The organism is Bacillus sp. LNXM65 (assembly GCF_002998575.1).
Taxonomy (GTDB): domain Bacteria; phylum Bacillota; class Bacilli; order Bacillales; family Bacillaceae; genus Bacillus.
This window is the reverse complement of the sequence record NZ_PVRB01000005.1, coordinates 1-54467: the sequence shown is the minus strand read 5'-3', so window position 1 is coordinate 54467 and position 54467 is coordinate 1. Positions and strand designations below refer to the sequence as shown.

The 54467-nt window shown below is 41.6% G+C and carries 63 protein-coding genes, 9 tRNA genes, 1 rRNA gene and 2 pseudogenes (1 of these 75 running past the window's edge); 57 read left to right on the top strand and 18 right to left on the bottom strand.

Going from position 1 to position 54467, the window contains the following annotated elements; translation table 11 throughout:
- From C6Y03_RS11070 to C6Y03_RS11010, 13 genes are all read left to right on the top strand, one after another.
- Nucleotides 1–506, top strand: partial view of a LolA family protein gene (locus C6Y03_RS11070; protein WP_095286222.1) — the 3' portion only. 511 nt of this gene lie to the left of the window's left edge; 506 of the gene's 1017 nt are visible here — the last part of the coding sequence; the start codon falls outside the window, past its left edge; the stop codon is at nucleotides 504–506.
- A gap of 136 nt (nucleotides 507–642) precedes the next feature.
- Nucleotides 643–1824, top strand: a complete 1182-nt coding sequence (gene alr, locus C6Y03_RS11065) for an alanine racemase (RefSeq protein ID WP_106039296.1) — start codon at nucleotides 643–645, stop codon at nucleotides 1822–1824.
- Between the two features lie 293 nt (nucleotides 1825–2117).
- Nucleotides 2118–2399 carry a hypothetical protein gene (locus C6Y03_RS11060; protein ID WP_012008995.1) on the top strand — a complete coding sequence of 94 codons (282 nt, stop codon included), beginning with the start codon at nucleotides 2118–2120 and terminating at the stop codon, nucleotides 2397–2399.
- Between the two features lie 4 nt (nucleotides 2400–2403).
- Complete coding sequence (ndoA, locus tag C6Y03_RS11055; RefSeq protein ID WP_003214169.1) at nucleotides 2404–2754, top strand: type II toxin-antitoxin system endoribonuclease NdoA; 351 nt, start codon at nucleotides 2404–2406, stop codon at nucleotides 2752–2754.
- 117 nt (nucleotides 2755–2871) lie between these two features.
- On the top strand, nucleotides 2872–3747 hold the full coding sequence (locus tag C6Y03_RS11050; protein WP_045210228.1) for an RsbT co-antagonist protein RsbRA: 876 nt from the start codon (nucleotides 2872–2874) through the stop codon (nucleotides 3745–3747).
- Entirely contained in the window at nucleotides 3707–4075 is a 369-nt protein-coding gene (rsbS, locus tag C6Y03_RS11045; RefSeq protein WP_003214235.1) for an RsbT antagonist protein RsbS, read from the top strand. Before C6Y03_RS11050 ends, rsbS begins: the two co-directional genes overlap by 41 nt.
- 2 nt (nucleotides 4076–4077) lie before the next feature.
- Complete coding sequence (locus C6Y03_RS11040; RefSeq protein WP_034663954.1) at nucleotides 4078–4479, top strand: anti-sigma regulatory factor; 402 nt, start codon at nucleotides 4078–4080, stop codon at nucleotides 4477–4479.
- A gap of 10 nt (nucleotides 4480–4489) precedes the next feature.
- The gene (locus C6Y03_RS11035; RefSeq protein WP_106039295.1) at nucleotides 4490–5497 is read left to right on the top strand and encodes a PP2C family protein-serine/threonine phosphatase; all 1008 of its coding nucleotides are present in this window, start codon (nucleotides 4490–4492) and stop codon (nucleotides 5495–5497) included.
- A 59-nt stretch (nucleotides 5498–5556) separates the two neighbouring features.
- On the top strand, nucleotides 5557–5886 hold the full coding sequence (locus C6Y03_RS11030; protein WP_034663950.1) for an anti-sigma factor antagonist: 330 nt from the start codon (nucleotides 5557–5559) through the stop codon (nucleotides 5884–5886).
- Entirely contained in the window at nucleotides 5883–6371 is a 489-nt protein-coding gene (gene rsbW, locus C6Y03_RS11025; RefSeq protein WP_034663948.1) for an anti-sigma B factor RsbW, read from the top strand. The genes C6Y03_RS11030 and rsbW overlap by 4 nt, the downstream gene beginning before the upstream one ends.
- Nucleotides 6337–7125, top strand: a complete 789-nt coding sequence (gene sigB, locus C6Y03_RS11020) for an RNA polymerase sigma factor SigB (RefSeq protein WP_034663946.1) — start codon at nucleotides 6337–6339, stop codon at nucleotides 7123–7125. Before rsbW ends, sigB begins: the two co-directional genes overlap by 35 nt.
- Nucleotides 7125–7724, top strand: a complete 600-nt coding sequence (locus C6Y03_RS11015) for a PP2C family serine/threonine-protein phosphatase (protein ID WP_034663944.1) — start codon at nucleotides 7125–7127, stop codon at nucleotides 7722–7724. Before sigB ends, C6Y03_RS11015 begins: the two co-directional genes overlap by 1 nt.
- 76 nt (nucleotides 7725–7800) lie before the next feature.
- On the top strand, nucleotides 7801–9960 hold the full coding sequence (locus C6Y03_RS11010; protein WP_106039294.1) for a Tex family protein: 2160 nt from the start codon (nucleotides 7801–7803) through the stop codon (nucleotides 9958–9960).
- Between the two features lie 19 nt (nucleotides 9961–9979).
- Here the strand turns inward: C6Y03_RS11010 and cmpA are convergent, their stop codons facing one another.
- Nucleotides 9980–10114: a cortex morphogenetic protein CmpA gene (gene cmpA / locus C6Y03_RS11005; protein ID WP_095286213.1), complete on the bottom strand. Its 135-nt coding sequence runs from the start codon at nucleotides 10112–10114 to the stop codon at nucleotides 9980–9982.
- 99 nt (nucleotides 10115–10213) lie between these two features.
- Between cmpA and C6Y03_RS11000 the strand changes: the two genes are divergently transcribed.
- The 13 genes from C6Y03_RS11000 (at nucleotide 10214) to C6Y03_RS10940 (ending at nucleotide 18339) form a co-directional block, all read left to right on the top strand.
- Nucleotides 10214–10687: a SprT family protein gene (locus tag C6Y03_RS11000; RefSeq protein ID WP_034663941.1), complete on the top strand. Its 474-nt coding sequence runs from the start codon at nucleotides 10214–10216 to the stop codon at nucleotides 10685–10687.
- A 228-nt stretch (nucleotides 10688–10915) separates the two neighbouring features.
- Nucleotides 10916–11893, top strand: coding sequence for a thiamine pyrophosphate-dependent dehydrogenase E1 component subunit alpha (locus C6Y03_RS10995; RefSeq protein WP_034663939.1), 978 nt, complete (start codon nucleotides 10916–10918; stop codon nucleotides 11891–11893).
- A 20-nt stretch (nucleotides 11894–11913) separates the two neighbouring features.
- The gene (locus tag C6Y03_RS10990; protein ID WP_106031682.1) at nucleotides 11914–12951 is read left to right on the top strand and encodes an alpha-ketoacid dehydrogenase subunit beta; all 1038 of its coding nucleotides are present in this window, start codon (nucleotides 11914–11916) and stop codon (nucleotides 12949–12951) included.
- Between the two features lie 17 nt (nucleotides 12952–12968).
- Nucleotides 12969–14099, top strand: coding sequence for a dihydrolipoamide acetyltransferase family protein (locus C6Y03_RS10985; RefSeq protein ID WP_106039293.1), 1131 nt, complete (start codon nucleotides 12969–12971; stop codon nucleotides 14097–14099).
- Nucleotides 14100–14117: 18 nt separating this feature from the next.
- Nucleotides 14118–15497: a dihydrolipoyl dehydrogenase gene (gene lpdA, locus C6Y03_RS10980; protein ID WP_106039292.1), complete on the top strand. Its 1380-nt coding sequence runs from the start codon at nucleotides 14118–14120 to the stop codon at nucleotides 15495–15497.
- A 108-nt stretch (nucleotides 15498–15605) separates the two neighbouring features.
- Nucleotides 15606–17453: a sigma-54-dependent Fis family transcriptional regulator gene (locus C6Y03_RS10975; RefSeq protein ID WP_106039291.1), complete on the top strand. Its 1848-nt coding sequence runs from the start codon at nucleotides 15606–15608 to the stop codon at nucleotides 17451–17453.
- Nucleotides 17454–17664: 211 nt separating this feature from the next.
- Nucleotides 17665–17739, top strand: a tRNA-Asn gene (locus C6Y03_RS10970).
- 4 nt (nucleotides 17740–17743) lie between these two features.
- A tRNA-Ser gene (locus C6Y03_RS10965) sits at nucleotides 17744–17834 on the top strand.
- 9 nt (nucleotides 17835–17843) lie between these two features.
- Nucleotides 17844–17915: transfer RNA gene (locus C6Y03_RS10960), tRNA-Glu, on the top strand.
- A 20-nt stretch (nucleotides 17916–17935) separates the two neighbouring features.
- Nucleotides 17936–18010: transfer RNA gene (locus tag C6Y03_RS10955), tRNA-Gln, on the top strand.
- A gap of 31 nt (nucleotides 18011–18041) precedes the next feature.
- Nucleotides 18042–18117: transfer RNA gene (locus C6Y03_RS10950), tRNA-Lys, on the top strand.
- A gap of 7 nt (nucleotides 18118–18124) precedes the next feature.
- Nucleotides 18125–18207 (top strand) — tRNA-Leu (locus C6Y03_RS10945).
- Nucleotides 18208–18255: 48 nt separating this feature from the next.
- A tRNA-Leu gene (locus C6Y03_RS10940) sits at nucleotides 18256–18339 on the top strand.
- A gap of 435 nt (nucleotides 18340–18774) precedes the next feature.
- Here C6Y03_RS10940 and C6Y03_RS10935 read toward each other — a convergent pair.
- Nucleotides 18775–19749 carry an NAD(P)-dependent alcohol dehydrogenase gene (locus C6Y03_RS10935; RefSeq protein ID WP_106037131.1) on the bottom strand — a complete coding sequence of 325 codons (975 nt, stop codon included), beginning with the start codon at nucleotides 19747–19749 and terminating at the stop codon, nucleotides 18775–18777.
- Nucleotides 19750–19926: 177 nt separating this feature from the next.
- On the opposite strand from C6Y03_RS10935, the gene C6Y03_RS10930 reads away from it, so the two are divergent.
- The 4 genes and pseudogenes from C6Y03_RS10930 to C6Y03_RS10915 all read left to right on the top strand — a co-directional run bounded on the left by C6Y03_RS10930 (nucleotide 19927) and on the right by C6Y03_RS10915 (nucleotide 21716).
- Nucleotides 19927–20265, top strand: a complete 339-nt coding sequence (locus tag C6Y03_RS10930) for a winged helix-turn-helix transcriptional regulator (RefSeq protein ID WP_066031279.1) — start codon at nucleotides 19927–19929, stop codon at nucleotides 20263–20265.
- A 22-nt stretch (nucleotides 20266–20287) separates the two neighbouring features.
- A pseudogene (locus C6Y03_RS19350) lies at nucleotides 20288–20416 on the top strand (alpha/beta fold hydrolase); the annotation flags it as partial.
- Nucleotides 20417–20635: 219 nt separating this feature from the next.
- Nucleotides 20636–21142 carry a GrpB family protein gene (locus tag C6Y03_RS10920; RefSeq protein WP_106039290.1) on the top strand — a complete coding sequence of 169 codons (507 nt, stop codon included), beginning with the start codon at nucleotides 20636–20638 and terminating at the stop codon, nucleotides 21140–21142.
- A gap of 370 nt (nucleotides 21143–21512) precedes the next feature.
- The gene (locus tag C6Y03_RS10915) at nucleotides 21513–21716 is read left to right on the top strand and encodes a cold-shock protein (protein WP_003214229.1); all 204 of its coding nucleotides are present in this window, start codon (nucleotides 21513–21515) and stop codon (nucleotides 21714–21716) included.
- Between the two features lie 287 nt (nucleotides 21717–22003).
- On the opposite strand, the gene C6Y03_RS10910 is transcribed toward C6Y03_RS10915, so the two are convergent.
- The gene (locus C6Y03_RS10910) at nucleotides 22004–22465 is read right to left on the bottom strand and encodes a CarD family transcriptional regulator (RefSeq protein ID WP_095286254.1); all 462 of its coding nucleotides are present in this window, start codon (nucleotides 22463–22465) and stop codon (nucleotides 22004–22006) included.
- 271 nt (nucleotides 22466–22736) lie between these two features.
- On the bottom strand, nucleotides 22737–23786 hold the full coding sequence (locus tag C6Y03_RS10905) for an NAD(P)-dependent alcohol dehydrogenase (RefSeq protein ID WP_034666054.1): 1050 nt from the start codon (nucleotides 23784–23786) through the stop codon (nucleotides 22737–22739).
- Between the two features lie 214 nt (nucleotides 23787–24000).
- On the opposite strand from C6Y03_RS10905, the gene C6Y03_RS10900 reads away from it, so the two are divergent.
- Complete coding sequence (locus tag C6Y03_RS10900) at nucleotides 24001–24402, top strand: MerR family transcriptional regulator (RefSeq protein ID WP_034666051.1); 402 nt, start codon at nucleotides 24001–24003, stop codon at nucleotides 24400–24402.
- 42 nt (nucleotides 24403–24444) lie between these two features.
- Here C6Y03_RS10900 and bglS read toward each other — a convergent pair whose 3' ends face one another.
- Nucleotides 24445–25176 (bottom strand): beta-glucanase, encoded by a 732-nt coding sequence (gene bglS, locus C6Y03_RS10895; protein ID WP_003214284.1) that lies wholly within the window; start codon nucleotides 25174–25176, stop codon nucleotides 24445–24447.
- Between the two features lie 358 nt (nucleotides 25177–25534).
- Here bglS and C6Y03_RS10890 point away from each other — a divergent pair, with 358 nt between their 5' ends.
- From C6Y03_RS10890 to C6Y03_RS10860, 7 genes and pseudogenes are all read left to right on the top strand, one after another.
- A complete protein-coding gene (locus tag C6Y03_RS10890) occupies nucleotides 25535–26113 on the top strand; it encodes a TetR/AcrR family transcriptional regulator (RefSeq protein WP_034666049.1) in 579 nt (192 codons plus the stop codon).
- 72 nt (nucleotides 26114–26185) lie between these two features.
- Complete coding sequence (locus C6Y03_RS10885) at nucleotides 26186–27625, top strand: DHA2 family efflux MFS transporter permease subunit (RefSeq protein ID WP_034666046.1); 1440 nt, start codon at nucleotides 26186–26188, stop codon at nucleotides 27623–27625.
- A gap of 194 nt (nucleotides 27626–27819) precedes the next feature.
- On the top strand, nucleotides 27820–28713 hold the full coding sequence (locus C6Y03_RS10880) for an alpha/beta hydrolase (protein ID WP_106037135.1): 894 nt from the start codon (nucleotides 27820–27822) through the stop codon (nucleotides 28711–28713).
- A 143-nt stretch (nucleotides 28714–28856) separates the two neighbouring features.
- A complete protein-coding gene (locus C6Y03_RS10875) occupies nucleotides 28857–29222 on the top strand; it encodes an MmcQ/YjbR family DNA-binding protein (protein ID WP_060595608.1) in 366 nt (121 codons plus the stop codon).
- A gap of 104 nt (nucleotides 29223–29326) precedes the next feature.
- Nucleotides 29327–30082: pseudogene (locus C6Y03_RS10870) on the top strand (SDR family NAD(P)-dependent oxidoreductase).
- Nucleotides 30083–30192: 110 nt separating this feature from the next.
- Entirely contained in the window at nucleotides 30193–30957 is a 765-nt protein-coding gene (locus C6Y03_RS10865; protein ID WP_164847192.1) for a MerR family transcriptional regulator, read from the top strand.
- The gene (locus tag C6Y03_RS10860) at nucleotides 30954–31964 is read left to right on the top strand and encodes an alpha/beta hydrolase family protein (RefSeq protein WP_106039288.1); all 1011 of its coding nucleotides are present in this window, start codon (nucleotides 30954–30956) and stop codon (nucleotides 31962–31964) included. Before C6Y03_RS10865 ends, C6Y03_RS10860 begins: the two co-directional genes overlap by 4 nt.
- On the opposite strand, the gene C6Y03_RS19625 is transcribed toward C6Y03_RS10860, so the two are convergent.
- On the bottom strand, nucleotides 31961–32146 hold the full coding sequence (locus C6Y03_RS19625) for a hypothetical protein (protein WP_248065149.1): 186 nt from the start codon (nucleotides 32144–32146) through the stop codon (nucleotides 31961–31963). The two genes, C6Y03_RS10860 and C6Y03_RS19625, sit on opposite strands and share 4 nt — an antisense overlap.
- 461 nt (nucleotides 32147–32607) lie before the next feature.
- On the opposite strand from C6Y03_RS19625, the gene C6Y03_RS10850 reads away from it, so the two are divergent.
- Nucleotides 32608–33756: a type II asparaginase gene (locus C6Y03_RS10850; RefSeq protein WP_106037139.1), complete on the top strand. Its 1149-nt coding sequence runs from the start codon at nucleotides 32608–32610 to the stop codon at nucleotides 33754–33756.
- A 33-nt stretch (nucleotides 33757–33789) separates the two neighbouring features.
- Here C6Y03_RS10850 and C6Y03_RS10845 read toward each other — a convergent pair whose 3' ends face one another.
- The gene (locus C6Y03_RS10845; RefSeq protein ID WP_106039287.1) at nucleotides 33790–34689 is read right to left on the bottom strand and encodes an alpha/beta fold hydrolase; all 900 of its coding nucleotides are present in this window, start codon (nucleotides 34687–34689) and stop codon (nucleotides 33790–33792) included.
- A gap of 56 nt (nucleotides 34690–34745) precedes the next feature.
- Complete coding sequence (locus C6Y03_RS10840; protein ID WP_034666030.1) at nucleotides 34746–35198, bottom strand: MarR family winged helix-turn-helix transcriptional regulator; 453 nt, start codon at nucleotides 35196–35198, stop codon at nucleotides 34746–34748.
- A gap of 239 nt (nucleotides 35199–35437) precedes the next feature.
- Here C6Y03_RS10840 and C6Y03_RS10835 point away from each other — a divergent pair, with 239 nt between their 5' ends.
- Nucleotides 35438–36043, top strand: coding sequence for a TetR/AcrR family transcriptional regulator (locus C6Y03_RS10835; RefSeq protein WP_060595616.1), 606 nt, complete (start codon nucleotides 35438–35440; stop codon nucleotides 36041–36043).
- A gap of 31 nt (nucleotides 36044–36074) precedes the next feature.
- Nucleotides 36075–37274 (top strand): MFS transporter, encoded by a 1200-nt coding sequence (locus C6Y03_RS10830; protein ID WP_060595617.1) that lies wholly within the window; start codon nucleotides 36075–36077, stop codon nucleotides 37272–37274.
- Nucleotides 37275–37306: 32 nt separating this feature from the next.
- On the opposite strand, the gene C6Y03_RS10825 is transcribed toward C6Y03_RS10830, so the two are convergent.
- Complete coding sequence (locus C6Y03_RS10825; RefSeq protein ID WP_223251108.1) at nucleotides 37307–37633, bottom strand: hypothetical protein; 327 nt, start codon at nucleotides 37631–37633, stop codon at nucleotides 37307–37309.
- A gap of 1 nt (nucleotide 37634) precedes the next feature.
- Here C6Y03_RS10825 and C6Y03_RS10820 point away from each other — a divergent pair, with 1 nt between their 5' ends.
- Complete coding sequence (locus C6Y03_RS10820) at nucleotides 37635–38420, top strand: GNAT family N-acetyltransferase (protein ID WP_106039286.1); 786 nt, start codon at nucleotides 37635–37637, stop codon at nucleotides 38418–38420.
- Here C6Y03_RS10820 and C6Y03_RS10815 read toward each other — a convergent pair.
- Entirely contained in the window at nucleotides 38415–38888 is a 474-nt protein-coding gene (locus C6Y03_RS10815; protein WP_034666017.1) for a GNAT family N-acetyltransferase, read from the bottom strand. The genes C6Y03_RS10820 and C6Y03_RS10815 overlap by 6 nt on opposite strands.
- A gap of 53 nt (nucleotides 38889–38941) precedes the next feature.
- On the opposite strand from C6Y03_RS10815, the gene C6Y03_RS10810 reads away from it, so the two are divergent.
- A complete protein-coding gene (locus tag C6Y03_RS10810; protein WP_106037142.1) occupies nucleotides 38942–39211 on the top strand; it encodes a YesK-like family protein in 270 nt (89 codons plus the stop codon).
- Here the strand turns inward: C6Y03_RS10810 and C6Y03_RS10805 are convergent.
- Both C6Y03_RS10805 and C6Y03_RS10800 read right to left on the bottom strand, forming a co-directional pair.
- Complete coding sequence (locus tag C6Y03_RS10805) at nucleotides 39208–39747, bottom strand: GNAT family N-acetyltransferase (RefSeq protein ID WP_034666010.1); 540 nt, start codon at nucleotides 39745–39747, stop codon at nucleotides 39208–39210. The genes C6Y03_RS10810 and C6Y03_RS10805 overlap by 4 nt on opposite strands.
- Nucleotides 39744–40139, bottom strand: a complete 396-nt coding sequence (locus tag C6Y03_RS10800) for a VOC family protein (protein WP_034666005.1) — start codon at nucleotides 40137–40139, stop codon at nucleotides 39744–39746. The genes C6Y03_RS10805 and C6Y03_RS10800 overlap by 4 nt, the downstream gene beginning before the upstream one ends.
- Nucleotides 40140–40331: 192 nt before the next feature.
- Between C6Y03_RS10800 and C6Y03_RS10795 the strand changes: the two genes are divergently transcribed.
- The 5 genes from C6Y03_RS10795 to C6Y03_RS10775 all read left to right on the top strand — a co-directional run bounded on the left by C6Y03_RS10795 (nucleotide 40332) and on the right by C6Y03_RS10775 (nucleotide 43777).
- The gene (locus tag C6Y03_RS10795; RefSeq protein ID WP_106031699.1) at nucleotides 40332–40874 is read left to right on the top strand and encodes a dihydrofolate reductase family protein; all 543 of its coding nucleotides are present in this window, start codon (nucleotides 40332–40334) and stop codon (nucleotides 40872–40874) included.
- Between the two features lie 109 nt (nucleotides 40875–40983).
- Complete coding sequence (locus C6Y03_RS10790; RefSeq protein ID WP_106031700.1) at nucleotides 40984–41457, top strand: MarR family winged helix-turn-helix transcriptional regulator; 474 nt, start codon at nucleotides 40984–40986, stop codon at nucleotides 41455–41457.
- Entirely contained in the window at nucleotides 41441–42064 is a 624-nt protein-coding gene (locus C6Y03_RS10785) for a nitroreductase family protein (protein WP_106039285.1), read from the top strand. The genes C6Y03_RS10790 and C6Y03_RS10785 overlap by 17 nt, the downstream gene beginning before the upstream one ends.
- Nucleotides 42065–42081: 17 nt before the next feature.
- Nucleotides 42082–43134 carry an LLM class flavin-dependent oxidoreductase gene (locus tag C6Y03_RS10780; RefSeq protein WP_106039284.1) on the top strand — a complete coding sequence of 351 codons (1053 nt, stop codon included), beginning with the start codon at nucleotides 42082–42084 and terminating at the stop codon, nucleotides 43132–43134.
- A 349-nt stretch (nucleotides 43135–43483) separates the two neighbouring features.
- Entirely contained in the window at nucleotides 43484–43777 is a 294-nt protein-coding gene (locus C6Y03_RS10775; protein ID WP_034665989.1) for a hypothetical protein, read from the top strand.
- A gap of 33 nt (nucleotides 43778–43810) precedes the next feature.
- Here the strand turns inward: C6Y03_RS10775 and C6Y03_RS10770 are convergent, their stop codons facing one another.
- Nucleotides 43811–44374: a helix-turn-helix domain-containing protein gene (locus C6Y03_RS10770; RefSeq protein WP_034665985.1), complete on the bottom strand. Its 564-nt coding sequence runs from the start codon at nucleotides 44372–44374 to the stop codon at nucleotides 43811–43813.
- A gap of 109 nt (nucleotides 44375–44483) precedes the next feature.
- Here C6Y03_RS10770 and C6Y03_RS10765 point away from each other — a divergent pair, with 109 nt between their 5' ends.
- Complete coding sequence (locus C6Y03_RS10765) at nucleotides 44484–45071, top strand: LysE family transporter (RefSeq protein ID WP_060595624.1); 588 nt, start codon at nucleotides 44484–44486, stop codon at nucleotides 45069–45071.
- 4 nt (nucleotides 45072–45075) lie between these two features.
- Here C6Y03_RS10765 and C6Y03_RS10760 read toward each other — a convergent pair whose 3' ends face one another.
- Both C6Y03_RS10760 and C6Y03_RS10755 read right to left on the bottom strand, forming a co-directional pair.
- Nucleotides 45076–45627 carry a GNAT family N-acetyltransferase gene (locus tag C6Y03_RS10760; RefSeq protein WP_106039283.1) on the bottom strand — a complete coding sequence of 184 codons (552 nt, stop codon included), beginning with the start codon at nucleotides 45625–45627 and terminating at the stop codon, nucleotides 45076–45078.
- Between the two features lie 127 nt (nucleotides 45628–45754).
- Nucleotides 45755–46648 (bottom strand): LysR substrate-binding domain-containing protein, encoded by an 894-nt coding sequence (locus tag C6Y03_RS10755; protein WP_066031266.1) that lies wholly within the window; start codon nucleotides 46646–46648, stop codon nucleotides 45755–45757.
- Nucleotides 46649–46850: 202 nt separating this feature from the next.
- On the opposite strand from C6Y03_RS10755, the gene C6Y03_RS10750 reads away from it, so the two are divergent.
- The 3 genes from C6Y03_RS10750 (at nucleotide 46851) to C6Y03_RS10740 (ending at nucleotide 48989) form a co-directional block, all read left to right on the top strand.
- Nucleotides 46851–47840 carry an aldo/keto reductase family protein gene (locus C6Y03_RS10750; protein WP_060595627.1) on the top strand — a complete coding sequence of 330 codons (990 nt, stop codon included), beginning with the start codon at nucleotides 46851–46853 and terminating at the stop codon, nucleotides 47838–47840.
- Nucleotides 47841–47992: 152 nt separating this feature from the next.
- Complete coding sequence (locus C6Y03_RS10745) at nucleotides 47993–48178, top strand: CsbD family protein (RefSeq protein ID WP_060595628.1); 186 nt, start codon at nucleotides 47993–47995, stop codon at nucleotides 48176–48178.
- 148 nt (nucleotides 48179–48326) lie between these two features.
- On the top strand, nucleotides 48327–48989 hold the full coding sequence (locus tag C6Y03_RS10740) for an O-methyltransferase (protein ID WP_106039282.1): 663 nt from the start codon (nucleotides 48327–48329) through the stop codon (nucleotides 48987–48989).
- 36 nt (nucleotides 48990–49025) lie between these two features.
- On the opposite strand, the gene C6Y03_RS10735 is transcribed toward C6Y03_RS10740, so the two are convergent.
- Entirely contained in the window at nucleotides 49026–49346 is a 321-nt protein-coding gene (locus tag C6Y03_RS10735) for an AzlD domain-containing protein (protein ID WP_106039281.1), read from the bottom strand.
- Nucleotides 49343–50068, bottom strand: coding sequence for an AzlC family ABC transporter permease (locus C6Y03_RS10730; protein WP_066031263.1), 726 nt, complete (start codon nucleotides 50066–50068; stop codon nucleotides 49343–49345). The genes C6Y03_RS10735 and C6Y03_RS10730 overlap by 4 nt, the downstream gene beginning before the upstream one ends.
- A 296-nt stretch (nucleotides 50069–50364) precedes the next feature.
- Here C6Y03_RS10730 and C6Y03_RS10725 point away from each other — a divergent pair, with 296 nt between their 5' ends.
- Together C6Y03_RS10725 and C6Y03_RS10720 are read left to right on the top strand one after the other, a co-directional pair.
- Entirely contained in the window at nucleotides 50365–51240 is an 876-nt protein-coding gene (locus tag C6Y03_RS10725; RefSeq protein WP_034665952.1) for a DMT family transporter, read from the top strand.
- A gap of 80 nt (nucleotides 51241–51320) precedes the next feature.
- Nucleotides 51321–52340: a S66 family peptidase gene (locus C6Y03_RS10720; protein WP_106039280.1), complete on the top strand. Its 1020-nt coding sequence runs from the start codon at nucleotides 51321–51323 to the stop codon at nucleotides 52338–52340.
- Nucleotides 52341–52376: 36 nt separating this feature from the next.
- Here the strand turns inward: C6Y03_RS10720 and gltP are convergent, their stop codons facing one another.
- The gene (gltP, locus tag C6Y03_RS10715) at nucleotides 52377–53627 is read right to left on the bottom strand and encodes a glutamate-aspartate/proton symporter GltP (RefSeq protein WP_034666069.1); all 1251 of its coding nucleotides are present in this window, start codon (nucleotides 53625–53627) and stop codon (nucleotides 52377–52379) included.
- Between the two features lie 369 nt (nucleotides 53628–53996).
- Between gltP and C6Y03_RS10710 the strand changes: the two genes are divergently transcribed.
- From C6Y03_RS10710 to C6Y03_RS10700, 3 genes are all read left to right on the top strand, one after another.
- Nucleotides 53997–54073: transfer RNA gene (locus C6Y03_RS10710), tRNA-Arg, on the top strand.
- 11 nt (nucleotides 54074–54084) lie between these two features.
- Nucleotides 54085–54158, top strand: a tRNA-Gly gene (locus C6Y03_RS10705).
- 179 nt (nucleotides 54159–54337) lie between these two features.
- Nucleotides 54338–54467: ribosomal RNA gene (locus tag C6Y03_RS10700) — 16S ribosomal RNA — on the top strand; the annotation flags it as partial.

Genomic DNA, 54467 nt, shown 5'->3' with positions numbered 1-54467 from the left:
CAATGGCGCCTGCCAGTGTGAAAGTACTGGATAGCGACAAAAAGCCAATGGTGAAAGTGGAATTCTCTCACTTTGAATTCAATAAATCCTTTGACAAAGATGCATTTGATGAGAAGAAAAACATGACACTCTCTCAAATGGATGTAGCCACAAGTGCAGACTCATCTGACAGCTTTGCGGTGAAAACGCCAGTTGATATGCCAGAGGGCGTGAAGAAGATGGAAGAGAAAGAAATGATGACAGATGCTGGGAAACGTTATGTGATGACGTATGGCGGTAAGAAATCCTTCACACTCATTCAGGAAAAAGCGAGAGTAGCTGAAGCATCTACGCCTGTGACGATGAACGGCGAGCCAGTCGACCTTGGCATGACAGTTGGGGTTCTCACAGACCAATCCCTTTCATGGACATCTGACGGAGTGGACTACTTGATTTCTTCAAGTGATCTATCGAAGGAAGAGCTCTTGATGGTTGCAAAGAGTGTAGAAGGCCAGTCAGCTAAATAAATATCTCAGGCGAGAGCCTTGGAAATGAAACATCAGCCCTATGCAAGGGCTGATTTTCTTTGATTTGTTTCACATTATTCTTGATTTTTAGTATCATAATAAAGGTATTGAATCATTCAATAGGGAAGTGTGACGGATGGACACAAATGCCTTTTATAGAGACACATGGGCAGAAATTAATTTAACAGCAATTAAGCATAATGTTTCACATATGAAAGATCATATTGGTCAAAGTGTTCAACTGATGGCTGTGGTGAAAGCCAATGCATATGGACATGGAGATATAGAAGTGGCAAGAGCTGCCCTCAAAGCAGGAGCAGACTTATTAGCCGTAGCCTTTTTAGATGAGGCCGTCTCTTTAAGAAATAAAGGCATCAAAGCACCGATTCTTGTACTCGGCGCCGTACCGCCGGAATATGTCAAAGCCGCCGTTCGATACAATGTCATCATGACCGCTTACTCCATCGATTGGCTGAGAGAAGTCACCACAATGATGAAAGGGCAGATGGGACAACCTATACGTTTTCATTTGAAAATAGACAGCGGAATGAACCGATTAGGTGTGAAAACGATAGAGCAATTGAACGAAGTGAAAAAGCTTGTCAGTGAACACTCTTTTTTACAGCTGGAAGGCGTATTTACTCACTTTGCGACAGCAGATGAAAAGGATGAGGCCTACTTTGATCGGCAGGTCGATACCTTTCAAACATTGCTCGAGCCGCTTCATACGGACAAGCTGCTCGTTCATTGCGCCAACAGTGCAGCAGGTCTAAGGTTTAAAGACGTTTTGTTTAATATGGTTCGCTTCGGCATCAGTATGTACGGGCTGTCACCGTCAGAAGAAATCAAGGATGAATTGCCTTTCAAGCTGGAAGAAGCCATGTCTCTTCATACAAAGCTTGCCCATGTGAAGCACATTCAAAAGGGTGAGAGTGTCAGCTACGGGGCGACGTATACAGCCAATCAAGATACGTGGATCGGCACGGTTCCAGTCGGCTATGCAGATGGGTGGATCAGGAAGCTGGCAGGAACGGAAGTGCTCGTTGGCGGAAAGCGCCGGAAGATCGCAGGAAGGGTTTGCATGGATCAATTCATGATTGAACTGAAAGACAATCTTCCAGTAGGGGAGCCGGTCGTTTTAATTGGTAAGCAAGGGGGAGACATGGTATCAGTCGATGAAATCGCAAAAAGGCTTGAAACCATTAACTATGAAGTCACTTGCTCGATTGGCCACCGCATCCCAAGAGTATATATGGAGGACGGCAAAAGAGTGCATGTACGGAATCCGCTGCTTCAAAGCGGGCCAAGCTTTTTATAAACAGTGTTCAAAAGAACGATGGTCAAACTGACTTCGTTCTTTTTTATTCGACAAAAGTAGGGTAAACATTCTCCCTTTTTTAGAGATTTTGGAAATACCGTATGATTTTCGGAAAAAAGCGTATAATGGGAAAGAGGAACTCCATTATCATCTTGATTTACGGGTGGCGAGCCGCTTCATGTTCTAATAAGAAATCATGAAAAAACAGCTTTGCTTGTGCATTGAATAATGGTATGATTAGTCTTGGAATGGATCGATACGGTATCCGTAAGTTTTGTGGAGGTGTATGTTTTTTGTCTGAATCCAGCGCAACAAACGAAATGAAGATTCGACTGCCGGAGACTTTAATGTCTGAGATCGAACGAGTAGCAGAGCAGGATAAGGTAACAAGAAATGAATTGATCTACCGAGCGACAAAAACGTATATTCGTGAACGTAATATTCGACAAAATCGTGAATCGATGAGACGCGGCTACATGGAGATGGCGAAAATTAATCTGAATATCTCTTCAGAGGCACAATACGCAGAGTTTGAGGCTGAGAATACAGTTGAGCGATTAGTCAGCGGGGGTTAAACATTTGATTGTTAAACGCGGTGATGTTTACTTTGCTGATTTATCTCCTGTTGTTGGCTCCGAGCAGGGCGGGGTTCGCCCAGTATTGGTGATTCAAAATGACATTGGAAATCGCTTCAGCCCGACTGCTATCGTTGCAGCCATAACAGCCCAAATACAAAAAGCGAAATTACCGACTCACGTCGAAATCAATGCAAAGCGCTACGGCTTTGAACGAGATTCTGTCATTCTTTTGGAACAGATTCGTACAATCGATAAACAAAGATTGACAGATAAAATCACACATCTTGATGATGAGATGATGGAGAAGGTTGATGAAGCCTTACAAGTTAGTTTGGCTCTTATTGATTTTTAATATGGTGATATTTGGTTGCTCTCCTGTGAGCAACTTTTTTTTGTGTTCATTTTTTATTAAGGCTATAATGGAGAGAGAATGAAAGTTATTGTTTTTTATGTATGTAGGGGGTAAATTATGTCGAATCATATCGTGTTAGCTTTTGCGAGAGCGCACCAAAAGGAATTAGAAAAAGAATGGACTGACATCTTCAAACGACTCGGAGAAGAAGAAACGGACATGATGCTAAACGATAAAATGTATGAAACCATTTGTTCCGAATATGTCCAGCTTATTCTAGCATCCCTTTCAGAGGCGAATGCTGAGGATTTTGAAGAAAAAGTGCAATCTTTTGCTTTAAAAATTGTACAAATGGGTATATCACTTAAGTTACTGGCAAAAGGGCTAACGGAAATCCGTTCGCACTTATATCACAAAATGAACAGTGACAAAAATACTGAACAAGGAAGTAATGAGCTCATATGGGAAATTGATCGGTTCATCTCACCAGTTCATAACGAAATATTGAATCACTACTCCATCTCATGGGAGAAAACCGTCAACCTTCAAAAAATTGCGTTACAGGAACTTTCTGCTCCGCTGATTCCGGTGTTTGAGCACATCACTGTCATGCCTCTTGTCGGAACAATTGATACAGACCGTGCGAAGAAGATCATGGAGAATCTGTTAAATGGCGTTGTGAAGCATCGGTCACAGGTGGTCTTAATCGACATCACCGGTGTACCTGTCGTCGATACAATGGTGGCACACCATATCATTCAAGCGTCAGAGGCTGTGAGATTAGTAGGTGCAAAATGCTTATTGGTCGGTATTCGCCCAGAAATCGCCCAAACCATCGTCACCCTTGGAATTGATTTATCTCAAGTTACAACAAAGAATACCCTTCAAAAAGGAATTCAAACTGCTTTAGAAATGACAAATCGAAAAATTGTTTCATTGGAGGGGAAACCCAGTGAGAAATCACCCGAAGATTCCAATCTTAAAATTATATAATTGTCTTCTAATTTCGATACAGTGGGAGCTTGATGACCAAACAGCCCTTCACTTTCAAGAAGACTTGCTGAATAAAATTCATGAAACAGGAGCGAACGGCGTTGTCATTGACCTAACATCTGTTGATATGATTGATTCATTTATCGCAAAAGTATTAGGCGATGTCATCACGATGTCAAAGCTCATGGGGGCAAAAGTTGTATTAACAGGAATACAGCCGGCAGTCGCTGTAACACTGATTGAACTTGGTATATCACTGGAAGAAATTCAGACAGCATTAGATCTTGAACAAGGGCTTGAGACATTGAAGCGGGAATTGGGGGAATAGATATGAAAGACCAATCCTGTGTGAAAATTTTGACGGAATGGGACATAGTTGCGGCAAGACAACTGGGGCGAAATGTTGCTAAAGAATTAGGATTTGGAACAGTTGACCAAGCAAGAATTACGACGGCCATTTCTGAACTAGCTCGAAACATCTATTTATACGCTGGTAAAGGTCAGATTTGTATAGAAGAAGTGATGGAGCGCGGAAAGCGTGGACTCAAAATCATTGCAGCCGATGAAGGGCCTGGCATCATGGATATACGTAAAGTGATGGAAGACGGTTTTTCTACATCAGGCGGACTCGGAGCAGGTCTTCCGGGAGTCAGAAGACTGATGGATGATTTTGAATTAGATTCTACACAAGAACAAGGAACGGAGATAAAAGCTGTTAAGTGGCTTCGCTAGGAGGGAAACCATGGATTTTAAGGAGGTAATGGAGCAGCGGTATCATCAGCTGCTCAGTCGTTATATCAGTGATTTAACTGAAACATCGCTTTATCAAGCTCAAAAATTTAGCCGAAAAACCATTGAGCATCAAATACCTCCTGAAGAAATAGTGAGTGTTCACCGAAAAGTGATTCAGGAGCTATACCCTGATTTGCCGAAAGATGTCTTTCATTCACTAGACTTCTTAATTGAAGTCATGATTGGGTACGGACTAGCTTACCAGGAACATTTAACACTTAGAGGCATCCAGCAAGAAATTAAATCAGAAATCGAAATTGCTGCTAATGTTCAGCAAACCCTTCTGGAAACGAAAATTCCAGAAGGAGACACATTTGATATCGGGGCTATTAGTGTGCCGGCAAAACAGATGAGTGGAGATTATTACCATTTTGTCACCGATCACGATACGATCAATATCGCGATCGCAGATGTCATTGGGAAAGGCATCCCGGCTGCGCTCTGTATGTCGATGATTAAGTATGCGATGGATTCCTTGCCGGAGTCAGGAAGCGGTCCCACAAAGGTGTTAAAAACCCTTAATCGTGTCGTCGAGCAAAACGTAGACCCGAGCATGTTTATTACCATGTTCTATGGCAGCTATAATAAAGCAACGCATGAATTTAAATATGCATCGGCTGGTCATGAGCCGGGCTTTTTCTATTGCAAAAAAGAGAATCAATTTTACGATTTAGACGCTAAGGGACTTGTCCTTGGGATCGCACCAGACTTTGACTATCGGCAGTATGAGAAGTATTTGGACGTCGGGGATATGATCATCTTATTCTCAGATGGCGTGACAGAATCCAAGTCAGAGGACGGTTTTTTAGAGCGGGAGGATATCAAAACGCTTATAGCAGAGCACCTATCTTATTCAGCTCAGGAAATGGTCGATGCTATCTATGCCAGCTTACTGAAGCTGCAAGATTTTCAGCTTCATGATGACTTTACATTACTTGTTCTGAAAAGAAAGGTTTAGAAAGTAAATATGCGGGTATATAAAATTCTAGGAAACAAGAATTTCGAGGTGAATGCATAATGAATATGTCTATGAAAGAGCATCAAATAGATAATAAGACGAAAATTAGCGTCAGCGGAGAAATCGATGTATACTCCGCTCCTGAGCTAAGAGAAAAGCTTATGCCTAAAGCGGAGCAAGGGGATCATCTTGAAATCTGCTTGAAGGATGTTTCTTATATGGATAGTACGGGTTTAGGTGTATTTGTTGGGCTGTTTAAAGCGGCTCAAAAAGCAGGCGGAACATTAAAGCTTGAGAACTTATCGGATCGGCTTGTAAGATTGTTTGAAATTACTGGACTAAAGGACATCATTGACATTTCTGCAAAGACAGAGGGTGGGGTACAATGAACGAATCAGTAGATTTAATCGAAATGAAAATCCCAGCGAAACCAGAATACGTAGGCATCATTCGCCTGACTCTTTCAGGCGTAGCAAGCCGTATGGGCTATGTTTACGAAGAGATTGAAGACTTAAAAATTGCCGTCAGTGAGGCTTGTACAAATGCAGTTCAGCATGCCTACAAAGGTGAACATGGCGAAGATGGAGAGGTAGCTGTTCGCTTTCTTGTCTATGAGGATCGTCTAGAAATCATTGTCTCTGACAAAGGCGGTAGCTTTGACTTTAAGCAAAAGCAGGAAGGACTAGGGCCTTACACATCTGCTCATACGGTGGATCAATTGGCAGAAGGAGGTCTTGGTTTATATTTGATGCAAACATTGATGGATGAAGTCGAGGTGCAAGCAAACTCCGGAGTTACCGTTGCGATGACAAAGTTTTTAAACAGGGAGCGAGTTGACCATGACACAACCATCCAAAACTATGAAACTAACTAAAGATGAAGTAGATCGCCTCATCCAAAGCTATCAAACCAATCAAGACGAGCAGGCGCAGCTCACGCTTGTCGAATGTTATACAAATCTGGTCGATATGCTGGCGAAAAAATATTCCAAAGGGAAAAGTTTTCATGAGGATCTCAGACAAGTTGGAATGATTGGTTTACTCGGCGCTATTAAGCGATATGACCCGCTCGTCGGTAAATCATTTGAAGCCTTTGCCATTCCAACCATCATCGGGGAAATCAAACGCTTTTTACGTGATAAGACATGGAGTGTCCATGTACCAAGGCGGATCAAAGAGCTTGGACCAAGAATCAAGATGGCAGTTGATCATCTGACAACGGAGACGCAAAAGTCACCTAAAGTTCAAGAAATTGCAGAATACCTAGATGTGACAGAAGAAGAAGTACTTGAAACAATGGAGATGGGCAAAAGCTATCAAGCACTGTCTGTTGACCAAGGCGTAGAGGCTGATTCTGAAGGAAGTACAGTCACCATTTTAGACGTTGTCGGCTCACAAGAAGAGGGCTACGAACGTGTAAACCAAAAAATGATGCTTGAGAGTGTGCTCCATGTTCTGACAGATCGAGAAAAAGAGATTATCGATCTGACTTATTTACAAAATAAGAGTCAGAAAGAAACAGGCGATTTACTCGGGATATCCCAAATGCATGTATCGAGACTGCAACGGAAGGCAGTTAAAAAGCTACGAGATGCATTATCAGAAGATGCGTCTATGGAGCTAGGGTAATGAAGCAGATTGAACAGCATGAGCATGTGAATGCCATTATCTATCAATCGAATAAAGAAGGGAAATCTTGCTGCGGGGACAGTTTTTTTATTAAAGCAGATGATGAAGAACTAATTTGTGCTGTGGCAGACGGATTAGGCAGCGGTCAGTTCGCCAATGAATCATCTTCTTTAGTCAGCGAAATTGTCGAAGAATATGGACATGAGGATATGACGACCCTCATCGACAGATGCAATCAGGCTATGAAAAATAAACGCGGGGCCACAGTTGCGATCTTAAAGGTGAATTTTTCCCAGCAGCAATTTACCTATTGTTCGGTTGGTAATATTCGGTTTATCTTGAATGCCCCTTCTGGCGACTATATTTATCCACTTCCGACATCAGGATACTTATCAGGGAAACCTAGAAAATATAAAACTTACACCTATTCCTACGAAAAAGGATCGACATTCATTATGTATTCAGACGGACTGAATGTGCCAAACATGAGAATGTGTTTAAAGCATAGTCATTCAGTTGCAGACATTGCCAAACAGCTTGAAACATACACACAAGACAAGAAAGACGATCTCACCTATGTACTTGGTCAGCTCATGTAAAATAGCTGACCTTTTTTCTGTTTTGCCGGTTTTTTTGATACACTAAAAGAGAAGACACAGTGAGAGGATGCAAAGTATGAAGACATCTGACTTTTTATTGAAACAAATTGCAACAGAATTAAAGCTTTCAACAAAACAAATTGAAAGTGTCATCAAGCTCTTAGAGGATGGCAACACCGTCCCGTTTATTGCCCGTTACCGGAAAGAGCAGACAGGCTCACTGGATGAGGTGCAAATTCAAACCATTTCAGAGCGCTATACATATATCCAAAATGTCATGAACCGAAAAGAAGAAGTCATTCGCTTAATCGCTGAACAAGACAAACTGACGGATGAATTAAAACAAAAAATTGAACAAGCTCATAAACTGCAAGAGGTCGAAGATTTATACCGGCCATTCAAACAAAAACGTAAAACAAAGGCGAATGTAGCCAAAGCAAAAGGGCTCGAGCCGCTGGCGGAATATGTACTCGCGCTGCCAAGCGATGAGATCGAGAAGAAGGCTGCTTCTTTTATCAACGAAGAAAAGGAAGTAAGAAGTGTAGACGAGGCACTTGAAGGCGCGCAGCACATCATTGCTGAACAGCTGGCTGATGATCCTGATATGCGGAAATGGATTCGCAGTGAAACGTACCAAAAGGGCAGTCTGGTCACATCAGGAAAAGACATCGAGAGCGATGAGAAAAACGTCTATGAAATGTATTACGATTATCAAGAGCCCATCAAAAAGATAGTGCCCCACCGTGTACTAGCGGTCAATCGTGGAGAGAAAGAAGGCATCTTAAAGGCAGCCATCGAACCACCTGCTGAAAATATTCGTTTCTATCTCGACAAGCAAGTCATAAAAGGCAAGCAGACGACGGCGAGACCGTTTATTGAAGCGGCAATTGATGATGCCTATAAGCGCCTCATTCAGCCTTCAATCGAACGAGAAATACGCAAAGAGCTGACAGAAAAGGCAGAAGAGCAAGCGATTCATATTTTTGCTGAAAACTTAAGAAAACTGCTTCTTCAGCCGCCGATGAAAGGGAAGCGTGTACTAGGAGTCGACCCTGCATTTCGTACAGGCTGTAAGTTAGCCGTCGTGGATGATACGGGCAAAGTCCATCATATTGGCGTCATTTACCCGCACCCGCCTGTGCAGAAAAAAGCGGAAGCCAAACAAAAAGTGAAAGAGATCATTCAATCATCAAATATTGAAGTCATTGCGATTGGAAATGGAACAGCCTCAAGAGAGACCGAACAATTCATCGCAGACCTGATTCAAGAGCTGGATCAGCCGGTGTCCTATTTAATCGTGAATGAAGCAGGGGCAAGTGTATACTCTGCGTCTGCACTGGCGCGAGAAGAGTTTCCAGACCTGCAAGTCGAAGAACGAAGTGCCATATCAATTGCTAGAAGATTACAAGATCCTTTAGCAGAGCTTGTGAAAATTGATCCGAAGTCTGTCGGGGTGGGCCAATACCAGCATGACGTGAGCCAAAAGCAATTAAACAGCTCGTTAACCTTCGTGGTGGAGACTGTCGTCAACCAAGTCGGTGTGAACGTCAATACGGCCTCACAGGCGCTGCTGCAATATGTGTCAGGCCTTTCAAAAGCCGTCGCAGGAAATATCATCAAGCGCCGCGAAGAGATTGGGAGATTCACAAGCAGAAAAGAGCTCAAGGATATTCCAAGACTTGGTGCTAAGACTTATGAGCAGTGTATCGGCTTCCTGCGCATCGCAGACGGACAAGATCCACTTGATCGTACAGGCATTCACCCAGAGAGCTATAAAGAAACAAAACAATTCTTACGCATGATCAAGATGACGCCTGACGATCTTGGCACAGAGCTGTTAAAGGAGAAAATTGCAGAGGTCAAACTGGACGAAGCAGCAGAGCAGCTTGATATTGGTATCATTACACTTCAGGATATCATCGATCAGCTGACAAGACCTGAGCGTGATCCGCGCGATGAAGTCCCAAAACCTCTTTTGAAAACAGATGTGTTGAAATTGGAGGACTTGAAGCAAGGAATGGAGCTGCAAGGAACGGTGCGAAACGTCGTAGACTTCGGCGCATTCGTTGATATTGGTGTAAAGCAGGACGGGCTTGTACATATTTCAAAGCTAAGCAACCGTTTTGTGAAGCATCCGCTTGACGTTGTATCAGTTGGTGACATTGTAACTGTATGGGTGGACTCCGTTGACCAGTCAAAAGGCCGCGTTGCCCTCTCCATGCTGAAACCAGAGTAAACAAAAAACGAGGCGCACCTTAGGATGGGGTGTGCCTTGATGTGACTGAATGTTTTTTTCTGTAGAAGTACCAGCATTGATTCAGCAATTTGATTTGGTAATGATTTTTTTCAAAAAATGCCTTCTGCATCTGATTTTTCAGCCAGTTGGGCATCGCCCATTCCTCCTTTGATCGAAACAGTGGGTGTACCTTCAATGTATGCAAAGGGGAAATTGTCCCGTTCGAGGTTTTTATAGAAAGGAACGATCTTGATTGAAGGAGAGAGAGTTACAGCAGTTAACAGAGCATATTTCTGAGCAGTTCTTTGGTAAGGCATTCCGCCATCAAGCTGTTTTTAATGACCGTCTCAAAACGACAGGCGGAAGATATTTGCTTGGTACACACAATATTGAGTTAAATCGCCGATATTTAGAGGAGCATGGAAGAGCTGAATTGATTGGGATCATCAAGCATGAACTGTGTCATTATCATCTGCACCTTGAGGGGAAGGGCTATCAGCATCGTGACCGGGATTTTAAAGAGTTATTAAAACAAGTAGGAGCCCCGCGTTTTTGTACACCGCTAAAGACCGTACAAAATAAACGGCGTGTACAGAAACGGCATGAATATGTCTGCACAGGATGCGGTCAGTATTTTATCAGGAAAAGACGATTTGATACCTCTCGTTATGTGTGCGGCGTCTGCAAAGGAAAATTAAAATGGCGGCGTACAATCGATTCAGAGTGAAAAGCATTCCTTTATGGGATGCTTTTTTTTTGTGGCCAATGGAACTGATCATCGTGATATGTAGGAGATGAAGTAGACATATTGAGACAAATAGAGACGCAAATCTCATTTTGTCTCTTTTTTGATCGGTGTGAATCGTTCAAAACCTAAGTTTTCAAGTGCCATGATGTTGGCACGTTTTTTGCTTGTATATAAGTGCAAGCAAAAAAAGATAGGAGGTTTTACCATATGGAAATGGCACTCACAAAAGAAAAAGCCGTTTGGATGTATCAAAAAATGCAGGAAATCCGCCAATTTGAAGATCAAGTACACACGCTTTTTACAAAAGGGATCTTGCCGGGCTTTGTCCATCTTTATGCTGGCGAAGAAGCTGTTGCTGTAGGAGTCTGTGCTCACCTGAATGAACAAGACAGTATTACAAGTACACACCGCGGCCACGGCCATTGTATCGCTAAGGGCTGTGATCTAAAAGGAATGATGGCAGAAATCTATGGAAAAGCCACAGGTCTTTGTAAAGGAAAAGGTGGATCCATGCACATTGCAGATTTTGATAAAGGAATGCTCGGTGCTAACGGAATTGTTGGAGGCGGCTTTCCACTTGCGTGCGGGGCAGCCCTCACGGCTAAATATAAAAAGACAAATAATGTAAGCGTTTGCTTTTTTGGGGATGGTGCAAACAATCAAGGGACTTTTCACGAAGGAATCAATCTCGCCGCCATCTGGAAACTGCCTGTCATTTTCATCGCAGAAAACAATGGTTACGGGGAAGCGACGCCATTTTCCTATGCTTCAAGCTGCAAATCGATCGTGGATCGAGCCGCCAGTTATGGCATTCCGGGTATTCAAGTAGATGGAAAAGATGTGACAGCCGTTTATCAAGCAGCAGAACAAGCGATAGAACGAGCAAAAAATGGAGAAGGTCCGACATTGATTGAATGCATGACATATCGGAATTATGGTCATTTTGAAGGAGACGCTCAGCGCTACAAAACAAATCAAGAAAAAACAGAACACCAAGAAGAGAAAGATGCCATCGCTCTTTTTAAAAATGAATTATTAAAGAAGCAGCTGCTGACGAATCAGGAGATATCAAGTATTGAAGCGGCTGTAGCAGAAGCGATAGATGAAGCCGTTAGATTCAGTGAAGAAAGTGAATATCCAGATCATACCGAATTACTGACCGATGTGTATGTTTCGTATCAATAAATCAGAAAGGGGAGAGGAAAATGACAAGAGAAATCAGCATGTCTAGTGCTTTGAATGAAGCGATTAAACTGGCAATGAGAAGAGACGAAGATGTCATTTTAATGGGGGAAGATGTTGCGGGAGGCGCTCATGTAGATCACTTACAGGATGATGAAGCATGGGGCGGAGTTCTTGGAGTAACAAAAGGAATCGTACAGGAGTTTGGACGTGAGCGTGTCCTAGACACACCGATTAGTGAAGCTGGCTATGTAGGCGCGGCCATGGCAGCTGCTTCAACAGGGCTAAGACCAATTGCGGAGCTCATGTTTAATGATTTTATCGGTACTTGTCTGGACCAAGTGCTGAATCAAGGCGCAAAATTTCGATACATGTTTGGCGGAAAAGCAGAGGTGCCGATCACGATTAGAACGACACATGGGGCGGGTTTTAGAGCAGCTGCCCAGCATTCGCAAAGTTTGTATGCGCTATTTACAAGCATCCCTGGATTGAAAGTAGTTGTGCCTTCTTCACCTTATGATGCCAAAGGGCTGCTGCTGGCAGCCATCGAGGATCAGGACCCTGTCATCTTTTTTGAAGACAAGACGCTTTACAATATCACAGGAGATGTGCCGGAGAGGTATTACACACTGCCGCTTGGTAAAGCAGATGTGAAGAGAGAAGGCTCAGACGTGACCATCTTTGCAGTAGGCAAACAAGTGTATACAGCACTCGAAGCGGCAGAAGAGTTAGCTGCACGTGGTATTGAAGCTGAGGTGATTGATCCAAGAAGCTTGTCGCCGCTCGATGAAGAGGCCATTATGACTTCGGTAGAAAAAACAAATCGGCTTGTCATTGTGGATGAAGCAAATCCAAGGTGCGGAATTGCCGCAGATATCTCTTCTTTGATTGCAGATAAAGGATTCGATTTACTTGACGCTCCAATCAAAAAAGTGACGGCTCCTCATACACCAGTACCATTTTCACCACCTCTTGAAGATATATATCTGCCGACACCTGATAAGGTTGTGAACACCGTATTAGAGATGATTGGCAAGAGTCATGACAAGATCTTGAACTAAAGAAAGGAGAGAGGGAGATGGCTGTCGAAGTTGTGATGCCTAAATTGGGCATGTCGATGAAAGAAGGAACGGTATCTGTCTGGAATAAGGAGGTCGGTGAGACCGTAAATAAAGGGGAAAGCATTGCAAGCATCAACTCCGAAAAAATTGAAATGGAGATCGAATCACCTGCTGAAGGAACCATATTGGATATAAAAGTGTCTGAGGGAGAAGGTGTACCGCCTGGCACGGTCATTTGCTATATCGGTGAAGGAAATGAACAGGTGGAGGAAAAGAAAGAAAGAGACGTCCAGTCAAAACCAAAGAAAGAGAGAAAGAAAATCTCCCCTGTTGCTCGTAAAATTGCGAATAGCGCAAACCTAGACATTAATACGCTGGTGGGGACAGGACCGGGGGGAAGAATTACGAAAGCGGATGTGCTTCATGCGCTTCCTGAACGGGCAGAGAAAAAACAAAATGAGACAGAGCATCAACCTGTTAACACGATGCGGAAAACAATTGCCTCAAGAATGATGGAAAGCCTGCAAACAAGTGCACAATTAACCATTACGATGAAAGCGGACGTGACAAAACTTACAAACTTACAACAACAGCTGAATGAAACAGCCATAGCCCGTCACGATACAAAATTGACCATGACCGATTTTGTAGCCAAAGCAACGATCCTTTCATTACTCGAACACCCTGCGATGAACAGTCAATATCAAAATGAAAGAGTGGAAACTTTTGAGTATGTTCATCTTGGGATAGCTGCTGCTTTAGAAAACGGCTTAGCTGTGCCAGTTATTCGACATGCGGAGAGACTAGCGCTCATTGAGCTAACGAAGACCATCAAATTGTATGGCAAAAAAGCACGTGAAGGCAAACTTCTTCACGATGAAATCGAAGGCTCTACCTTTACGATCACCAACCTAGGTGCATATGGTGTAGAGCATTTCACTCCGATTTTGAATCCGCCGGAAGCCGGTATCCTTGGCGTCGGAACAATGTATGAAACCCCTGTTTATCGAGAGGATGAATTGTGCAAAGGGACCATCCTGCCACTCAGTCTTACGTTTGATCACCGCGTGCTGGACGGAGCGCCGGCATCCGCATTTTTATCAACGGTCAAAGCATATTTAGAAGAACCAATATCCATTCTTTTATAGGAAGAAGGTGAACGTATCATGACACTGGTCATTATAGGAGGCGGACCAGCAGGTTATGTGGCGGCCATAACAGCCGCCCGTTTTGGCAGGAAGGTTGTGTTAATTGATCAAGGTCAGCTGGGGGGTACCTGCCTCAATGAAGGCTGTATTCCGACGAAAGCACTTTTGCAAAGCGCCGATATGTATGAGCATGTGAAATCGGCTGTACATTTTGGAATTGAGCTCCCAGAACATGAGCCTATCATCCAATGGGATGCCGTTCAAAAACGGAAACAGTCTGTCGTCAAACAGCTGACTGATGGCGTTCGCTACTTGATGAATAAAAACAAAATCAGCGTGTTGAATGGGAAGGCGTCATTTCTATCGGCACATGAGCTATTGATAGAAAGTGAAGGGAAGTCTGAAATCATTCAAGCAAAACAAATCATTATTGCATCAGGGGCAGCGCCTGCTGCTTTACCTTTTGCACCTTTTGATGGGGAATGGATCATTCACAGCAAGGATGCCATGTCACTTTCTTCGATACCAGATTCGCTTTGTATTATTGGGGGAGGGGTGATCGGCTGTGAGTTTGCAAGCATATTTAGCAGAATGGGGACAAGAGTTGTCATGGTTGAGCGGGCAGTGCACATTTTACCTGAAGAAGATTGTGATATAGCACAATGTCTTCACGAGCAACTCGAAGAAACGGGTGTAGACATTTTGACGTCCGCCGCAGTCAAACAGCTTGATTCTTCTTCAAGAAAAGTAGTGGTAGAGAAAAATCAAGGAGAGCAGTGTGAAATCCAGTCTGATCTTTGCTTAGTGGCAATTGGCAGAACTCCGCAGCTTGGAGAGTTGAATCTTGATCAGGTCGGCATTGAATTTGACAGAAACGGAATCTACGTCAATGAACATATGCAAACCAATCTCCCGCATATCTATGCGTGCGGTGATGTGACAGGTGGGGTCCAGCTTGCTCATACTGCTTTTCATGAAGGAACGGTTGCGGCATCCCATGCATCAGGTGAACATGTAAAAGTCAATGAACAAGTGATTCCAAGATGCCTCTACACCTCTCCAGAAATTGCCAGTGTTGGTTTAAATGAAGAGAGTGCTAGAAAACAATATGAGGAGATTCGGATAGGGACATGTGCATTTTCTGCAAATGGAAAAGCGTTAATATTAAATCAACCAGCCGGTCAAGTAAAGGTCATTGTAGAACCGCAATATCAAGAAATTTTAGGTGTATCAATCATTGGACCGAATGCAACAGAACTGATTGGACAAGCGGCGGTGATGATGCATACAGAGCTGACCGCTGATACATTAGAGCAGTTTATTGCGGCACATCCGACACTTTCAGAGGCGATACACGAAGCCTTGCTGCAAACAATGGGACGAGCGGTGCACTGCTGAAAAAGACTCTTTTTCTATCCGATTGACTTCTTGGGTTAGCCAATGTTAATTGAAAGCGCTTTTATAATTATCTATAATGAATAAAAAGCCCCCAGAGGAGAGGATGGAATGAATCCGACGCCTTGTTATTTAAATACGTGGAAACGTTTTGTTCGTGAAGGTTTGCTTGATAAGTCTCGTCTGAATAAGAGAGTGATGGAATCATGGCACAGGTGTAAACAGGCAAATGTTAATCCGTATTTAGATAAAGGACAGTCGTTGTTAGAAAAGGAATTATTCAGTGCCCAAAAAAAGAAATACTCATTATTCCTCAATGCTGCTCTTCCTTACTTAAATAAAATCAGTCAGCAATTAAAAGAATCTGACATGCTGGCCTTACTTATCGATGCAGACGGTTATGTGCTAAGTCTGACAGGAAGCCAAAGAACGATGGTGGAAGCAAGAAAAATTAATTTTATGGAGGGGTCGCGCTGGACCGAAACAGATGTAGGGACGAACGCTATTGGAACGGCACTCGTCATCGGGGAAGCTGTGACGATCAACGGAACTGAGCATTTTTCTGTCGCCTCTCACCATTGGAGTTGTTCAGCCGCTCCTATTCGTGATGCAGACGGTACGATCATAGGGGTGATTGATATCTCCTGTATGGCGGATAACAAGCACCCTTTTATGCTTGGAATGGCTTCAACAGTTGCTTATGCCATAGAGAGAGAAATTCAAGTCCAGCAAAAAAGGAGAGAGATGGAGCTGATCACTCATTGTCTCCAGCAGGTGGAAGCAGACGAACCGTATGTGGTCTGTAATGAAAAAAAGCAAATTGTTTCTGCAAGCAGGTCAATTAGAGAACGATTTTCTGACTGGTACGGAATGGATGTCGAGCGGCTTAAGGGTCATCCATTTGTTATCCGGGGAACGCAGATCATTCAATCAGAGCAAGATGGAAAGATGCTGGGCATGTCCCTTTCCCTTGAAGAAGCAGCGAAAAGCAACATCACCGTTTCTTTTGCTCAATTTCCCGGGGAATCTGGAACAAGTAAGGTGTTTCAACAGACGCTCAGTGAGATGAAGAGAGCGGCACAAACAGATGCCAATGTATATATTTGGGGCGAAACAGGTACAGGGAAGGAACTGGCCGCTAGAGCTATTCACTCAGCCAGTGAGAGGCATAGAGGACCGTTTATTGCTGTTAATTGCGGATCCATTCCTGAAAGCCTGTTAGAAAGCGAATTATTTGGCTATGCTGAAGGGGCTTTTACAGGAGCAAAACGTCACGGAGCTAAAGGGAAGTTTGAACAAGCTCATAAAGGAACACTCTTTTTAGACGAAATTGGCGAAATCCCATATGCGATGCAAGTAGCGCTTCTTCGGGTGATAGAAGAAAGGAAAGTCGTACCGCTCGGCGGGACACACGAAATCCCTTTGGATATTAGAATTATTACAGCGACACACCGAAATATGAACGAACTGCTGAAGGAAGGAAAAATACGAGAAGACTTGTATTACCGTCTTCATGTCTATCCAATCAACATCCCGCCGCTTAGAGAAAGAAAAGAAGACATTCATGATTTATATCGTTATTACCAAAAGAAGTACCACTGGAATGCGGTATTTCCTGAATCATTTTTTCAGACATTGCAGGAATACCACTGGCCGGGAAACATACGAGAGCTTTTTAATCTGTTTGAACATCTAAGGGTCCTCTTTCCTAAAGGCGGATGGATTGGTGAATCGCAATATGCTTCAGTATTAGAGACGATTGATCAGAAAAAGCAGAAGCTGCATCCAGCAGAGTGTACCGAGATTCCAAAAGAACTCACGTTTAGGGAGCGCATTCAAAAGCAAACAGTGATAGAAGCACTGCATAAAACAAAAGGTCATGTGTCAGAAGCAGCGAAGTTAGCAGGGGTGCCAAGAAGTACTTTTTATAAGTGGATGCGAAAGTTTAAGCTGTCTTAGTCTCCTGAGGAAGGCTGCATCAAGGCCCTTGGTCTACATGAAGAGGTCGGGGGCTTTCTGCCAAGTTAAACAAATGGCATGGAAAAAGGCTTGACTGTTATATTAGTATATGTTAAATTATAAAAGCCGTCGCAAATGGGCCAGGAATGAAACGCTTTAAAATTCTTGACACATTTTTCTGGCATATATATAATGAAACATGTCTTATTATTCCGCAGTAGCTCAGTGGTAGAGCTATCGGCTGTTAACCGATCGGTCGTAGGTTCGAGTCCTACCTGCGGAGCCATAATGGAGAAGTACTCAAGTGGCTGAAGAGGCGCCCCTGCTAAGGGTGTAGGTCGCGTAAGCGGCGCGAGGGTTCAAATCCCTCCTTCTCCGCCATTATTTTATGGCCCGTTGGTCAAGCGGTTAAGACACCGCCCTTTCACGGCGGTAACACGGGTTCGAATCCCGTACGGGTCATGTTTTGTTTTTTGATTCGTTGGGCTATAGCCAAGCGGTAAGGCAACGGACTTTGACTCCGTCATGCGTTGGTTCGAATCCAGCTAGCCCAGCCATTTTTTATATATGTTTTTCTGCATAGCAGATGAGCCATTAGCTCAGTTGGTAGAGCATCTGACTTTTAATCAGAGGGTCGAAGGTTCGAGTCCTTCATGGCTCACCATTGTCACGCGGGTGTGGCGGAATTGGCAGACGCGCTAGACTTAGGATCTAGTGTCTTTATGACGTGGGGGTTCAAGTCCCTTCACCCGCATTGTTTTTTCAAACAGTGCACTTATGAATATAAGAGCACATCATACACGCGGTCGTGGCGGAATGGCAGACGCGCTAGGTTGAGGGCCTAGTGGGTGAATAACCCGTGGAGGTTCAAGTCCTCTCGGCCGCATCCCAATAATACCAAGGGTTTAACCACCTTTGGTATTATTTTTTTATGCGGAAATTACAGCTATGGGAGAAGACTTGCTTACCAAAACCATGCACCTTTTACAGCAGAAATATTGAATATTGCTAGTAAAGTAGTAACGGTTTTTTTTCATAATATCTTTTAGCATAATCAAACGCTATGTCATAGGATTTAGATCTAGTATATCCTACTGAAAGAGTTATAGTCTCTGATTAATTTGGAAACAAACTTATATGTACCTCCAATAGCTAGTCTTGGTACTGGTGAAAAGACGATCTATATTTTAGCGGCTAAAGTCCTGAATGCATCAGCAAATTGAGTTGATCTCAATCCATCTAAAGCCCCGCCTAATAACGCCGCAAATGGAGCAACGCCTTTTACAAGAAACGAGCGTCCATTTTATCCTAAAATGATGGTTTATTTTTTATCGAGTAAATTTATGATACGTTTTCCTCGTCCACCTCCAGCTTCTAAGGAATGATGAGCTTTGGCAACATCAGATAAAAAATAAATGCTATCAATAACTGGTCTGACCTTGTTGGAATCTACATAAGATGCTAATTCTTTTAGAAGTTCATTTTTGGGATTTGCACTGAATGTGCGAACTCTACGAGAACCGAAAGTAGTTGAAGCTAATATATATATTAAGGACGAAAAACTAGGAAATCCAATAGTAACCATTCTACCGTTCTTTGCAAGCAAGCGCCTATAATGTTTGAGGTCAGTTCCCACTGTGTCCATGACTACATCAAACTTTTTAAGATCAGTAGGAGATGTTTTTTTATAATCAAATACTTCGTCTGCACCTAGCTCTTGAAGAAAAGTAAGATGTTTTTCGTTTGCAAGAGCAGTTACATGAGCACCCAACATTTTGCCAATTTGAATCGCAATGCTTCCGACTCCTCCACTTGCACCACGTACAAGTAACTTTTCGCCTTTTCTAAGTTTAGTTTTATATTTTAAAGCAATAATTGCAGTAGCACCTACGCCAGGCAATGCCGCAGCTTGTAAGAGATCAACCTTTGTAGGAATTTTAGATATTTTCTCAGGTGATATAGCTACATATTCAGCGGCACTACCAATTTGGCTCCTTAATTTCATAGGAAGAACTCCCCACACTCTATCACCTAATTGATAATTTTTTACGTTCGATCCTACCTCAACAACCTCACCAGAAAAGTCTGCCCCTGTTCCTTTAGGGAATTGATTACCCGTTAATAGTTTCATCTTGCCTGATCGAAATAGCGTATCCATAGAGTTTACACTCGACCCATGTACACGAATGAGTACTTCTCCAGTTTCTATAACAGGTTTTGATATAGAATCTTCAAAAAGAACATTCGGTGATCCATATTTAGTATATTGTGCAGCACGCATCTTTTCATTTTTCATTTACTCACTCCATTTCCTAGAAAAAGTATGAACTTGAAGGGTTTTAAAATCAATTTAGCTCTCTAATACATGGGTGACATGGTTTACATATTTGATTATAATAAATGGAATTGATTTAACAAGTACTCAATATAAACTGACTAAGTAAGGAAAAACTGACTAAGGAGTGGATAAAATATGACTGAAAGTGAGCTAAATAAAGCGATAGCTCCAGCAAGTTATGCCTTAAATATATTAGCGGGAAAATGGAATTTAAAAATCTTAGCTGTACTATGTAGTTACAATGATATTCGATATAATGAGTTAAAGCGTAAAGTGTATGGAATTACAGGAACAATGCTCAATCAATCATTAAAGGATCTGATTGAAAACGGAATTGTTCAACGAGTTCAGTATAATGAAGTTCCATCAAGAGTAGAATATTCATTGACTGGGGCAGGACTAGAGCTGATCCCTATATTTGAACAACTTCTTTTATGGGGCGAAAACCAATTAGAAAAATCAAAATCAAAATAAAATGAATATAAAAAGAAAACTAGATTATCCAAGGGTAACTTTTGCAGTGCTTGATATGGCTGGCCACAACCTGCAAATTGAACAACCCGATGTATTTAACTCATTAGTCCATAACTGGTTAAACAGACTTGAGGCGGAAAATGTTAAGTAGTTTTTCTCTAAATGACTGTCCACTCATCTTAAGTAAGTGGACGTTTTTGTTTGAGAATAATATTTTTATATAATGCAGTCCAATCATCCCCATACCGTTTGAAAGGTTTTTTTGCTATCCATCGAAATGCTTCAACTATTAGTAAGATTTATATGTTTTCTACCGATTTGACCTATGTTAAAAAAGTCTACCTAAACAATCATAAGGCGGGTTGAGTAAATGCTTGGATTACCAAGAGGGGTGGTTTTTTTAGTTCCTTGGTCTGTTGAATGGGTCAAAGAATTTGAAATGGAAAAGAAACGAATAGTAGAGGTTATCGGTCAGTACACAGTGAATGTCCACCATATTGGAAGTACAGCAGTAAAGGGTTTAAGTGCGAAGCCAATTATTGATATTGCAATTGAAATAGATGATTTTCTTGACGGAGAACAGTGCGTAACAGCTTTGGAAGGGCTAGGTTATTCATATAAAGGAACCAATGTTTTACCTGAAAGACACTATTTCAACAAAGGAGAACCACGTACACACCAAATCCATATGTATCAAACAGGCAATAGGTATTTACTCGAACAGTTAAATTTCAGGGATTATTTAAGAAGTAACGAACTAGTAAGAAGTGAGTACGAGCAGCTCAAACTGAACCTATCAATTTTAAATAAAAATGAAAAACACAAATATGCAGAGGGGAAAACTGACTTTGTTCAGTCGATTTTAGAGAGAATTTAGAAAAGATTCTCTCTTTTGGTGATCAAACTAACTGATTTTATGCACAAGTGGACTCGCTACAAAGGGGAGTTTCTTCTTTTTAACCAAAATCAACATTATTCTTTAACATAGCTAAATTAACAAGGGTGAGGGATATGAAATTTGTTTATTCGTTTCATCATTAAACCCCCTGTCTTATTTGTGTCACTATAGCACGTTTGGTGCTCTTTTAAATCCTAAATTGCAATTATTTCCGATTCATGTTACAATAAGAATAATTATTTTTGTTCGGCGTAAAGGATAGCATGAAGAAAGACTTTTCGTCTTGAGGATACTTTGGGCAAGGATAGTATAATACATTGTGTGGTAAACGCACTAGGAGGCAACAAACATGGAACAAGGTACAGTAAAATGGTTTAACGCAGAAAAAGGTTTTGGATTTATCGAACGTGAAGAAGGCGACGATGTATTCGTACATTTCTCAGCTATCCAAGGTGACGGATTCAAATCTTTAGACGAAGGTCAAAAAGTAACATTTGACGTAGAGCAAGGTTCTCGTGGAGCTCAAGCTGCTAACGTTCAAAAAACTGCTTAATCTTCATTTTTAAAAACAGGTTCTCTGTAGAGAGCCTGTTTTTTTGTGTTTTCATTTATTTCTTCAATAAAAAACCCTACTCAGCGTACAAGTAGGGAGATGTTACAAGGTAATCGTAAAAAAATTCATGCTTCAAAGGTTTATCAACAGTATAGCATATTGGATTTACAATATGCGGAATTTGCCTAAATAAATTCTTTTTTCTTTCATAAGTTGAAGGGTGGATAGGTTCTTAGAGAACATGTAATCAAAAATGGTGAGGGGTGCCCAAAAGAGCGGCAGAGTTCTTAACAGAAACTTTTTATTTGCTTTTCTGTAATCCCTTTGATGACTTCTAATTCACTTAGCAAAAATTCATGGGCATCATCTAGCATTTTCTTTTCACTTGCATTTAGTGCTTTCTCTTTCTTCATACGCATCAGGTCACGTACAACTTCAGCACCGTCTTGGATGCTACCCGTTTTTATTTTGTTTGTATTAATTGTATGCCGTTCTTTCCATGTCAGTATTTGATCTGATTTGCCATGCTGGAAAATGTGTATCACACTGTTTAATGCCAGTATATCTGTAACAGGTCTAATACGTGAACCCGACATTTTCCGTGTTGGAATCATCACTTTCATATGACTGATTGACATATTAATCACATAATACTGTTGTTTTTCATCAGAAAATTCTTTTTCTTCTATGGCTTCAATTATACCTGCTCCATGCATTGGATACACAATGTTATCACCAATTTGAAACATATCATCCACCTCCATATTAAGTACCTACTATAAGGGTACCACAAATCGATCCGAAATAATCAAATTTTTAATAATAACATGTTTATTTATTTTTTGTCAATAAATTTAGTTCTAAAAAAGAGAGATTATTTTGAAGGAATTTTGGGTGTGATTTTTTATTATTATCCATGATTTTTGAACATATCCTCTAGAATCCTCGCTATAAGAAAAACAGGATATCCACCATTAAAAAAGACCAGCCATTGAGCTAGTCTTTCAAAATAGAATCCGATCATAATGTCGAAATATCAATGACAAACCGATAACGCACATCACTTTTCAGCACACGTTCATACGCTTCATCAACTTGACTTGCGTTGATCACTTCAATTTGTGGTGCGATATTGTGAGCAGCTGCGAAATCGAGCATTTCTTGTGTTTCTTGTATGCCTCCAACGAGTGAACCGGCAATGCTGCGGCGGCCAGTAATCAATGAAAAGACGTGGAATTGATCTGGCTCAGGTGGTGCACCGACGTTCACCAAGGTTCCATCCACACGAAGTAGGGACAAATAGGCGTCTATATTGATATTGGCAGAAACTGTGTTGAGAATGAGGTCATACTGACCGGCTAGTGACTGAAAGGTATGAGGATCACTTGTAGCAAAATAATCTTTTGCACCAAATGACAGCGCCTCTTCTTTTTTATTCAAAGAGCGGCTCAATACCGTGACTTCAGCGCCAAGTGCACGTGCGAATTGAATGGCCACGTGACCGAGTCCGCCCATCCCGACGATGGCAACTTTTTTACCTGGCCCTGCTTTCCAGTGCTTTAACGGTGAATAAGTTGTGATTCCAGCGCAGAGAAGAGGACTTGCGGCATCAAGGGATAGTTGATCTGGAATGCTGACGACAAAGCGCTCTGTCACGACAATCTTCTGACTATAGCCGCCGTAAGTCGGTTCCCCGTCATAATCGAGGTTATTATAGGTTTGGACGACCCCTTTCGTGCAATATTGCTCGTCTCCATTTTGGCAATATTCACAGGTGCCGCAGGAATCAACAAAGCAGCCAACACCTACACGGTCTCCGATCTGAAATTTCGTCACATCATCACCAACAGCGGCAACGACTCCAGTGATCTCATGACCCGGAACCATTGGGAAAATACCGCCGCCCCATTCATCAAAGGCACTGTGGATATCTGAATGACAGATCCCGCTAAATTGAATATCGATTAAAATATCATGTGGACGAAGCGCTCTTCGTTCAATGGTTGTCCGTTCAAAGCTCGCTTTTGCATGTGAAACACTTAAAACGTTTGAATGGTGCGTCTGACACATTCTTGATCATCCTTTCAAAAGTAAGATTCTTTACTTCTATACTGTACGTCTTAAAGTGAACTCTAAGTCAATAGAGAACCCTCTTCAAGCTTTTCAACATCCTTAAATAAAGAATTGAGCCAAAAGCATCTTGCGTTCTCTATCAAATTGGAGATGATGAGAAGAAGGAATTTCATTTTTCATAAGGTGAGAGAAGAAGAGAAGGGTGAAAACAATGAAAATAGCACAAGCCGCCAAGCAGCTCGATTTATCTACTGCCACGCTCAGATACTACGAGAATATTGGTTTAATTCGACCGATCCGGCGTGATGAAAACGGTGTTCGTGATTATGCAGAAGAAGATATTCAGTGGATTGAATTTATCAAATGTATGAGAAATGCGGGTCTCTCAATTGATGCACTTAGAGAATATACGGCTTTATTTATCGAGGGCGAGGATCGTACCCTGTCCTCGCGGAAAAGTATTTTGGTCAATGAGAGAGAAAGACTTGTAGAAAAACAAAAGGAAATCGAAGAGACGATTAAGCGGTTAGATTACAAGATAGAAAGTTATGAAGATATTATCCACAGCTATGAACAAAAGCTGGTTCATCAACTAAAAACCAGCTTAATTTAAATGAAGAAAAACCTGTGACTTTTCACAGGTTTTGTGATGTGGTTATCTTTTTGTGTAACGCACCCAGTTATAATGTGCGTGGAGCGGTGTAACACCGTTATAGGAGCCGAGCCATTCATCGACACCTGCACCATTCCAGAGGTTCATCATAATCTTTCCTGGAGTTTGAGGGATTTGAGTAGTGGCAGTATGTTTTAATTGTCCATCTACATACCATTTAATCGAGTTAGGCTGCCAGTCAAATGCATACGTGTGATAAGAGTTTGCTGCATCAAAACCAAGGTTGACGATCTTTTCATGATTTCCTACACCATTGGTATAGTAGTTAAACTGAACCTTTGTCGTATCTTTTCCTAGAAATTCGATATCAATTTCATCCCAAGGCGTACCATCAGTCGGTCCCGTATAAGTAAAGAACGAAGACACGATCCCTACATTTTTGGCTGGTTTCATGCTGACTTCATATAGACCGTAGCCATATGTTTGAGTGGAGCGGTTTTCTCCGCAGTCAAACTTATTATAGGAGGGACTTGTGAGCGATAATCGCATTTCACCTAATGACGTCATGGAGACATTATTTGCACGCCACGTACAGTTAAACATGTTTCCATTCGAGTACCCATCGGCTTTTTGCCATAACCCCGTATTATAGTTGTTAAAAGGCTCGTAAAACGACCCGCCTGTTTGTGCCGAGGCACCCGCAGTAAATGTGGACAAACTCAAGACTATTCCAGTGACAAGCAGCATCAACATTCGTTTCACACGGTAAGACATGTAGGCATTCCCCTCTCCTTTTTTGAAAGCGTTTTCTTAATTGATCATACATGATTCTCTCAAAATGGAAAATCGGTCTAATATATGATATTAAAGAGGATTTTTTGCTAGATTCTTCTCTTATTTCATAGGAAGTTACTAAAGAAAATGGTATAAACAGCAAAAGATCATCAAAAACTCATTCGTTAAAATTGAGTTTTTGATCTTTTTCATGCCATTTAATAAAGAATGATTGACAAAGCGGACAGTTGTCCGTAAGATAATATCGGGACAATTGTCCTAATGAGAATCAAAAGAGATGAGATTTAACACATAGAGATAAGTGCAATATGGATGAAGGTAAAGAAGGTGAGGCATCATGGAAAAGGATATTGGAAAGGAAATTGAAGAGGTCGCTTTTTCTTTGTTTCAGGAATTTGGCGTGGAAAATGTCAGCATGCATAAAATTGCCAAAACAGCTGGTGTTGGGCAGGGCACTCTTTACCGCCGCTATGCCAATAAAAGTGATTTGTGCCTTTCTATCCTTGGAGAAAGATTTGAACAGCTGATCCCTGCTTTGCATCTTTACTTGAGCAAAATCAGTGACCAGCCGGTTCGTGAACGTTTGCGTTATGTGCTCGAAGAAATTCATCTCATCGTCGGTCATCATTTAGACTGGATTCGGATGCTTACAATCTCTGGAAATTTAGAGCAGACAAGTAAAGTGTATGATTGTCATTACAGTCAATCGCTTAAACAAATCATTCGTGATTTGCTGGAGGAAGCAGAAGAAAAAGGGGAAGCGAACATACAGGATATTGAGCTGACGACATTATGTATGTCCTCTCCGATGACGCCTGAACTGATGTTTTATATTTGTGAATCTGGTTATTCAATCGAAAAAATCGCTCAATTCGCTGCAGAGAAACAGATTTTATCTGTTTTCAATAGACATTGAAGTGGCTCATTTCTGACCAGCCTGACTTCCTATGATTGATCTAAATTGAAAAAGAAAAGGAGCCAACCTACTATGAACAAACAGCAAGCAGCAGCTTCTCATATTCGAACGCTGCCCATTATTATCTCATTTATTACAGCTGGTTTTATTGGCTTGTTCAGTGAAACAGCACTAAATATGGCGCTGAGAAGCTTAACGTTAGACTTTGGTATTGAAGCAACGACAGCTCAGTGGCTGACAACAGGATATTTATTAACACTTGGTATTCTCGTACCAATTTCAGGACTCATTCTTCAGTGGTTTACAACAAGACAGCTTTTCATTACGTCGCTCATCTTTTCGATCATTGGAACATTTATTGCGGCGGTTGCGCCAGTCTTTAGTATTTTAATGGTGGCACGTGTCGTACAGGCAGTCGGTACAGCATTGCTTCTTCCATTGATGTTCAATACGATTTTGGTGATCATCCCGCCTCATAAACGAGGCAGATCAATGGGGATTATAGGTCTTGTGATCATGTTTGCACCAGCTGTTGGTCCAACAGTCTCTGGTCTTATTTTGAAATCGCTGACTTGGCATTGGATTTTCTGGATTTCACTTCCGTTATTAATAGCTGCACTCGTCTTTGGTTTTATCTTTATGCAAAATATTACGGAGCCAACAAGACCAAAAATCGACATTTTATCGATTGTGCTTTCAACCATTGGTTTCGGAGGAATTGTGTATGGCTTTAGCAGTGCCGGTGAAGGCGGTGGCTGGAGCAGTATGCATGTTATCGTTGCAATTGTAGTAGGTGTCATTGGGATTCTTGTATTCTCTCTCAGACAGTTGAATATGAAGGAACCGATGTTGAACTTAAGTCCGTTTAAATATCCGATGTTTGTCATTGGGTTACTGCTGATCTTAGTGTGTATGATGGTGATGCTGTCTGCTATGATGATTTTGCCATTGTATCTGCAAACATCCTTGGCACTAACGACATTTACAGCAGGTTTAATGCTATTGCCTGGTGGAATTATCAACGGTCTGCTATCTCCAATCATGGGTGGGCTATTTGATAAGTTTGGACCAAAATGGCTTGTGATTCCAGGGCTTGTCATTGTCGCAGCGACGATGTTTGGCTTCACGAATTTAAGTGTGAATACATCGATTGGATACATTGTGACCCTTCATATTACGTTAATGGTCGGAATCGCGATGATCATGATGCCTGCACAAACAAATGGATTAAATCAGCTGCCGCCAGAGCTATATCCGCATGGTACAGCGATTATGAATACATTGCAGCAGGTGTCAGGAGCTATTGGTACTGCGGTCGGTATTTCGATCCTTTCATCAGGGACCCGCAGCTTTATGGAAAATGTGGCTGATCCCGCAAATCCGATGAACCAGCTGCTCGCCTTTACAAATGGCGTCCAGCATGCATTTATCTTTGCTGTGATCATGACCGTCATTGGTTTGATCATCGCTTTCTTCATTAAACGAGTGAAAGTAGAACAGCAAGTTTCATAAAATAGATGAAAAGCACTGAGGACCTAGCGCCGCAGTGCTTTTTTGATTTGCCCAATGCTTGTTTCAAAGAGAGCGAAAATGGGGAGATAGATAAAAAGTGAACCAATGAGAATGTGCTGCTGATTCAGTAGAAGGAAAAGAGGAAAAAGGAACGAATGAGTTAGAAGAAATGAATAAGATAGGAGACTGAGATCATGAACTTAGAAGAACAAATCAAAATCGCTGCGTCATTACGTCAACCAGCTGAAGGTTCATTACCGAGTCAATCGGAACTAAAACCAGTCCATCCTCCTGAAGTAAACAAAATGGAATATGACATTCCAACAAGTGCTGGCGAAACAAAGGTATGGGTATTTAAGCCGGTCAACACATCAAAGCAGCCGCTTCCTGTTTTTGTGAATTTACATGGCGGAGGATTTATCCTAGGCAGTGCTGAAATGGATAACCACTGGTGTCCGGTCATTGCAGACCGAGCGCAATGTATCGTCGTCAATGTGGAGTATCAGCTTGCCCCAGAGCACCCTTTCCCGGCCGCTCTTCATGAATGCTACGATGTGCTGAAGTGGCTGTATGAACACCCTGATGAGCTTCAAATAGATCCCAAAGCAATAGCCATTGGCGGACATAGCGCAGGAGGAAACTTGGCAACGGCTGCTTGTCTCTTAAATATTCAAAAAGGGAACAAACTCCCGATTGTCTATCAAGTGCTTGATTATCCGCCGCTTGATTTAGCCACTGATCCAGCACAAAAACCAGCGTTTGAAGAAGCGATCCCAGTTGAAATGGCGAGACTCTTTAATGCCTTCTATCTGCAAGGCCAAGATCCGCACAATCCGCTCGTTTCTCCGATCTTTGCCGATCGTTCATCCTTGGCACAAATGCCACCAGCTCTCGTTATCACAGCTGAAAGAGATTCGCTAGCTCAAGAAGCCGAACAATATGCGGAGAAGTTAAAAGAAGCAGGGGTAGATGTCACGTACAGACAGTTTAAAGGAGTCCCTCACGCCTTCACGCATGCCGGAGATTTAGCAATAGCTGAAGAGGCTTGGCATCTGATGAGTGATCAATTGAAGAAGGCATTTGAATAAGATAAGAACAGTGATGTAAAAGCACAGAACCCAGCGGGTCTGTGCTTTTATTGTTGTTAAGTGAATGAAAAAGATCAGATATCTGCCTTCATTGTCGATATAATAGAAAGAATAGAAGACGACTTAAAAAAGGAGCGAATCTAATGGAAAAAGAGAAACTACAGGCATTTTGTCTTTCTTTAAAAGGAGTAACCCATGATTATCAGCCAGAATGGCATGCAGATCGTTATCATATTGGTGGAAAGATGTTTGCTATGATGGGCGGAGATGCGAATCGAAAACCTGTCATCACTTTAAAATGTGACCCTCAACGAGCTGAAGAACTAAGAGAGGCGCATGAGGGGATTATTCCGGGCTATTATATGAATAAGACTCATTGGAATTCGATTTACCTTGATGCGGACATTCCATCTTCATTTGTAGAGGAGTTAATCGAACATTCCTACCAATTGGTTTTTCACAAATTAACAAAAAAATCTCAACATGACATCCTCCAACATGATGAATGAAGTGAGACAAGTTAATAAACCGTGTGATTCTCTTCAAAATTGACTAGAGCGAAGTGCTGTCGTTATAATTTAACCAGTTAGAAGACGTTAATAGGGGGATATAATTGAGCTATACAGTCATTACAGGAGCAAGTTCAGGTATTGGGGTATGAGGCGGCGCTAGCCTTTGCAGCACGAGGCAAAAACCTTATTTTAGCTGCACGCCGGCTCGAGAAACTCCACGAACTGAAGAAAGAGATTCTTGATCAATATCCCGAGATCAAAGTAAACATACAGTCTGTCGATTTAACCGACATGGAGCAAGTGTATTCATTTTATGAATCGTTGGCTGAATATGAGCTTGACACCTTCATTAATAATGCAGGGTTTGGCCATTTCGGTTCAATAGGAGAACAGGACGTAAGTAAAATTGGGGATATGCTTCATCTGAATATCGAAGCCTTAACGATTTTATCCACTTTATTTGTTCGTGATTATGAGCAAGTAGAAGGGGCTCAGCTGATCAACATTTCTTCAAGAGCGGGCTATACAGTCGTCGGCAATGCCGTCACCTATTCAGCCACGAAGTTTTACGTGAGTGCCTTTACAGAAGGACTGCACTAGAGTTGAAAGAAAAAGGAGCTAACTTACAGGCAAAAGTATTAGCGCCTTCCGCGACAGAATCAGAATTTGCAAAGCGTTCATTAGATGTAGACCAATTTGAATATGAAGGCAATATCAAGAAATATCATACATCAAAAGAAATGGCAGCTTGTCTGCTCGAGCTTTATGATCATGAAAAAACAGTCGGTATTGTTGACGGCAGGACATTCGACTTTGAATTGAAAGACCCGATTTTACACATGCTGGTCCAAGTATGAAATAGAAATGACACATCACTGAGGGCAGATTTCCTCGGTGATTTTTTTATGGCATGATTGACTGTGTGGTAACCACATGGTTTAGAATGTGTACAAAAGGAGGGAATCTAGTGACGTATGTAACAAGTGGAGAAGTATGTAAGCTACTAAACATCACAAAGTATACGCTTCGTCATTATATAGAACAGGATCTCGTACGCCCTGCGAAGGTTGCTCAAAATGGATACCAATTATTTGATGAAAAAGAGATTTACACCCTTTATCAAATCCTTTTCTTAAAAAAGGCGGGCTTCTCTTTAAAAGATATAAGCGAGACCTTTTCGAATGAACAAAGTATCACTCTGTCCTACCAAGAAATGCTGGATCAGGTCGAGAAGCAAATACAGGAACTAAGCGAAGTGAAACAGCGTCTGGAGCATATGCTGTCGATTCAAAACAGCCTTCAGCTTAATAAAACAACCATCCAAGATCGGCCAATTCGGTATTTAAAACAGATCCCGCATCATCTTCTAAAGGGTGAAACAGAGCTGGACTTTAAACAAATCGTTCATCAAAAGGAGCTGGATCTGTCTCTTTTTGAGGAGAGATATTATGTGATCAATCTGCAAGATGACACAACAATTTCTTATTATGTATCAAATGAACGTGATTATGATGTGAGACTGGATGCAGGTTCTTACGCGGTCAAAAGCTTTTTAGCTGGAGATGAAGAGAAGGTCATTGAAGAAATTGAGGCTTTTCTACATGAAGTACCTTTTACACAAGAGAGTGCACAACCTTCTTCTATCATCTTATATGAGAATGTACCAGTCTCTGTCACGTACCAAAATTCAATGGTGTACACAGTTGAACAAGGAGCGGGGAATAGAAGATGAAAAAAAGGATTTGGCTGATCATCGCAGCAGCAGTACTCATTTTCATCGCAGCATTTGTAGTTTATGAAAACAGCTTTGCTATGAATGAAAAGGAAGTCGTCATGGAGACTGAAAATGGGACATTATCAGGTATCGTGACCACGCCTAAGAAAGCGCCAATCAAAGGAGTTGTGCTTTTTATACACGGAGATGGTCCTCAAAATGCCACATATGACGGAGGATACAGACCCTTAATGGAACGCTTTGCAAAGCAAGGCTATGCATCTATATCATGGGATAAGCCCGGGGTGGGTCAATCAGAAGGAAACTGGCTCCATCAATCCATGGAGGATCGTGCAAAAGAAGTAGACAATGTGATCAAATGGGCGAAAAAAGAGCCTGATCTTCAATCAAAACAAATCATCTTATGGGGAGCAAGCCAAGCAGGCTGGGTGATCCCAAAAGTAATGGCTGATCGAACAGATATCACAGCCTCCATTCTTGTCGGGCCTGCTGTCAATTGGATGAGACAGGGAAGGTACTATACACTTCAAACATTAAAAGAAGCGGATGCATCTAAAGAACAAATTCAAAAAACACTCAAAAAAGAAGATGAGCAAAACAAATTATTAGTAGAAGGCGCAGCATTTCGCACATATCAAAAGAAAACGGACGATCAAGAGATGACAAAAGATCGATTTGAATTCATTCAAAAGAACATGAAAGCCGATGCCACTTCAGATATCAAGTGCATCCAATCACCGACCTATTTGGTTTTGGCGCAGAATGACCGAAATGTAGATTCTGCTGAAACAAAAAGGATCTACGAAAAAGAAGTAGCACCTAAATGGTTGCATGTTCAAACAATTAGAGGCGTAGAGCATTCAATGCTGAATCCGCTCATTCATCATTCAAATACCCTGGTCACATTAGCAGCGATCGCCGCACCGAAAGACTTCCTGCTTAGCCAAGCGTACTTGGATCACTGTGAAAACATACTAGAGCAGCTAAAAACACCTTTGCATTAGGTGTTTTTTTCATGCGTTCTTTGATAAAACAAAGAATCAAAGATCCAGTAGATGAGACTGCTCATGATGACGATAGGCACAGATGCCGAGCTCCCAATACCATCAATGACAAAAAGCATGACAACCATTGCAATCAGTAAATAAGCGGCTAAATAAAGAGGATGGAAAGCCTTTGGCTGCAAAGAAAACAACAACTGCAAAGGAACCGCAAAAACGAAATAATAAACGAAAAAGATGGGAATGTAAAATACCAGGAACGCAGGCTCTCCCTGAATCGGTGGATAGAAGCATACGAACAGACTGAGTAAAATCGAACTAAGGAATAGTGTTATTAGGATTTTGTGAAATGATTGAAGCATTTGCAATACGTATACTTCTTTTTTGTAAAATTTACTATATTTTATCATAAATTGATGATCTAGTATTGTTTACTTTTTTTGATTGAACAACCTCAATATCTCCTCTTTTAAAAGTAAAGTTAGGTATTTAGATGTAAATAAATGATTGTGATAATGACCATTTTTCCTTTATTTGGTTCTGTATCTTTCGCCTCATGCCGATGAATGAAGGAATGGTATAAAGTAAACCCTATAGAAAAAGATCTAGCTTTGAATCCATCACATTTAAGAAGAGAGATGATCGAATGAACGTAACAAAATGGTTAGGTGCTGTCCTTCTTTCTGTTTTATTACTGTCGACAGCAGCTTGTGCCAATACAAGTACCCAAGAGAAAAATCAAAGCGAAAAAGAAAGCGCAACTAATCAATCAAAGGACAAAACGACAGCCGTAGAAACAGGGAATAAGTCCTTATCTAATATTAAGGTATTAGCGACAGGCGGGACGATTGCTGGCAGTTCGGACAGTGATACAGATACGACAGGATATAAATCCGGTTCACTTGGCATCGATAAAGTCATTGCTTCAGTTCCTCAGCTAAAGGATATTGCAAACGTTACCGGTGAGCAGGTAGCGAATGTTGGCAGTGAAAATGTTGATAATGCCCTTCTTTTAAAATTAGCCAAACGAGTGAATCAACTCTTAAATGATGATCAGGTGGATGGCATAGTCATCACGCATGGAACAGACACACTTGAAGAAACAGCTTACTTTCTACATCTGGTTGTCAAAAGTGATAAGCCAGTTGTGGTCGTTGGCTCAATGAGACCAGCGTCTGCTATCAGTGCGGATGGACCGTTGAACTTGTATCATGCTGTCAAAATTGCCTCTATAAAAGAAGCAAAGGGCAAAGGTGTCATGGTCACGTTAAATGACCGAATTGCATCAGCTCGATTTATTTCAAAGACAAACACGACCACAACCGATTCCTTCAAGTCTCTTGAGCATGGCTACATTGGAGAAATTGCTGGTGAAGTGGTTTCCTTCTATAACGAATCAACAAGAAAACATACGACTGAAAGTGAATTTGATGTATCAAAAATAAAAGAATTACCGCAAGTTGATATTTTATACGGCTATCAAAATGATCATAAATACATGTATGATGCAGCAGTAAAAGCAGGAGCGAAAGGCATTGTCGTTGCCGCAGCAGGAAATGGAACGATGTCAACAGAAGCCATCAAAGGGGCAACAGATGCAGTGAAGAAAGATGTGGTCCTCGTGAGATCAAGCCGTGCGGGAAATGGGATTGTGACCCACGAAAAAATGGATGATGAACATCACTTTGTGTCATCGGATTCATTAAATCCACAAAAAGCACGCATTCTGCTTATGCTCGCTCTAACGAAGACAAAAGATCCAGATAAAGTACAGACATATTATGAAAAATATTAATGAAGAAAGGGACCCGAAGCTTCGGGTCTTTTTTTATGCATGTTCCTGATGATACTTTTCAGCACGTGTTTTTAAAGAGAGTAAAATATCTCGCCATATATCGTCTACATCTGTAAGAAAATGTCCCGCTTGATCTATATAATAGGTTTTGACGTTTGGAATCGTTGGAGCCATTTTTTCTATTTCTACAAATGGAGCCATCGTATCTTCTTTTCCATGCCATACATCAACAGGGATTTGTATATCTTTCATATCGAATGCCCATGGCTGCGAGAGCAAATATGGTTCATGAATACATTCATCCACCGATTGACGAGTGGCTTCGTGTAAATGCATCATCATCATCTCGAGCTGCTCATCGGTTTGAAGGAATTGACGGTCCCATGGATGTAAATGTTTGTTCCCATTTTTGGCCAGCTTCTTAAATTTCTCTGGTTTTTTCTCAATCATTTTTTTCTGGGAACGATAGCTTGCTTTCAATAGCCAAGGGAACTTCTTACTGAGGAAAAAAGCCAATTTGTTCTCTTTCAGCATACTTTTAGGCGGTTTTCCGTCCTGAAATGGCGTTGTACTTGAGATCAAAGCGGCTGAAAGGACTCGATTCGGCAATTGATAAGCACAGCCAGCAGCGAATGCGCCGCCTCCAGATACACCCATCACTGAAAAATGCTGAATGCCTAAATGATCTGCTACTTCCAGCACGTCTTTTGCCCAGTCTAAAATCGTACGGTCAGGTTGAGGGGTAGATAAACCAAATCCAGGTCTGTCTAGACAGATGAGGCGAACACCGAGCTCTTTAGAGATTGGGTCATCATCTAAAAACATGACTCTTGATCCAGGAGTTCCGTGAAAAAAGAATACTGGAAATCCTTCAAGATCACCGTATTCACACAAACCAATATGACGTCCATCTTGTAAATGAATCCTACCCATATTTTCATCCCCTTAATAGTTTATCTAGCTTAAATGTTGATGAGAGAAACACCGAATTAAGGCGCTTCTTTCGCAATCTGATAGATTTTTTCGTATAGAGATAATAATGTTTTTAAATCTTCTTTTGGAAGCTTTGCATAGTATTTTTGAATAAGGTGCAATTGAATTTCTTCCGTATTCTTGTGATAGTCATGACCCTTTTGAGCAAAATCAACAATGATTTCTCTTCGGTTATGTGGATTAATTTCTCGTTTGACATAGCCAAGCTGCTCAAGCTTTGATACAAGCTGGCTAGCGGCACTTGCCGAAATTGAAAAGTAATCAGCTAGTTCGTTGATTGTTCTCGTTTTTGTCCGTAATAATTCAAGTGTCAGCTCTTGTTTGGCTGATAAATCTGCATACTCATGTTTTAAAAATCGTTGATACTCTTCTACATAGATAGAGCCTAGTGCATTTGAGTATTCAATGATTTTTTTACCGTAATGAATGATTTCCTCATCCAATGACATCACCTCTATTCTATTATAGGCAATCCTTATTGTTAAGTGAAGTTAAATATTAAGAATTATTAAATGATGAGAGGGCATAAATGACCGTATTGTTTGTTTTCACATGATTCACTCCTTATGAATTCGATGACTTTTTCATTGTATTTTGAAAAAGATCCATTTATAATAAAAAAATAAACCAACTGGTCGGTTTTGATTTGTCCTTGCAAAGAAAAGCAAGGTAGAAGGGATTGTGAAAGATGACAAGTACACAAAGCGGGGCTGGAAAGAGCGAGAAGACGAAGCAAAAAATCGTCACCGCTTCTCGTGATTTATTTGCGAAAAAAGGATATTCAGAAACATCCGTGCGGGATATTCTAGAGGCTGCTGAGGTTAGTAAAGGCAATCTCTATCACCATTTTAAAGGAAAAGAGTTCTTGTTCCTTCATATCATGGAAGAGGATCACCGTTTGATGATGGAGACGTGGCATCAGGAGAAACAAACGATGCACCGGGCCATTGATAAGCTCGCCGGATTTGCAGAGCTGCTCAGTCAAATGGGGATTAACTACCCATTAATGAGAGCGAGTGAGGAATTCTGTGCAAGTGCCTTTACATCAGACGAGGTCATGGAACGGCTGAACAAGATTGATGCCGATTTTGATGATGTGATGAGAGACATCTTACTTGAAGGAAACGAAGATGGCAGCTGGTCAATTCAGCATGTGGAGTCAAAAGTGAAAATATTACTTTCCGTTTTTTACGGATTAGACGTGTTATATAAAAGTGACACCATCCAACAGAAGAAAGAGTTACAAAAAGAGGCGATCTCATTGTTTATTCACGGAATCAACCATCATGAGTAACAAGTGAGTCAGTAAAGGAGAAACAAACATCATGCAAAAACCGATTCGTGAGCAAAAAGCTGTACTCGTTATTTTATTAAGTAATATATTTATTGCGTTTTTAGGCATCGGTCTCATCATTCCTGTCATGCCGCTATTCATGAATGTAATGCATCTAACAGGGAGTACGATGGGATACCTTGTGGCGGCGTTTGCCGTGGCTCAGCTCATTGCTTCACCTATTGCAGGGAGATGGGTAGACCGCTACGGAAGAAAGATTATGATTGTGTCAGGACTGTTTCTATTTGCGTTATCAGAACTCGTCTTCGGTCTTGGGACACACGTGTATGTGCTGTATTTTGCAAGGCTGCTAGGCGGCATTAGTGCGGCATTTATCATGCCGGCTGTCACTGCTTATGTCGCAGATATCACGACCGTTCAAGAAAGATCAAAGGCAATGGGCTATGTGTCAGCGGCCATTAGTACCGGTTTTATTATTGGCCCGGGCATTGGCGGATTTATCGCAGAATATGGCGTACGCCTGCCATTCTTCTTTGCAGCAGGGATTGCGTTTATTGCCGTCATTTCGTCTATGTTTATGCTGAAGGAGCCATTAACAAAAGAAGAGCGAGCGAAACAAATGGGTCAAGTGAAGGAATCTACTTTCTTTAAAGATTTGAAAAAATCGATTCATCCAAGCTATCTCATCGCCTTTATCATTGTGTTTGTCCTCGCTTTTGGACTATCTGCGTATGAAACAGTCTTTAGCTTGTTTACAAATCATAAGTTTGGATTTGGACCAAAAGATATTGCCGTCATCATTACCGTCAGCTCGATTGTGGCGGTCATCATCCAAGTACTTGTGTTTGGTAAACTGGTTAATGCCCTAGGGGAGAAAAGAGTCATTCAGCTATGCCTGATTGTCGGAGCGGTCCTTGCTTTCGTTTCGACAGTCGTTTCAGGCTTTTTGGTTGTACTGATTGTCACATGTGTCATTTTCCTTGCGTTTGATTTATTGCGACCAGCATTAACGACCTTCTTATCCAAAATCGCTGGAAACCAGCAAGGATTTGTCGCAGGGATGAACTCCACCTACACAAGCCTAGGTACGATTTTCGGCCCAGCACTTGGCGGCATTTTATTCGATCAAAATATACATTTCCCATTTCTATTCGCAGGTGTTGTCTTATTTCTCGGATTAGGCTTAACCCTTATTTGGAAGGGGAAGGCAGAAGAGCCTGCGGCAGAATAACAGACAAGAGACCTTTATTGAGGTCTCTTTTTTTATGACTGTGGCTTCAGACGATTCAATGCCTGTGCCATTTTTTGATTTTGATGCTTTTTGTAAAACAGAAAGGCGATGATATGACCAGTCAGTGTCAGAAAGGCAATGCCGTTGAAATAAGGCATAATCAATTGCAGTAAAGCAGTCGAATATAACGCGGCCGCCCCTAATTGAAAGGCTAAATTGATGGCGGTGGAGATGAGAATGTTGACAGGTGCAGGGATGGTAAAGTAGTTCCACGGTAAAGGGTAAAAAGAGTCACTGCATGCGCGCAGCTTTTTATTTATAATGGAAGGAAAGAACATGTTCGTGAAAGGAGGGAGCACTGTGCATCTCTTGGAGAAGCAAAGGTCACCATCGATGAAAGAAGGAATTCGCCAGATCGACCCGGCATATCCAGTGTTTGTAGATGCGGTCATGGATGGTTTCATACAAGGGCATCTTTATGTAGATGATGTAGAGCACCCTCTTGTTTTTTTTCTTGAAGCTGCATGCGGCATTTATTATGTTGCAGGCAAGAGAGAAGCGGAGCTGTCACGCTGCTTGGCCTTCATTGTGGATGTTTACGAAAGACAGAGAAGACAAAACGGCCGGTTTACCGTATTTTCAGCGAATCAATCAACAGATGTGATGATGAAAAAATGTCTTGGTTCACATCTAAATGAGATGGAAAGACATGCGTACGTTTTTCCGCAGGCACATTCTTATGTCCATGTGCCTCATCCGGGCTATAGAGTAGAGCGGACAAATGAACAGGTGATCAATGCAAGCAGGGCTTTTCCTCCTAGCTATTACGAAGCCTATTGGGGGAGAGCGGCGCGCTTTCTATCAAAAGGAATCGGAGTTGCCATCTTAGATGGAGAGAACGTGGTGAGTGAATGTGTCTCCATTTTTTCAAGTGAAGATCGTGTGGAGATCGATATTTGGACAGAAGAAGCCTGCCGGGGGAAAGGTTTGGCGCAGCTGGCAGGTCAGCAGATGATCAGGAGCTGTCTTGAAAATAAGAGGACACCGCATTGGGATTGCGATGTCCATCACCTAGCTTCGATCAAACTGGCAGAGAAGCTAGGCTTTCAGCGGACAAAAACCTATCGAGTGTTTTATGGCTCATGATGAGAAGGTTTTGAGATACCAAGCATCCATCGCAGAATGCTCAGAGCCATCAATCGGTTCAGAGAGAAGAGAAAAGCCATATCGCTGATAAAGGCCGGTGGCTGCAGTTAATTCCTGGCGGGTTTCTAAATAACATGCTTCGTAGTATGTAGAGGCATATTGCAGCGCCGTATCCATCAGTTTTTTGCCCGCACCTTTTCCTTGTGCCTTTGGACTTAAATAAAGCTTTTGTAATTCACAGATGTCGTTTGTAAATGGAGCAATGCCTACGCCGCCTACAATGTCACCATTCTCTTCAGCAATCCAATAGGCTGCATGAGTCAATGATTGATAGTATTCGAAAAGCTGGTCAAGGTGGGGATCAGTGTAGGCGGTTCCTTCAATCGCCAAATTCGCCGATTCTAGTGACTGGCGGATAATCGCTGCGATATACGGATTGTCTTTTTGCTCAATGGGTCTAATGTTCATTGGAAGTACCTCCATTGTTATAAGATAAAAAAGAGAATGGGAGTTGAAACAACATGTTTTGGCTGCAAACCGCTATTTTTACAATCGTTGTATTGTGTCTCTCATGGTGGGCAGGGAAAAGACGCAGACACCGTCATGCGGGGCTAATCCTCCCTATATGCTTCATTCTATTTGGATTGGTTTTATTGATATCCAGTTTCTTCATTGGCAGATGGGAAGGCATGGCGCTTAGTATATCAAGCGTCTCTATCGTTCTCTCTTCCATGATTTGTTTGACCATCGTCACAGCGATTCAATTTTTTAAAAAAGATGACCCTTCTTAAGCGGGGGCATCTCCACTGTTCATCTGATTGTATTCTTCACGAAGGATGCCCATGATGATCACATCTGAGTAGGTTCCATTGAAATAGAGTGCTTGGCGTCTTTTCCCTTCATATTGAAATCCGGCTTTCTCATAGCTTCTGAAGGCTCTTGGATTATGGGAAAAGACTTCGAGCTCAAGACGATTGAGTTCTAATGTATCAAAGGCGAATGCTTGAACCATCCGGACAGCTTCTGTACCATAGCCCTTTTGGAAATGTTCTGGTCCATGAAGCGCAATGCGGAAGCTTGCCGTATGATTAATTGGATCAATGTCCACAATCGCCGCATCCCCAATCATTTCTTTCGTGTCTAGCAGACAAATGGCGAAATCTCGTCTGCTGTCATCTTGTAAAAATCGGGTATAGGCTGAACGAATCTCTTCTAGTGTGAACGTTTTGCGTGTGCCAGTCATATAAAGAGTTTCTGCATGCTGGCATCCTCTTTGAATACCAGGATAATCCTGCTCTTCGATCGGTCTCAAAAATAAGCGGGTCATGACGGATCACCCTCCTCTATATATCGAGAAATTTCAATTAAATTCAGATCAGGATCACGGATATAAACAGATTCAATCGGACCTAATGTACCTGTGCGCCTGACTGGCCCTTCTTCAATAGGAACCACTTGCTTGCGAAGGTGCAGCAGCAGACTATCCATATCTAAATCGGTGATAAAGCACAAATCACTAGAGCCAGGAAGTGGGTGAGCCGCTGCCCGCTCAAATTCATGACCAGCTTCATGAAGGTTGATCTTCTGTAAACCAAAACGAAGCGCTTTACGGCCTTCTCCAAAGGTTTCTTCCTTCATTCCTAATACGTTTGTATAAAAGCGAATGGTGTCCTCCATATGTTGTACAGTCAACACGATATGATCAAGTCGTCGTATCATCAGTCTCTCCTCCAAGTATGATCATTGATTGAACTGACTTTATTATATCATTACCTGAAGAGGATACCTTATTGAATCACGGTGTTGAAGACATGAAAATGGAAGATGGCAAACCCTTGTATCCTTTGTCTTTCCTTTCTGATACAATGAGGATAGAATATATGTTCTTATTTAGGGTAAGGAGTGATGGGATTGAGTCAGAAAAGGAAGCTGCTTTTTTATGGGGCGATGAGTATCGATGGCTATTTAGCGAGAGAGGATCACCGGCTCGATTGGCTAATAGGGACAGAGGGTGAAGAAGATACGAACTATGATGACTTTTATGCGTCAGTTGATACGCTGATCATGGGGCGCAATACATATGAACAGGTTCTTCAGCTGTCACCAGATGAGTTTCCGTATGAAGGAAAGACTTGTTATATCATGTCACGTACTTTACAAGACAGTCTGAAAGGAACTCATATCATTCGAGAAGATATCTTATCATTTGTGAAAAAATTAAAAGATGTACCAGGTCAGCATATCTGGATTGTCGGCGGCGGGGAACTGCTTCAGTCTTTCATAAAAGCAGGATTGGTTGATGAGCTTTACCTTCAAATCGCACCTGTCATGATTGGGAGAGGCATTCCTCTGTTTTCCCCAGCGGATATGGAATCCAGGTTTTCATTAAAAGAAGTACGACAATACAAGCAGATAGCTGAAATGCATTTTGTCTTAAAAGAAGAGGATCACTGACCTGAGGTGGTCTTTTTTTTATGAAACAAACTCGTTGACAATAAAATATCCTAGTGTTAGGATAAATTTATCCTAGTTTTAGGATTTCTTGAAAAAAGGAGTAGTTGCCATGGTGCAGCATGAATATGAATTAGACTTAAGGCTATTCCGCGTGTGGATGAAAGCCTATCAAGCTCTTTTTACAAATATCCAAACAGACATTGAACGTTATGATATCGGATTTGAAAACTTTCAGATCCTTGAATTGCTCTATAGTAAGGGGCCGCATCCTGTCCAAAAAATCAGCGACATCCTGTCAATCCCAAGTGGAAGCATGACATATGTCGTGAACAAACTAGAAAAACAAGAGCTGGTGAAAAGGCAATGTGCACCCTCTGATAAACGTGTATTTCATGTATTGCTGACGGAAAAAGGAAAGCAATTGTTTGACGACATTTTTCCTAAACACACTGCTGTCATTTCGCAAAATCTATCCTTTATTGAAAAAGAAGAAAAAGAACGGCTCATTGAATTACTAAAAAAAATCGGTTTAGGTGCAAAACAACTTCACGAAAAGGGGAAACAAGATGACACTCAGCTTTGATACATTGGTACGTGAAAGACGATCCGCATCAAACTTTTTGCCAAATATCTCGATTTCGAGAGAAGAGCTTAACAGCATTTTTGAAGAGGTCAAAATGGCACCATCTGCTTTTAACTTACAGCACACACAATATGTCGTCGTCCAAACAGAAGGTCTCAAAGAACAAGTAAGAGAAGCTGCATTTGGACAATATAAAGTGCATTCCGCCTCAGCAGCAATTATTGTACTTGGAGACCCAAATGCTTATCAGCAAGCGGGGAACATCTATGAAGGTCTGAAAATGCTTGGCATTTTAAACACGCAGCAATACGAAGAAATGGTCAGAGAGACGATGAGCTTTTATGAACAGAGAGGAGCGGATTTTCAGAAAGAAGAGGCGATCCGCAATGCTTCATTATCTGCGATGCTGTTTATGCTCGCCGCCAAAAACAAGGGATGGGACACGTGCCCAATGATCGGTTTTGACCCTGATGTCATGAAAAAGGTGTTAAATATCGAGTCGGATTTGGTTCCTGTATTAATGATCACACTCGGAAAAGAAAAAGTAGAGAGCAGACAAGCGAGAGGCTACAGAAAACCAGTCTCTGAATTCGTAACATACTTATAAGATAGGGGGTTCCATTCATGGAACTAGGAATTAGTACATTTGTAGAAACAACACCTGATTTTCAAACAGGAAAAACAGTCAGTCACGCACAGCGTATTCGAGAAGTAGTCGAAGAAATTATTTTAGCAGATCAAGTCGGCCTTGATGTATTTGGAGTAGGTGAGCATCATCGACAAGATTTCGCTGCATCGAATCCTGCTGTCGTCTTAGCGGCTGCGGCAACACAGACAAAGAATATCCGTCTGACAAGTGCAGTGACAGTCCTTTCATCAGCAGATCCTGTTCGTGTCTTTCAGGATTTTGCAACATTAGATGGACTATCCAACGGGCGTGCAGAGATCATGGCAGGCCGTGGTTCATTTATTGAATCATTCCCGCTCTTTGGCTATGACCTGAATGATTATGAAGAATTATTTGAAGAAAAGCTTGATTTGCTGCTCAAATTACAGCAGTCCGAGCGTGTCAAATGGAGCGGAAAGCATCGCCCATCTATTCAAGATGTTGGGGTATATCCAAGACCCGTTCAAGATCCGCTTCCAATTTGGATCGGCAGTGGGGGAAACCGTGAATCTGTCGTACGTGCTGGATTATTGGGACTGCCTTTAGTACTTGCCATCATTGGCGGAAGTCCTAGACAGTTCGCACCACTTGTTCAGCTGTACAAGCAAGCGGCAGTGCACGCTGGACATGACCCAGAGAAATTAACCGTAGCGTCACATTCGCATGGATTTGTTGCGGAAGAAACAGAGCTTGCAGCAGACCAATTCTTCCCTTCCACACAGCATGTGATGAACACATTAGCAAGAGAGCGAGGCTGGGGTCCATATACTCGTTCTACATTTGATGCAGCGAGAACGTTAGAAGGCGCCCTGTATGTAGGAGATCCAGATGCAGTGGCAGAGAAAGTGATTCACCTTAGAAAAAATGTAGGAATCACGCGTTTTATGCTTCATGTACCGGTTGGTTCCATGCCGCATGATCAAGTATTAAAAGCCATTGAGTTATTTGGAAAAGAAGTCGCTCCTAAAGTAAGAGAAGAGATTGCCCGCTGGGAAGCAGAGCAAGCATAACGAAAAAGGTCGATCAAGCCTATGCACTTGATCGACCTTTTTGATGCTTAAGGATCAATAACACAAGGTTTCACTGTAGGACATGAAGCAGCAGAAGCAAGTGGTGTGGTCGTCAAGGTGAAGAGGAAAACAAGTTGAAAACAGATGAGCCATTTTTTCATGAAATCACCTCCGTTCACAATTGTTTGACGGAATGAGATGAGGATAAAAGCATAGAAGTATAGAACACTCTCTATCCAACATAAGACAATCATATCATAATTTTCAAAAAAATGAAAAAATAACTTATAAAAGGACTAAATTATGGTATGGTTAATATGTTCAACAAAAAAAGGGAGGGATTTTTTTTATGAAAAAGGTCATGTCTTCAGTTTTGGTTGGAGCAATTGTCTTAACAGGTGCCGGGGTCACAGCTGCTCCAGTGGAAGCAAAGGAGCAAACAAAAAGTGAAATAACCGTTCAGGCGAGTCGAACTGTCTCAGAAACAAGAACGTATACGACCTCGAACATCCCAGAAAGTATTGTCTATGCAAAGGATGGCTGGGTCGGTATTTTAAAACAAACCTCTATTGAAGAATTAGGATTAGGAAAATACAGAGTCACATTTACTGGAACGGTTGTACGTGATCCGGGATTTAATTAAATAAAACGCAAAGCTGACAGGTGGACAAGCCTGTCAGCTTTTTTCATGAGGATAATAAAGAATCATTTGCAGCCGTACCATTTGTTCTCCGGTTTGTTTATATGCATGCGAACGGTCCGCTTTAAAACGAATGGAGTCGCCGGCCTTTAAGCTGTATTGCTCATCACCAATGGATATATCAAGCGCTCCCTCAAAAACAGTGATCAATTCCTCTGTTCCGCCAATATGTTCATTCGCATGCAGCGACCCGCCAGGATCAATTTCTACTCGGTACACTTCAAATTTTCCCCGGTCATCAAAGGGAAAAGTCGTATACACGCGATATCTCCCGTCATCTTCCGTTAAAATCTGTGCATCTTCCTTGCGTACCACCTTGATTTCAGGCTGTGGTGCGTAAATGAGCTCACTAAAAGACACCTTTAATCCGTTGGCGATTTTCCACAAAGTCGTGATGGTAGGGGTTGATTCTCCTCTTTCAATTTGTCCAATCATGGTTTTACTGACACCAGTTAATTCTGCCATCTTTTCTAGGCTTAATTTTTTTTGATCTCTAAGAAGCCTCACATTTTTAGAAATAATCGATTGTACATCTTCCATGAAAAAACTCCTTTCTCTATTTACTTTATAAAGACCGAACGTTACAATAAAACGTAACATACGCAATAAAGTAATTAAAGTCTTAATAACGCACGAGGGAGGCGGCAACTTGATTCTTTCTATGTTGATCTATGCTTTTGTGAGCAGCTTTACCCCGGGGCCAAACAACATCATGGCCATGGTCTTTACGAATAAGTATGGGGTCAAGCAAACATTTCGATTTTGTTTAGGTGTGGGTATCGGATTTCTCGTCATTTTGTGTTTGAGTTGCTTCTTTAATATCATTCTTTATCAAGTGATGCCGAAAATAGGCTGGGTCATGGCGTTCATCGGAGCCGCATACATGATTTATTTAGCTGTCAAAATCATGAAAAGTAAAGGCGGGGATGACGAAACCCTTGACCGCTACAATCATTTTGTTCCTGGTATGATGCTGCAATTTATCAACCCAAAAGCGATCTTGTATGGGTTGACCGTGATTTCAACCTTTGTTTTGCCATATGGACAATCTAATATGCAGTATGTGATATGGACATTGATTCTCGCACTTATTGGCTTTCTCGGTACATTCAGCTGGAGCCTATTTGGCTCTTTATATAAGCGCTTTTTGACTGCTTACGAAAAACCGTTCCAGTTTGTCATGGGGCTGCTTCTGATATACAGTGCGATTTCAATGGTATGGGGCTATGTGATGTAAGTAGTCAGAAGCTTGGCCTCTGCCTGCCCATCACAACAGTATTGTAATAAAGTCCATCTGCCAGCCGTTTATCATTTTTTAATAACCCTTCAATCAGAAAGCCATGGCGCTCATATAACCGAATGGCTTTTTGGTTGGTTTCCAGCACGTGAAGTGACATCTTCTGGATGCCTTGCTGATCAGCCCAGTCAATAGAAGCGGCTAAAAGCTCTTTGCCAATGTGATAGCCCCAGGCATCCTTTTGTATGGCGATGCCAAATGTCACTTTGTGAGCAGAGCGCTTGAGTGAATGTCCCTCACATCTAGAGAAACCGACAATCTCTCCTTCAATATCAGCGACCAAAAATAAATGCCTGCTTTGTTTGGCATCCTCTTGAATCAAAACCTCAAAATCTTTTTCATGAAGAAAGGCTTCGCCTGGTTCACGGTCTAAATATTCTGTTTCACCATCAATTTTCAGTCTGAGAGCTGATAACTGCTTGGCATCGCCAATTGCAGCAGACCGAATACGATAGGTCAAACCACGAACGGTGAATATGTTTTCAGAGATGATCATTGAACAGAGCACCAACCTTTCTTTCCATTATGTCTATCATACCTGAAACGTGTACATTGCAGGTTAAAGCTTTTAAGCCTGTCTTATAGATAAGTATTTTTTAATCCAGCTGACCCTGTCTGGATCTTCATGATTTAGACTGAGAACTTAAATAAGCTTCTCTCACAACTGTTAAAAAGTGGTCAGCGACGGTTGATGTATCATCTTGTCTCCATGAAACATATAAATTTACTTTTGGTGTAGTTTCTTGGATTTTTCTATAAACAACCCCTGCGCGTTTTACGCTTTCTACTGAGGATGGAACCACAGAGATTCCCATTCCTGCAGCAACTAAATTAACAATCGTATGCATTTGAATAGCTTCCTGAACTACGTTTAAACTTATGCTATTTTCCCAAAAGTAGCTGATAATTAAATCATAAAATGCTGCACCTAGATGACGTGGAAACATGATAAATGGTTCATTGGCTAATAAATGAATTGGAACTTTGGGAAATGAAGCTAAAGGATGATTTTCTGGCAAAACCAAGCTTAATGATTCCTCACAACAAATTTCTGAGGTAAGTATCTTATTATTTTGGTTAGAACGAATAAATCCTATTTGAATTTCTTTCTTATATAGTGCTTTTAACTGCTGTTCTGTAGCCATTTCACATAAGACAAGATGGATGTTAGGAAAATTTTCTCGAAACCTTTTAATAATATCGATCACAATATCAGTAGAATCTACGAAACCGATCGTTAACTGACCTATCCTTCCGTCATCTGCAAGTTGTGTTGCTTTAATCGTTCTATCTACTTGAAGAAGCGTACGGCGGGCTTCTTCTAAAAATACTCTCCCCGAATCTGAAAGTTTAACCTGTCTTTTCGTTCTATGAAAAAGCGTAACACCTAACTCTTCTTCTAATTTACGAATTTCTTGACTTAATGGAGGCTGTGCCATTTTAAGACGTTCAGCTGCCCGGCTAAAATTTAGTTCTTCAGCAACCATTATAAAATAACGTATTTGTCTCAGATCCATTTTTTATGCCCCCCTATAAATTTCATACTTGCTTATTGTGTAAAATGATTACAAAGGATTGTTATTAAACAGTTTTGCGCTTTTTTAATGGAAATATTTTTAATTATATAAAATATATATGTATTTATCTGAATATATATATTATACATATTAACGACCTCTTTTTATAATGAAAGTATTCTTTCAAAAGGAGGGCATTGTTATGGAGTATAGTAAACTTGGATCTAGTGGATTAACAATTAGTAAACTTGCTTACGGAAACTGGATTAATCATGGTGGTAAGATAAATGAAGAAACTGCCCATGATTGTGTGAAAGCTGCTCTTGATGTTGGTATTACGACGTTTGATACTGCTGATGTTTATTCAGACACCAAGGCTGAAGAGATACTAGGCAGGTCTTTAAAAGGGATCCGGCGGGAGAGTATTGAACTTTGTACAAAAGTATGTCATCCAACTGGTACTGGGAAAAACGATAGAGGATTATCACGCAAGCATATTTTGGAAAACTGTAATGCCTCTTTGCGACGTTTACAAACGGATTATATTGATATTTACTATGCACACAGGTTTGATCCAACTACACCTCTGGAAGAAACGATGTTAGCTTTCGCAGATCTAGTAAGACAGGGTAAAGTGAACTATATTGGTGTAAGTGAGTGGACAGCAGAACAAATTACTCGAGGGGCAGCGCTTGCACGAGAACTAAATGTCCCCCTTATCGCCAGCCAACCTCAATACTCCATGTTATGGAGAATCATTGAAAGTGATGTAATACCGACCTGCCAGCGTGAAGGACTTGGCCAGGTAGTATGGTCGCCTTTGGCGCAGGGGATCCTTACTGGAAAGTATCTCCCAGGAAAATCACTTCCGACTAATTCGCGTGCTAACTCATCTGCTGGAAAACCTTTTTTTAAAAACCTTGCTCAACGCTGGATGAATAATAACACCTTAGAGGCGATCCAAAAGCTTAAGCCCGTCGCACAAGAGGTTGATCTTACTCTCGCTCAGCTTGCGATAGCATGGGTACTGCAAAACCAGAACGTTTCTGCAGCAATTATTGGTGCTTCTAGTCCAGAACAGGTGAGGGAGAATGCTTTAGCATCTGAGGTGAAAATTGAAACTGAGATGATGAATCAGATTGACGAAATTCTAGGTGATCTGGTTGAATACGATCAGAGTAAAACAGGTTAAAGCTTTTAAGTCTATCTTATAGATCATTATTTTTAATCCAGCCGACCTTGGCTGGATTTTCATGTTGCTGTAGTTTCTTGGATCGCACACTCAGATGTTTTGTATTTCTCAAAAAGGCTAAATGAATAGTATCAAACGTGGAGGTGGAACAAATGAGTGAAGAAAAAGGACATATGGATAAAGCGAAAGGAAAAACAAATCAAGCCAAAGGTCAAGTGAAAGAAAAGCTTGGCGAAGCAACAGATCATCAAAATCTGAAATCAGAAGGGAAAAAGGATCAGGCAAAAGGAAAGCTTCAAGATAAAAAAGGGGATTTGAAAAATCACCTCAACCAGTAAATCCGAAAACATGGCACTGCTTCATGTCTCCATCATGACATGTCTTTCATCAATAAAATGAATAGATGTGTGAAAAGAATTGATTATACGCGCTCGCTATCATCATGTAGACTTGAAACAGAAGACATGATTAAGGGAGATGGTTGAGATGAAGCAAGTGTGGGAGAAAGTTGACGAGTATCTCACAGACAAGTTGATTCCTAAAGATGATGTTTTGGAGCAAGCTCTTACTATTAATAAGCAAGCAGGCCTGCCAGAAATTGATGTGTCACCAGCTCAAGGGAAAATGCTTTATTTATTAGCAAAAACCAAGAATGCAAAGCGCATTTTAGAGATCGGGACACTCGGTGGATACAGTACCATTTGGTTGGCGCGTGCTCTTGAAGAGGATGGAGAACTCATCACATTAGAGGCTGTCAGCCACCATGTACAGATTGCGCAGCAAAACATCAGCAGAGCGGGCTTATCGGAACGGGTGAGCATTTTGCTAGGAGAAGCATTGGATACGCTATCTCAGTTAAAAGAGAGGGATGTGCTTCCATTCGATTTGATTTTCATTGATGCAGATAAACCGAACAACCCGAAATATCTAAAGTGGGCGTTACATTTCTCGAAAAAGGGAACAGTCATTATTGCAGACAATGTCGTCAGAAATGGAGCAGTCCTTCATGACTGTGATGGGGATGAACGAGTGCAAGGAACTCGTGAATTTTTCAATTTACTCAAACAAGAGTCAAGAATAGAGGCTACAGCCATTCAAACTGTTGGTGAAAAGGGTTACGATGGATTTGTATACGGAATCGTAAAATGAAACAAAGCTTAACCACATGCGGTTAAGCTTTTTCTTTTAGAAAAACCATCTAGCAGTTCCCATCAGCATGACGCCTACAAGAACAGTAAGTGACAAGCTTTTTGTCCAAATAGCGATCAGTACGGTCGGAACTAAGACAGCAAAGTACATCCAGTGAATGGTGACGCCTGTTGTGGTATGAATGAACAGATGCTCTGCAATCAAAGCTGTAAAGATACAAATGGGAATAAACGATAACCACTTAAGCACCACTTCAGGCAGCTCGATACTTCGTACAAATAAAAAGGGAACGACCCTTGGAATGACGGTTACAATCATACAGCCGAGAATCAGCCATATCATAAAACTGCTGATCATTTATCTGTCACCACCCCAATGGTTGCGACAATCATGGTGGCTAACAGAACAGCCACGTGTGAGGGAACAAAATGAAGCAGAACAAACATTGCAACGACCATATACAAAACAAGTGACAGGCGATGGGTTAACTTACTTTTAGGCACAGTTTGCAAAGAAAGAACCAACAGCGCAGCAAACATAGCGGAAAGGGCAAAATCAAGACCAAGGGCTTCAGGATTTGAAATCCAGTGTCCAAAAATGCCGCCAAGTATACAGGCAGCAATCCAGCACAAATAAGCCGTTATGTTCAGCCCATGCATCCACCGATTATTCAGCTTGCCATGCTGAGCTAATTTATTCATGGCTACGCCAAAGGATTCATCAGTCAGCAATAGACCGAATCCAATGTTTTGTTTCACAGAGTAGCGTGTAAAATGAGGAGCCAGCGTCAGGCTGAGCAATAAATGACGCAGATTCACAATAAATGTAGTGAGAATAATAGCGGAAAGGGGACTTCCAGTGACAAGCAGTGCACAGATAATAAACTGTGAAGCACCTGCATAAATAAAGATTGATAGAAGCGCAATGTCCCATAAGCTCAACTGTGCGCTAATTCCAACAATTCCGAAGGCAAACCCAATACTCATATAACCAAGCAGGGTTGGCACACAATCTTTTATTCCCTCGAGAAATGGTTCATGCTCCGTGCTGGGAATGTGTTTTCTAGCTTCAATATCCAACGACCTCTACTCCTTTTCTGCGTGACCACCTATAGTTTTACTTACTATATGAAAACGAATTCAGCATGTCAATAGCCGCTTATCTTCTATTATATGAAGAAAAAAGGTGACAAAAAAGGATTGAAGTCAACCAGAATTTGTTATAAAGTATCAGAAAATAAAAATAATTGGAGTGACGGCAATGCTATGGAAGCCTTTGTTTGAACATGATGTTCCAAATGCCCTCCGTCCATAACGGAGAGTGATCTCCGTTTGTGGATATGGTCATCAAAATATCCAGTAACGGAGGGAAAAAGATGAATGAAAAATATATAGGCGCCCTTTACCTAGCAATCGCTGCAAGTATTTGGGGCGGCATGTACGTTGTTGTCAAAGTAACAGTAGCGGTTGTTCCGCCACTTGAGCTCGTTTGGATGAGATATGCTGTAGCAGGAGTCGTTTTGGTGTTCACCATTTGGCGCTTGGGCTATTCCTTTCGATTAGATAAAAAAGATATCCCACTTATAGTGGTGATTGGGCTGATCGGAAATTTTCTTTCCATCGTGACCCAAGAAATCGGGACGATGTATACGTCTGCACAAATGGGGGCCGTTATCACATCTGCAACACCTGCGTTTATGGTGCTGTTTGCGTTCTTTCTATTAAAAGAAGCCATGACTGTTCGAAAGTGCGCATCCATCCTGCTTGCTACAGCAGGTGTATTGCTCATGATTGGACCAGTCGCAGTGCAAACAGATGAATTTGTTGGCGGTCTTTCATTGGTCATCGCTGCTTTAACATGGGCGCTTATGTCTGTTTTGCTAAAACGAGTTCCAGGAAAATACCCTCAGGTGGTGACAACCACATATGCGATCATCATTGCATTCATTGTTTTAACACCGCCAGTATTATTTCGTTTACCTCACCTAGATGTGGAGCAGATGGCAAGGCCAGAGATTTGGGGCGGTATTCTTTATCTAGGCATCATTTCAACAGCTTTAGCATTCTTTTTGTGGAATAGAGGGCTTCAATTGATGGATGCCTCAAGCGGAGGTCTATTCTTTTTCTTTCAACCGATCGTAGGTGCCATTCTTGGCTGGCTGCTTTTGGGAGAAGAAATGGGATTACGCTCATTCATTGGAATTCTATGTATATTTGCAGGGGTCTATACTGTGCTGCGTCAAAAGGAATAAGAGGAGATGTCCCTTGTAAAAGGGGCATTTTCTTTAAAATGGGTAGGTTTGAGAGATTGAGAGAGGATGGGGGAAACAGGATGATACAATTTCCGCATTTACAAAAAGGACAAACGATTGGTGTCACAGCACCTTCCTCAGGTGTACAGCCATCTTTGCATGACATGTTTCAGCTCTCATGCGAACGAATGAAAAAAAGAGGCTATGATGTCACATGTGGAGAGACGGTATGGCACCAGGAAAAGGCAAAATCAGCGCCTGCCATAGAACGAGCAAACGAGCTTCAGTATATGATGACGTGCGAAGAGATTGACCACATCATCCCGCCATGGGGAGGAGAGCTTCTTATGGAAGTGCTAGAGCACCTTGATTTCTCAACGATGCACAAAAAGTGGATTCTTGGTTACTCAGATACGAGTGCATTCTTGCTGGCATTTACATTAAAAACAGGCATTGCTACAGCACATGGCCCAAACTTAGTGGATTTACGAGGGGAAGAGTCTGATCAAACGACTGCTATGTGGGAAAAAGTGCTTTCCACAGAAGAGGAGATGGACATTACTCAGTTTTCTTCATATAAGTATCAAAAGGAATGGCAGCATGACACCCCGAGTCAACATGTCTTTCATTTAACAGAGCCTACAAGATGGCGCACGGTTCATCCGCAGGAGATGGCGGTGAAGGGGAGACTGATGGGAGGCTGCATTGATATCATACGTCACTTAGCGGGGACACCTTTTGGAGACGTTAAAGCTTTTCAGGAAACATTCATAAAAGGTGAACCGATTCTCTGGTACTTCGAAAACTGCGCATTAAATGCTACCAGCATGAAGAGATCACTTGTTCAATTAAAACTAGCCGGGTGGTTTGACCACTGTTCAGGTATCATGTTTGGGCGAAGTGCAGTTGATGTGCCTGTAGAAGGGTATCATTATCGGGATGTATATGAAGAATTACAAAAGGAATTACAAATCCCCATTTTCTACGATATAGATTGTGGGCATGTCCCGCCACAAATGACGCTGATTAATGGCGCATATGCAGAAGTGCAGCTGCAACCTCAAGGCAAAGCGGTCCTAAAGCAAGCATTTTTATTATAAGAAAAGGAAAGGGGAACCCCTTTCCTTCATATAACATTACATCCCTTTTGTTTCCTCACCTGCTTTTGGAACTTCCCATGCGGACTCACGGAATACTTTTTCCCATTTCGATACGACAATACATGCAACGGCATGCCCTGGAACATTCACACCTGTTCGTGCCATATCCATAATTCGATCAACACCGGCGATAATGGCGACGCCTTCTGCTGGAAGACCTACTGCATGGGCGGTTGCCAAAAGAACGACGAGTGAACCGGATGGCACTGCTGCAATCCCTTTACTTGTTAACACAAGAACAAGCATCATCAAAAGCTGCTGTGACAAACTCATGTCGACACCAAACGCTTGTGCAAGAAACACACAGGAAACCGATAAATATAAACTTGATCCATCACAATTGAGAGAGAGACCAGATGGAATGACAAAGGAAACGATTCTTTTTGGACACCCGTATTTCTCCATTCGTGACATAAGCTGAGGAAGGACAGTTTCTGTACTTGTAGTAGAGAAGGCAACTAAGAACAAATCCCAAATCATTTTTAAAACTTCGAAGTAGTTAAAACGGAAGATCAGTGCGACCAGAGGGAACAAAGCAAAGAGAATAATGAATAATCCTAAAAATACAGTCCCGACAAGCTTCATCATTGGGATTAATAAAACAATGCCATATTGGCCAACGGAAGCAGCCATTAATGCAAGAACTCCAATAGGTGCTGTCACCATGACCATCTGCGTTAGCTTAAACATAATTTGTGCCACTGATTCAAAGAAGGTGAGAACAGGAGCGGATGCTTTACCGATGCCGCTTGCGGCTACACCAAATAATATGGCGAAGAAAATGACAGCAAGTAAATCATTCTGAGCCATGACATCGACGATATTCGTTGGAATGATATCGAGTACCATTTGTTTAAAGTCGACGACTTTCTGCGTATAGCCATCTAATTCACCAATATCTTTCTTAGCTAATTTAGAGAAATCAAGGCCAACGCCAGGCTTTAGAACATTAGCCAGCAATAGACCAATTCCTAGAACGATGGTTGTGATGACCTCAAACCAAATGATCGTCTTTAATCCTAGGCTGCCCATTTTCTTCATACCGCCACTGCCAGCTGCACCAATAACAATGGTAGAGAAAACGATAGGAACAACGATCATTTTAATCAATCTGATGAATCCATCTCCAATTGGCCGCAGTGCCATCCCGAAGTCAGGAAAGAAATGGCCGATAAGAGCTCCTATCACCAAAGCGATCATGATTTGAAAAGCGACGAACTTTTTCATCATCTCCTACCTCCTTTAAATGCTTGGAAAATATTAAGAATTTTCCAATAAATAAAAATTCTATGTGACCATGTTTTGTCCTCCTTTAGATTTAGAAAGATTTTATTTAAGAATCATTAGAATTATGAAGAAAGAGAAGAAAATAGGGCTATTGCATCTCTATTTATCTAAGAAAAAACCACTTCTTAAAAAATATGAAACTTTTTTAGAAAAATGTATTGACCCATTTATGTGATCCATGGTATATTTTTATTCGTCGCTGATGACGTATTTGAAACAAAGACATTCAAACACATGCGACAAACAAATTTTAAAAAGATGTTGACTTGATAAAAACGATATGTTAAGATAATTAAGTCGCCTGATTAAGCGCCCGTAGCTCAATTGGATAGAGCGTTTGACTACGGATCAAAAGGTTAGGGGTTCGACTCCTCTCGGGCGCGCCAATACAAATCACGCGGGTGTAGTTTAGTGGTAAAACCTCAGCCTTCCAAGCTGATGTCGTGAGTTCGATTCTCATCACCCGCTCCATTTTGAAACGTGATCTTTGAAAACTAAACAAGACAAAACGTACCTGTTAATTCGAGTTTTTATAAAAAAATCCTATGAAACATCATAGGTAGTCAGTCAAACGCTGACGAGGCAGGAAATGATCACATGCTAAGTTCGCTACATCGTGTAGCAACGCATGTGTGATATGCATCCTGCATACCTCGGAGAGTTTGATCCTGGCTCAGGACGAACGCTGGCGGCGTGCCTAATACATGCAAGTCGAGCGGACAGAAGGGAGCTTGCTCCCGGATGTTAGCGGCGGACGGGTGAGTAACACGTGGGTAACCT

What these genes read in the sequence shown, in the direction of transcription:
- alr (WP_106039296.1), top strand. Translation starts at nt 643, where the DNA reads ATGGACACAAATGCCTTTTATAGAGACACATGGGCAGAAATTAATTTA.
- C6Y03_RS11050 (WP_045210228.1), top strand. Translation starts at nt 2,872, where the DNA reads ATGTCGAATCATATCGTGTTAGCTTTTGCGAGAGCGCACCAAAAGGAA.
- C6Y03_RS11040 (WP_034663954.1), top strand. Translation starts at nt 4,078, where the DNA reads ATGAAAGACCAATCCTGTGTGAAAATTTTGACGGAATGGGACATAGTT.
- C6Y03_RS11035 (WP_106039295.1), top strand. Translation starts at nt 4,490, where the DNA reads ATGGATTTTAAGGAGGTAATGGAGCAGCGGTATCATCAGCTGCTCAGT.
- C6Y03_RS11030 (WP_034663950.1), top strand. Translation starts at nt 5,557, where the DNA reads ATGAATATGTCTATGAAAGAGCATCAAATAGATAATAAGACGAAAATT.
- rsbW (WP_034663948.1), top strand. Translation starts at nt 5,883, where the DNA reads ATGAACGAATCAGTAGATTTAATCGAAATGAAAATCCCAGCGAAACCA.
- sigB (WP_034663946.1), top strand. Translation starts at nt 6,337, where the DNA reads ATGACACAACCATCCAAAACTATGAAACTAACTAAAGATGAAGTAGAT.
- C6Y03_RS11015 (WP_034663944.1), top strand. Translation starts at nt 7,125, where the DNA reads ATGAAGCAGATTGAACAGCATGAGCATGTGAATGCCATTATCTATCAA.
- C6Y03_RS11010 (WP_106039294.1), top strand. Translation starts at nt 7,801, where the DNA reads ATGAAGACATCTGACTTTTTATTGAAACAAATTGCAACAGAATTAAAG.
- cmpA (WP_095286213.1), bottom strand. Translation starts at nt 10,114, where the DNA reads ATGCCCAACTGGCTGAAAAATCAGATGCAGAAGGCATTTTTTGAAAAA.
- C6Y03_RS10995 (WP_034663939.1), top strand. Translation starts at nt 10,916, where the DNA reads ATGGAAATGGCACTCACAAAAGAAAAAGCCGTTTGGATGTATCAAAAA.
- C6Y03_RS10990 (WP_106031682.1), top strand. Translation starts at nt 11,914, where the DNA reads ATGACAAGAGAAATCAGCATGTCTAGTGCTTTGAATGAAGCGATTAAA.
- C6Y03_RS10985 (WP_106039293.1), top strand. Translation starts at nt 12,969, where the DNA reads ATGGCTGTCGAAGTTGTGATGCCTAAATTGGGCATGTCGATGAAAGAA.
- lpdA (WP_106039292.1), top strand. Translation starts at nt 14,118, where the DNA reads ATGACACTGGTCATTATAGGAGGCGGACCAGCAGGTTATGTGGCGGCC.
- C6Y03_RS10975 (WP_106039291.1), top strand. Translation starts at nt 15,606, where the DNA reads ATGAATCCGACGCCTTGTTATTTAAATACGTGGAAACGTTTTGTTCGT.
- C6Y03_RS10935 (WP_106037131.1), bottom strand. Translation starts at nt 19,749, where the DNA reads ATGAAAAATGAAAAGATGCGTGCTGCACAATATACTAAATATGGATCA.
- C6Y03_RS10930 (WP_066031279.1), top strand. Translation starts at nt 19,927, where the DNA reads ATGACTGAAAGTGAGCTAAATAAAGCGATAGCTCCAGCAAGTTATGCC.
- C6Y03_RS10920 (WP_106039290.1), top strand. Translation starts at nt 20,636, where the DNA reads ATGCTTGGATTACCAAGAGGGGTGGTTTTTTTAGTTCCTTGGTCTGTT.
- C6Y03_RS10915 (WP_003214229.1), top strand. Translation starts at nt 21,513, where the DNA reads ATGGAACAAGGTACAGTAAAATGGTTTAACGCAGAAAAAGGTTTTGGA.
- C6Y03_RS10910 (WP_095286254.1), bottom strand. Translation starts at nt 22,465, where the DNA reads ATGTTTCAAATTGGTGATAACATTGTGTATCCAATGCATGGAGCAGGT.
- C6Y03_RS10905 (WP_034666054.1), bottom strand. Translation starts at nt 23,786, where the DNA reads ATGTGTCAGACGCACCATTCAAACGTTTTAAGTGTTTCACATGCAAAA.
- C6Y03_RS10900 (WP_034666051.1), top strand. Translation starts at nt 24,001, where the DNA reads ATGAAAATAGCACAAGCCGCCAAGCAGCTCGATTTATCTACTGCCACG.
- bglS (WP_003214284.1), bottom strand. Translation starts at nt 25,176, where the DNA reads ATGTCTTACCGTGTGAAACGAATGTTGATGCTGCTTGTCACTGGAATA.
- C6Y03_RS10890 (WP_034666049.1), top strand. Translation starts at nt 25,535, where the DNA reads ATGGAAAAGGATATTGGAAAGGAAATTGAAGAGGTCGCTTTTTCTTTG.
- C6Y03_RS10885 (WP_034666046.1), top strand. Translation starts at nt 26,186, where the DNA reads ATGAACAAACAGCAAGCAGCAGCTTCTCATATTCGAACGCTGCCCATT.
- C6Y03_RS10880 (WP_106037135.1), top strand. Translation starts at nt 27,820, where the DNA reads ATGAACTTAGAAGAACAAATCAAAATCGCTGCGTCATTACGTCAACCA.
- C6Y03_RS10875 (WP_060595608.1), top strand. Translation starts at nt 28,857, where the DNA reads ATGGAAAAAGAGAAACTACAGGCATTTTGTCTTTCTTTAAAAGGAGTA.
- C6Y03_RS10860 (WP_106039288.1), top strand. Translation starts at nt 30,954, where the DNA reads ATGAAAAAAAGGATTTGGCTGATCATCGCAGCAGCAGTACTCATTTTC.
- C6Y03_RS10850 (WP_106037139.1), top strand. Translation starts at nt 32,608, where the DNA reads ATGAACGTAACAAAATGGTTAGGTGCTGTCCTTCTTTCTGTTTTATTA.
- C6Y03_RS10845 (WP_106039287.1), bottom strand. Translation starts at nt 34,689, where the DNA reads ATGGGTAGGATTCATTTACAAGATGGACGTCATATTGGTTTGTGTGAA.
- C6Y03_RS10840 (WP_034666030.1), bottom strand. Translation starts at nt 35,198, where the DNA reads ATGTCATTGGATGAGGAAATCATTCATTACGGTAAAAAAATCATTGAA.
- C6Y03_RS10835 (WP_060595616.1), top strand. Translation starts at nt 35,438, where the DNA reads ATGACAAGTACACAAAGCGGGGCTGGAAAGAGCGAGAAGACGAAGCAA.
- C6Y03_RS10830 (WP_060595617.1), top strand. Translation starts at nt 36,075, where the DNA reads ATGCAAAAACCGATTCGTGAGCAAAAAGCTGTACTCGTTATTTTATTA.
- C6Y03_RS10815 (WP_034666017.1), bottom strand. Translation starts at nt 38,888, where the DNA reads ATGAACATTAGACCCATTGAGCAAAAAGACAATCCGTATATCGCAGCG.
- C6Y03_RS10810 (WP_106037142.1), top strand. Translation starts at nt 38,942, where the DNA reads ATGTTTTGGCTGCAAACCGCTATTTTTACAATCGTTGTATTGTGTCTC.
- C6Y03_RS10805 (WP_034666010.1), bottom strand. Translation starts at nt 39,747, where the DNA reads ATGACCCGCTTATTTTTGAGACCGATCGAAGAGCAGGATTATCCTGGT.
- C6Y03_RS10800 (WP_034666005.1), bottom strand. Translation starts at nt 40,139, where the DNA reads ATGATACGACGACTTGATCATATCGTGTTGACTGTACAACATATGGAG.
- C6Y03_RS10790 (WP_106031700.1), top strand. Translation starts at nt 40,984, where the DNA reads ATGGTGCAGCATGAATATGAATTAGACTTAAGGCTATTCCGCGTGTGG.
- C6Y03_RS10785 (WP_106039285.1), top strand. Translation starts at nt 41,441, where the DNA reads ATGACACTCAGCTTTGATACATTGGTACGTGAAAGACGATCCGCATCA.
- C6Y03_RS10780 (WP_106039284.1), top strand. Translation starts at nt 42,082, where the DNA reads ATGGAACTAGGAATTAGTACATTTGTAGAAACAACACCTGATTTTCAA.
- C6Y03_RS10775 (WP_034665989.1), top strand. Translation starts at nt 43,484, where the DNA reads ATGAAAAAGGTCATGTCTTCAGTTTTGGTTGGAGCAATTGTCTTAACA.
- C6Y03_RS10770 (WP_034665985.1), bottom strand. Translation starts at nt 44,374, where the DNA reads ATGGAAGATGTACAATCGATTATTTCTAAAAATGTGAGGCTTCTTAGA.
- C6Y03_RS10760 (WP_106039283.1), bottom strand. Translation starts at nt 45,627, where the DNA reads ATGATCATCTCTGAAAACATATTCACCGTTCGTGGTTTGACCTATCGT.
- C6Y03_RS10755 (WP_066031266.1), bottom strand. Translation starts at nt 46,648, where the DNA reads ATGGATCTGAGACAAATACGTTATTTTATAATGGTTGCTGAAGAACTA.
- C6Y03_RS10750 (WP_060595627.1), top strand. Translation starts at nt 46,851, where the DNA reads ATGGAGTATAGTAAACTTGGATCTAGTGGATTAACAATTAGTAAACTT.
- C6Y03_RS10745 (WP_060595628.1), top strand. Translation starts at nt 47,993, where the DNA reads ATGAGTGAAGAAAAAGGACATATGGATAAAGCGAAAGGAAAAACAAAT.
- C6Y03_RS10740 (WP_106039282.1), top strand. Translation starts at nt 48,327, where the DNA reads ATGAAGCAAGTGTGGGAGAAAGTTGACGAGTATCTCACAGACAAGTTG.
- C6Y03_RS10735 (WP_106039281.1), bottom strand. Translation starts at nt 49,346, where the DNA reads ATGATCAGCAGTTTTATGATATGGCTGATTCTCGGCTGTATGATTGTA.
- C6Y03_RS10725 (WP_034665952.1), top strand. Translation starts at nt 50,365, where the DNA reads ATGAATGAAAAATATATAGGCGCCCTTTACCTAGCAATCGCTGCAAGT.
- C6Y03_RS10720 (WP_106039280.1), top strand. Translation starts at nt 51,321, where the DNA reads ATGATACAATTTCCGCATTTACAAAAAGGACAAACGATTGGTGTCACA.
- gltP (WP_034666069.1), bottom strand. Translation starts at nt 53,627, where the DNA reads ATGAAAAAGTTCGTCGCTTTTCAAATCATGATCGCTTTGGTGATAGGA.